Source organism: Leifsonia sp. PARNA 1/14 (genome assembly GCF_055720965.1).
Map to the genome: position 1 here is coordinate 215,280 of NZ_JBVQSP010000002.1, position 51,478 is coordinate 266,757.

The window sequence follows — 51,478 nt, forward strand, 5'->3', positions numbered from 1 at the left end:
ATACAACAAGATCGTCGATCCCCTCGAGAAGGGTGCGCAGGCGAAGGCGCATGCCGCGGGTGTGCAGCAGCTCGTCGCACAGGGCGTGCCGCAGGACGTCGCGGAGCAGAAGGTGCCGCCGGCACCGATCGACTTCTCGAACGCAGACCAGCGCAAGGCTGTTGTCGATGCGGCGGTGCCTCAAGTCCAGTCGCAGCTCGACAAGGCGAACGGCTCGAACAACAGCTCGGCCACCAACGACACGTCGTTCCTGAACAACGCCGACCCGCGGCTCTCCAAGCCGTTCCTGGTCGGTTTCAACTCCTCGGCGGTGCAGGTCTACTGGGTTGCCATGATCGTCGTCCTGGTCGCGTTCGTGCTCTCGCTGTTCTTCAAGACCCCGCCGCTGCGCGCCAAGTCGGCGCTGCAGGAGGCCGCGGACGCGAAGTCGGAGGCCGCGGCCGCCGAAGCCGCAGCGGCCGGCGAACGCCAGCCGGTGCCGGCGGGCGCGGTGGCATCCGACGCCGCTGAGCGCGAGGAGCTCGAGGAGACCGACCTGGGGCTCATCGCGAGCCGCGTCGCCGGCGAGACCGGCGCGCTGATCGAGCCGGTCGTCGACACGGCATCGGTCGCTGCGCAGCGACCGCGGCCCGCTGTCGACTAGGTCGACCGGACCTCAGTCCACCTCACCGACGGAACGGCCGTCGCCCATCGGGGCGGCGGCCGTTCCGGCATCCCGGACCGCCACGCGCCGCAGCACGAGCGGCGTCACCACACCGTGCAGAAGGATGCTGCCGACGACCGTGAGCACGGTCACGCTCAGCACGTCGGCGCTGTCGCTGTCCGGGAGGTGGTTGAAGGCCAGCAGGCCGAAGACGATCGTCGCCGTTCCCCGGGGGCCGACGAGCCCGATATAGGAGCGCTCGCGCCAGGTGACCGGCGATCCCAGCATCGACACGTAGACCGGCACGGCGCGAAAGACCGTGAGCGCCAGCACGGCGATCACGAGGATGCGCCAGTCGATGCCCTCGATGATGACGGCGGTGGTCATGCCGCCCAGGATGAACCAGACGAAGTTCGCGGCGACGGTGCTCGCCTCCTCCACGAGCAGCAATTCGTCGTGGGGCACCGCCTCCAGATCGCTGCGTCGCGTGCGGAGGACACGGAACATGACGCCGGCGACGAACGCAGCGACGAAGCCGTTCGCTGCGACGTCGTGGAGCGTCGCGATCCCGTAGGTCAGCAAGGGCGCGAGGAGCATCACGAAGCGGATCCCGGAGGCGTCCGCCCAGCCGCGAGCGGTGGCCCAGCGCGTCAGCAGGCCGAGCAGGGCCCCCACCACCACGCCGACGACGATCGCGAACAGGGTCGCCGGGATCGCGCCGAAGAACGCGTAGACGGCCTCCGACAGGTTCTTCTCGAGCTCCTTCTCGGTGGCGCCCGTGACCTGCTCCCCCGTGTTCGCGACCTTGATGAGCGTCGGCAGCGCGACCGCGATCGCGAGCGACATGCTGAAGAGCGGCGAGATGAGGCCGTCGTTGTACCCGCTCTCCACGTTGAGGATATGGCGGACGCGGGCGGGGACGCGTCCGGAGCGCAGCAGGGCCGTCGCCGGCGCGAAGTCGGTCGGCATCACGATGCAGGCGATCACGATGAGCACGAACACGTTCAGCTCGGGCAGCAGCCAACCGGTCGTGACGACGACGAGCACCAGCGAGAGCGGGAGGGCGATCAGAACCAGCCGGGAGAGGCTGCGTCCCTCTCCCCCGAAGATGCCGCCGCGCACCTCGCAGGCGTCGACGAACAGCAGCACGGCCAGGATGAGTTCGACGACGTGCTGCGCGATGTCGCTGTCGATGGCCTCCGTGAACCCGTGGACGTCCACGAGCACGACGATCGCGCCGAGCACGGCCAGCGCCGCCGGGCCGGCGATGCCGATGCGCTCGAACCGGCGGGACACCAGCGACCACAGCGCCACGGCGGCGAGGGCGACGAGGATGATGACCGGCATCCGTCCTCCTCCCTGCCTGCTCGCGCCCAGTCTGTCCCACCTCCCCGTCCGCGCCAAGGATCGAAGGGCACGTAAACGCCCCTAAGCCCTCGTTTTAGGGGCGTTTACGTGCCCCTCGGCGAATCACAGAACCGTGAGGAGGTCGAGGGCAAGGGTACGAGCGTCGCGGAGGCGGCGGCGGTCGGCCTCCAGGCCCGAGCGCGCGAGCGCGCCGTGCAGCACGTACGACAGGTGCTGGGCCGTGCGGTCGGCGCGCACGCGGTCGGTGAGTTCGCGGAGGCCCGCGGCGAGGATCCCGTCGACCTCAGCACTGTGCCGGCGGACGATCTCACGGCCGGGGTCGCCGAGCGGCAGCTCCGCGGCGGCGTTCAGGAGGGCGCTGCCGCGGTACCCCGACTCCGGCGCGAGCGCCGCCTGGTCGAGGTAGGCGTCGAAGACCGCGAGGACCCGCGTGACCGGATCGGGCGCCCGGCGCGCCCGGCGGGCGTAGAGCGCGAGCCACTCCGCGTGGCGGGCCTCGAGAGAGGCCGACACGAGTGCCGACTTGGAGGCGAAGTTGTTGTAGAGGCTCATCCGGGCGACGCCGGCGTCGGCCGTGATCGCGTCGATCCCGGTGGCCGCGATGCCGTCGGTGTAGAACCTCCGGACGGCCGCTTCGAGGATGCGGCGTCGGGCACCCCCGCTGCGCGCGCCCGAGTTGCGCGGTCGTTCGGCCACGTCGCCCTCCATTATCTAGGTAGGTCAGTCTATCTAAAAGCCGAGGCGCGAAGGTCACGGTTCGGTCACGGTCGGCTGCGATCGTCCGCGTGATTCTGCGGGACAACCGCATGATTTCGCATTTGCCGGATTTTCAACGATGAGAGCGCGACCACACCGTGTCTTGACAATGCCGACGCACCCGATCTACATTCACTCTCGATCTGTGAGAGCGCTCTCACGACATCCGAAGAGAGCGCTCTCACCGACTCACCAGACCCAACAACTCACACGCACAAGGGAGTGATCCGTGAAGCTTTCACGTCGCACCAAGGTCGCGGCGGCAATCGCCGGCGCGGCCTCGTTCGCCCTCCTCGCGGCCGGCTGCTCATCGAGCGGCGGCGATGCGGGGACCAGCTCGAATCCGATCACGCTGACCGTCACGACGTTCGGCACGATGGGCTTCGACAAGCTCTACTCGCAGTACGAGAAGGAGCACCCGGGCATCAAGATCAAGGCGACCAACATCGACACCGGTGACAACGCCCTGACCGACTGGCAGACCAAGGAGGCCGCCGGCAGCGGGCTCCCCGACGTCCAGGCCGTCGAAGAGGGCTGGCTGTCCAAGGTCATGCAGGTCTCCGACCAGTTCAACGACCTCAAGGACTACGGCGCCGACGACATCAAGAGCCGCTGGGTCGACTGGAAGCTCAAGCAGGCCACCGACAAGAACGGCCGCATCATCGGCTACGGCACCGACATCGGACCGGAGGGCCTCTGCTACAACGGCAAGCTCTTCGCCGCGGCGGGCCTGCCGAGCGACCGCGAGTCCGTCGCCAAGCTGTTCGGCGGCGACAACGCCACCTGGGACGACTTCTTCAAGGTCGGCGAGCAGTACAAGGCGGCCAGCGGCAAGGCGTTCTTTGACCAGTCCGGCTTCATCTGGAACGCGATGGTGAACCAGCAGCCCGAGGGTTACTACACCAAGGACGGCAAGCTCAACATCGAGAACAACAGCGACCTCAAGGCGCTGTGGGGCAAGCTGGCCGGCGGTGCGGCAGCGGGCCTGTCCTCCAACCAGACCCAGTGGGACTGGGGCAAGGGCAAGGCGTTCACCGACGGCTCGTTCGCCACGTTCGTCTGCCCGGGCTGGATGCTCGGCGTCGTGCAGGGCCAGGTCAAGGCCGGCGGCGGCGACGCCTCCACCGGGTGGGACTTCGCGAACGTCTTCCCGGGCGGCGCGGCCAACTGGGGCGGTTCGTTCCTGACCGTGCCGAAGCAGTCCAAGCACCCGAAAGAGGCCGCGGCCCTCGCTGCCTGGCTGACCACCGCCAAGTCGCAGGTCGCCACCTTCCAGGCGGCCGGCACGTTCCCGTCGGTCACCGAGGCGCAGTCCGACCCCGGTGTGACCGGTGAGAGCGACCTGACGAAGTTCTTCAACAACGCGCCGGTCGGCCAGATCCTGTCGGAGCGCGCGAAGGGCGTCGTCGCCCAGTACAAGGGCCCGGACGACTCGGTCATCCAGTCGCAGGTGTTCGGACCGTCGGTGCAGCAGCTCGACTCCGGCAAGGCGAACGGCGACCAGGCCTGGGCCAACGCGATGACCCTGCTGAACCAGCTCGTCGTCAACAAGTAGTACACCTCACCAGGTTCGGGCCCCGCTGCTGCAGGCGGCGGGGCCCGAACACCTCCCCCAGAGCCTCGGGCTCGGCGCAGAGCCCATCCGTCCCACCCCGACCCCCGGAGAACCGCATGACCACCGTCACCCGCACCCCGGACGCCGCGCCCACGGCCACCCGGCGCGATCGCGACGACCGCCGGGCGCTCACCTTCACGCAGAAGCTCAGCCGCTTCGACGTCAAAGCCTCCCCGTACTTCTACGTCGCGCCGTTCTTCGTGCTGTTCGCCCTCGTCGGCCTGTTCCCTCTCGTCTACACGTTCGTCGTGTCGCTCAACAACTGGAACCTCCTCACCGGCCCCGGTGAATGGGTCGGTCTCACCAACTACCTCACCGAGCTGAAGGACCCGTTCTTCTGGAACTCGCTCTTCAACACGGTCAGCATCTTCCTGCTCTCCGCCATCCCGCAGCTGATCGCCGCCGTCTTCATCGCGGCGATGCTCGATCAGAACATCCGCGCCAAGACCTTCTGGCGGATGAGCGTGCTCCTCCCCTACGTCGTGACCCCGGTCGCGGTGACGCTGATCTTCTCGAGCGCGTTCGACGAGAAGTACGGGCTCATCAACAACATCCTCCAGGCCGTCGGCCTCGACCCGGTGATGTGGAAGACCGAGGTCTTCCCGTCGCACCTCGCGATCGCGACGATGGTCAACTGGCGCTGGACCGGCTACAACGCGCTGATCCTTCTCGCCGCGATGCAGGCGGTGCCGCGTGACATCCACGAGTCGGCCGCACTCGACGGCGCCGGCCAGTTCCGCCGGTTCTTCTCGATCACGCTGCCGAGCATCCGCCCGACCATGATCTTCGTCATCATCACGGCGACCATCGGCGGCCTGCAGATCTTCACCGAGCCGAAGCTGTTCAACCCGTCCAGCGCGGTGCCGGGAGGCCCGCAGCGGCAGTACCAGACGACCGTGCTCTACCTGTGGGACATGGCGTTCAACCGCCAGAACTTCGGAAAGGCCTCCGCGATCGCGTGGATGCTCTTCCTCATCATCGTGCTGTTCGGGGTGCTCAACTTCCTCATCTCGCGGCGCATCGCCTCCACGGAGGCGCGCGTGCACCGGAAGAGGACGGCGCGCCGCCTGGCGAAGAGCCGGGCAGAGTCCGGCTCGGATGCCGAGGCGAGCATCGAAGGCGCCCTGGCGCTGACCGCAGCGAGCGAGGAGAAGAACGTATGACCACCGCGACCCGCGCTCCGTCCCCCGCCGCGAAGCAGCGCTCCCCGCGCCGCCGCGCCCTCGGCATCGACCGCCGGCCCGGCTTCCTGACCTACGGCATCCTGCTCGCCATCTTCATCGGCGGCGCCTATCCGCTCTGGTGGTCGTTCGTCGCCGGCTCGAGCAACAGCACGGTGCTCACCTCGACCTGGCCTCCTCTGCTCCCCGGCGGCCAGTTCTGGACGAACATCGGCCAGGTGCTCGACACCGTGCCGTTCTGGCAGGCGCTCGGCAACTCGATCATCGTCTCGACCGTAATCACGGTTTCTGTCGTCGCCTTCTCGACGCTCGCCGGCTACGCCTTCGCGAAGCTCCGCTTCCGCGGCCGCAGCGGCCTGATGGTGTTCGTCATCGCCACGCTGGCCGTGCCGACGCAGCTGGGCATCATCCCGCTGTTCATGGCGATGAAGCAGTTCGGCTGGACCGGCACCCTCGGCGCGGTCATCGTGCCGACCCTGGTCACCGCGTTCGGCGTCTTCTTCATGCGGCAGTACCTCGTCGACGTCATCCCGGAGGAACTCATCGAGGCCGCCCGGGTGGACGGCGCGAACATGATCCGCACGTTCTGGCACGTGGGCGTCCCCGCGGCGCGGCCGGCCATGGCGATCCTCGGCCTGTTCACCTTCATGACCGCGTGGACCGACTACCTGTGGCCGCTGCTCGTAGCCCCGCAGAACCCGACCCTGCAGGTCGCCCTGAGCCAGCTGCAGTCGGCCAAGTACGTCGACTACTCGATCGTGCTCGCCGGCGCGGTGCTCGCGACCATCCCCCTGCTCGTCCTCTTCGTGCTCGCCGGCCGGCAGCTGGTCTCGGGCATCATGGCCGGCGCGGTGAAAGGCTGAGAATGACCGACCACACCTCCCGGGGCCCCGCTGTGTCTTCCGAGACCCGCGTGCCGTCCGAGACCCGCTGGCCCACCGGCTTCCTCTGGGGTTCCGCGACCGCGGCCGCCCAGATCGAGGGCGCGGCCCACGAGGACGGCAAGGAGGACTCGATCTGGGACGCCTTCGCCCGCGTGCCCGGGGCGATCGCCGGCGGGGACACCCCGGAACGCGCCGTCGACCACTACCACCGGATGCCGCAGGACGTCGCCCTGATGGCCGAGCTCGGCCTCCAGTCGTACCGCTTCTCGACGTCGTGGGCGCGCATCAAGCCGGGCGACCGGGACGTCAACCGCGCCGGGCTGGACTTCTACAGCCGCCTGGTCGACGAGCTGCTCGGAGCGGGCATCCTGCCGTGGCTGACCCTGTACCACTGGGATCTGCCGCAGGCGCTGGAGGAGCGCGGCGGCTGGGCGAACCGCGACACGGCGTACCGGTTCCGCGACTACGCGGTCGCGGTCTACGACGCGCTCGGCGACCGGGTCTCGCACTGGACGACGTTCAACGAGCCGCTGTGCTCGTCCCTGATCGCGTACGCCGCCGGCGAGCACGCGCCCGGGCGCCGTGAGCCGCGCGCCGCCCTGGCGGCCCTGCACCACCAGCACCTCGCGCACGGCCTCGCCGCCGCGGCGATCCGCGACCTCGCCGCCGAGCACGACGGTCGCGCGGACCAGCTGCGCCTCGGCATCACGCTCAACCTGACGAACGCGGTTCCGAACGACCCGGAGGACATCGTCGACCTCGACGCGGCGCGCCGCATCGACGGTCTCTGGAACCGCATGTACCTCGACCCGCTGCTCGACGGCACCTATCCCGCCGACGTGCTGGAGGACCTCCGCGATTACCGGTTCGAGGAGCTCGTGCACGACGGCGACCTCGCCGCGATCCGGCAGCCGATCGACTTCCTCGGCGTCAACCATTACCACGACGACAACGTCAGCGGTCATCCGGCGCCTGCGGGCACCATCCCCGCTCCCGTCCCGACCGACCGGCCCAAGTCGTCGCCGTTCGTCGGCAGCGAGTTCGTCACGTTCCCGTCCCGGCACCTGCAGACCACCGCGATGGGCTGGGAGGTCAACCCCGACGGCCTCCGCGAGCTGCTGGTGCGGCTCACGGCCGAGTACCCGGCCCTCCCGCCGCTCTACATCACCGAGAACGGCGCCTCGTACGACGACACCGTGGACGACGACGGCCGCATCCGCGACCTCGAGCGGGAGGCGTACATCGTCGCGCACCTCGACGCTGTGCGGGAGGCCATCGCCGAGGGCGCCGACGTGCGCGGCTACTTCGTCTGGTCACTGCTCGACAACTTCGAGTGGGCGTGGGGCTACGCCAAGCGGTTCGGGATCGTCCACGTCGACTACGACACCCAGCAGCGCACGGTGAAGGACTCGGGCCGCGCATACGCCCGCGTCATCGCCCGGGCGGCCGAGGACGCGATCGAGGGAGCGCCCGACGCCGTGGGCGTGGCCACTGGATCTGCCGCGGCTCGCGCCTAACATGGGTCGGGCGCCGCAATCGGCGCCCGACCCCTCGACGCATCGAGAAGAGGAACCATGACGACGGAACAGGTGGAGGGCCGCTCGGCGCCGACCCTGGAGGCCGTGGCGGCGCGCGCAGGCGTATCCCGAGCGACCGTCTCCCGCGTCGTCAACGGCTCCACCAAGGTCACGCCGGAGGTGGCGGAGGCCGTGACCCGCGCCATCGCCGACCTCAACTATGTGCCGAACCGGGCAGCGCGTTCGCTGGCCTCCCGCCGCACCCAGGTGATCGCGCTGGTGGTTCCCGAGTCGACCGCGAAGGTCTTCGCCGACCCGTTCTTCGCCTCCATCGTCCAAGGCGTCGCGCTGAGCCTCGCCGACACCGAGTACACGCTCAACATGGTGATCTCGTCGGAGACCAACCCCGACAAGACCCGCCGCTACCTCATGGGCGGCAACGTCGACGGTGCACTGGTGGTCTCGCACCACTCGGGCGACCACTCCTACGCCCAGCTGGGCTCGACCCTCCCGATCGTGTTCGGCGGGCGGCCGGTGAGCGAGGCGCAGCACGAGTCGTACTTCGTGGACGTCGACAACGTGGCCGGCTCCGCCGGGGCGGCCGAGCACTTGATCGCCCAGGGCCGTCGCAACATCGCGCTCATCACGGGCCCGCAGGACATGCCGGCCGGTCTCGACCGTTTCACCGGCTGGCACGACGCGCTGCAGGCGCACGGCCTCGACACCTCGCTCGTCGAGTACGGCGACTTCTCCCCGTACTCCGGCATGGAGGCGATGCGGAGGCTGCTCGCGACCGGCCGGCCGATCGACGGGCTGTTCGCCGCGAACGACCAGATGGCCGCGGGCGCCTACTCTGCCATCCACGAGGCGGGGCTCGACATCCCGGGCGACATCGCGGTGGTCGGCTTCGACGACGACAACTTCGGGCTCACCGCCACCCCACCGCTGACCACGGTGCACCAGCCGTCCATCGGCCTCGGCGAGGCCATGGCCCGGGTGCTCGTGCGCCGCCTCGCCGGCGAGCACGTCGACCGGGTCACCCTGCTGCCGACCGAGCTGGTCGTCCGCCAGAGCTCCTGAGGGTAACCGGTCCCCTCCCGCGCTCACCGACCGCAACTCCGGAGATCCGGCCTTGAAACGGCTTGAGGTCGCGTTCATCCGGAGAATTCGGCCAGTCGACGCGGGATCTCCGGAGTTGCGCGCGGGAGGCTGCAACTCAGGCCAGGCGGCGGTAGAGACGGTTGCCGACCACGGCGAGAGCGAGACCGGTCGTCGCGATGGCGGAGACGCCTCCCGCGTACGCGATGAACAGGTGCTCGGTGCCGTTCTGCGTCGAGTTGTAGGTGACCACGAGCGCGACAGCCGCGACGACTCCGCACGCCGCCGCGATCCACACCAGCGCCCAGAGCTTCGAGCGCACCGGAGGGTCTGCGGGCCGCAGCCGGAGGGCGGCGAGCACGATCCCGGCGATGCACGCCCAGAACGCGACCACGAGCATGCCCGCGATGACGTCGCTCGGCCGGTGCCACTGCTCCACAAGCGTGGAGGCTCCCGCCGCGACCGTGAACAGCGCGCCGAGCACGGCGGCGAGCGGGCGGTAGCGCGGTGCCGTCACCAGAAAGACGAGTAGCGCGGCGGAGGCCGCAACGGCGGTGTGGCCGGACGGCAGCGAGTTCGCGAGCCCGGTGTCCACGCCCTTGGCCGGGCGGGACAGCACCGAGTACTTCAGCACCTGCGTGCTCACGTTCGCCGCGAGCGCACCTCCGACCCCGATGGCGAACACGAGCCAGTTGCGTCGCACGAGCACGATGATGAGGGCCACGACCGCGCCGATCACGACGGCGGCGACCGGGAGGGCGTCGAGGAACGACTGGGCGAAGTCGATGATGTCGCCCTTCCACGCGTTGGCGCCCGCGAACGACCGCTCGTCGATGACCTGGCCGATGTAGCTGCGCACGAAGAACAGGTACACACCCACGAAGAGTGCGGCCGTGCCGAGCGCACCCCAGACGAACGGGAGGGCTCGGAGTGCGGCGGGTCGCATAGTCATCAACCCTTCCACACCGTTCCCGGGAAGTCCCGGAAAGCCCGGCACGAGAATCCGCACACAAGCCGCGTCACGCATCCCGCATCCTGCTGGTGCGCACGCTGCGCGCACGGTGTAGGACGAACCACATGAAGAGCTTCACCAACACGATCGACATCGATGCGCCGGCGCACGATGTCTACCTCGCCCTGCGTTCGGTCGACGAATACGCCGAGTGGCTGCGGCACTCGATGGTCTACCGGGGCACGCGCGCGCCTGCGACGCCACCGGACGCCTCCCCGACGTACGAGGACTCCACCATGATCGGCCGGATGCGCGGCGAGCTGATCGCGGAGGTCCCCGACCGCGAGCTGCGCTTCCACCAGGCGAAGCGGTCCGGGCGCGTCGATGCCCTCATCGTCTACGACGTCACCACCGCCGGAGGCCACACGATCGTCACGCGCGTCGGCGAGCTGACCACGCACGGCGTCTACCGCGCGGTGGAGCCGATGTTCGTGCGAATGGCCGCAGCGGAGAGCGCGCGCACCATGAAAGCGCTCAAGGCCCACGTCGAGCGCGCGACCTGACGTCAGCCGACGAAGCGGACGCCCTCGACGGCCTCCGCGAACCGTCCCCGCATCACCGCGACCGCGTCCGCGCTGCTGTCGACCAGCAGGAACCGGCGGCCCAGGGCCGCCGCCACCGCCCCGGTCGTGCCGCTGCCGGCGAAGAAGTCGAGCACCCAGTCGCCTTCGCGGCTGGACGCCTGCACGATCCGGCGGAGGACACCCTCCGGCTTCTGCGTGGGGTAGCCGGTCTTCTCGCGCCCGGTCGGCGACACGATGGTGTGCCACCACACGTCGGTGGGCAGCTTGCCCAGCTCCGCCTTCTCGGGCGTGACGAGGCCAGGCGCCATGTACGGCTCGCGGTCGACCGCCGACGAGTCGAAGTAGTAGCCTCCCGGGTTCTTCACGTACACGAGGATGGTGTCGTGCTTGGCCGGCCAGCGGTTCTTGGACTTGGCGCCGTAGTCGTAGGCCCAGACGATCTCGTTGAGGAACGACTCCCGCCCGAAGAGCGCGTCGAGCAGCACCTTCGCGTAGTGCGACTCCCGGTAGTCGAGGTGCAGGTACAGCGTCCCGCTGTCGGCGAGCAGCCTCCACGCCTCGATCAGGCGGGGCTCGAGGAACCCCCAGTAGTCGTCGAACCGGTCGTCGTAGCTCAGGAGGTCGCCCTTGATGCGCTCGTAGCTGCGGCCCTTGAACCCGATCACGCTGCCGGCTCCGGCCGTCGCGCGCACCGCCTTCGTGCGCTGCCGCGCCTGCGGCCGCCCGGTGTTGAAGGGAGGGTCGAGGTAGATGAGCTGGAAGGCGCCGGACGGGAGGCCGGTGACGACCTCCAGGTTGTCGGCGTGGACGACGGTGCTCGGGTCGGTCGGCTGCCACAGGGACCCGTGAGGGGTGGCGGCAGCGGGATCGGACATGCGTCCATTCTCGCGCATGGGCGGTCACCGCGCTGGCGGAGGGTAGCCTGGCGGCATGACGCTGACCGTCGAGAAGCAGCCCGACCGCTCCCGCTACGCCCTGCTGAAGGACGGCGAGGTTATCGGCATCGCCGAGTACGAGCTCCGTGACGACGCGATCGTGTTCACGCACACGGAGGTCGACCCCGAGAAGCGCGAGCGCGGGATGGCCTCCGAACTGGTGCAGACGGCGCTCGACGACGTGCGCGACCGCACCTCGCTACGGGTCGTCGCGACCTGCCCGTACGTGCGGCGCTGGCTGCAGGACCACCCCGAGTACCAGGCGCTGCAGCGCCGCTGAGCCTGCGCGACCCGCGCGACCCGCGACAGCGTCAAGCGCGGTGCGAGCCGGACGTTCGTGCAGTGGCGCGGCCCTCCTCGGAGGGCGCCCGGCCTTCGGCGCGCTGGCCACGACCGGCCGTGCCGACGTCGATCGTGATCTTGCCGGCCTCCCACACGCCCTTGTCGCCGTCGCCGGGAAGCGGGGCGGGAGCGGGGAGGAACGACTGACGGTCGAGCTCCTGCTGGGCCTCGTGCCGGGTGGGCGCGAAGATCTCGTCGAACGATCCGCCGATCGCGCCGCTCATCGTCGAGGAGCCGCGGTTGGCTTTGTTGGAGAGGTCGATCCAGCCGAGCTTCACGCCGATCACGATCACCGTGACGAGCACGCCGACGACGACTACGACCCACCAATTCACCCGTCCAGGTTACCGGAGACCCGCTGCAGACTCGGCGGACGCACAGGAAGGACCAAGGGACGAACCTAGGGCACGCGGTAGAGCCACTCGTCGGTCGCGAACTTCTCGGCGACCAGCCGCTCGGCCTCCGCGTATTCCGTCTCGGTGATGTCTCCGTCGGTGGCGCCGTAGAGGTTGCGGAACGTCAGCTTGAGCTGTTCGATGATCTCCGCGCGGCTGAGACCGGTCTGGCTGCGCAGCGGGTCCACCCGTTTCGCGGCGCTCGTGATGCCCTTGTCGCTGATCTTCTCGCGGCCGATGCGGAGCACCTCCGTCATCTTCTGGCCGTCCATGTCGTAGCTCATCGTCACGTGGTGCAGCACCGCACCCGAGCCCAGACGCTTCTGCGCGGCGCCGCCGATCTTGCCCTTCGGGCTGGTGATGTCGTTGAGCGGCACGTAACTGGCGTCGATCCCGAGCGACTTGAGCGCGACGATGGCCCACTCGTCGAGGAAGGCGTAGCTATCGGCGAAGCTCATGCCCTGCACCAGGTCGGCCGGGGCGTAGATCGAATAGGTGACGACCGAGCCGGCCTCCATGAACATCGCGCCGCCTCCGGTGATGCGGCGGACGACCTGCACTCCGTACTTCTCGGCATTGACCGGGTCGACCTCGTTCTTGACGGACTGGAAGCTGCCGATCACGACGGCCGGCTCCTCCCACTCCCAGATGCGGAGGGTCGGGCCGCGGCGGCCCTCCCCGACCTCCGTCGTCAGCACCTCGTCGAGCGCCAGGTGCAGCTGCGGGGTCACGGCCTTGGCGTGCACGATCTGCCAGTCGTAGTCGCGCCAGCTGGTGGCGCGAGCGAGCGCGCGGCGCACGGCGACCGCGACGGCCTCCGGCGAGAACCCGAGCAGGAGGGCGCCCTCCGGCAGGGCCTCTTTGACCGCGGCGGCGATTGCCTTCGAGTCGCTCTCGGCCGGGAGGCCGTTGACGGCGGCGTCGATGGCCTCCAGCGCGGTGTCGGGCTCGAGGAAGAAGTCGCCTGCCAGCCGGAATCCGGCGATCAGGCCGTCGACGACCTCCAGGTCGACGACGACGAGCTTGCCACCCGGCACCTTGTACTCACCATGCATGCCCCCAGCCTAGATCCGAGGCGGCTAGGCGCGGGCGGGGAGGCGCGGGTCGAGCCACGCGGTGAGGTCGGCGTAGACCTCGAGGCGGTTCGTCTCGTTGAAGATCTCGTGACGCGCGCCAGGGTAGACGATGGTGGTCACGTCGCTGAGGCCCGAGCGCGAGCGGTACGAGTGCTCGAGCTTGCGCGCGGAGGCCTCCCCGCCCAGCGGATCGTCGTCGCCCACCTGGAGGAGCAGCGGGAGGTCGCGGGCCAGATGCCGGGCCGGCCGCCCGAGCAGTCGGGCCGCGTCGGCCATCCCGAACAGCTTCTGCAGCGGCACGAGGGTGCAGAGGGGGTCGTCGATGAAGGCCTGCGCTACGGCGGGGTCGCGGCTCAGCCACTCGGCGCCGGTGGTGCCGAGATGCGCGTGGCGCTTGTTGAGGTCGCCGCTGTTCATCGAGCCGACCATCCGGTAGGCGGTGCCGGAGAGGACGGCAGCGTCGTAGTCGTCGGCGTGGTGGTTGAGCGTCATCTGCCCCATCAGCGACCCCCAGCTGTGCCCGACGAACACGAGCGGCAGCCCGGGGTTCTCGTCGCGGATCAGGCGCGTGAACGCGCGCAGATCACGGAGCGCCGCCCGCAGGCCGCCCGGGCCGAGCCTCCCGAGCCGGCTCGCGTCGCCGTGCCACTGCTCGAGGCCCGTGCGGCCGTGACCGCGGTGGTCGTCGGCGTACACGCGGTAGCCCTCCCCCACCAGATGCTCGGCGAGGGCACGGTAACGGCCGGCGTGCTCGCCGACGCCGTGCGCGAGCTGCACGGCGGCCCGGGGGCGCTCGGCGTCGTAGACGTCGTAGAAGATGCGGAGGCCGTCATCGGCGCTGAACTCTCGCTGCACGCGCTCATTCTGGCGCATCGGCGCGAAAGGTCGCGCCATTTCGGCACGCTGCGGGCGAACGAACTTTATTTAGCCAGCCTAATTTGTTAGGCTAACTATCTATGGGACGACTCTCGACGCACGACCTCAGCAGCGCGCTGCGCATCGCCGTCGCCCGTCTCTCCCGCCGCCTGCGCGCCGAGAAAGCGGACGACGAGCTGAGCGACACGCAGACCTCCACACTGGCGTTCCTCGTGCGCGAGGGCTCCGGCACCATCGGGAGGCTGAGCGAGCACGAACGCGTCACCCCGCCCTCCATGAACCGCACCGTCAACCGCCTCGAGGAGGCCGGCTACGTGCGGCGAACCGCCGACGCCGTCGACGGACGCAAAGTGGTCGTCGTCCCCACCGAATCCGGCCTCCGGCTCGTCGCCGAGACCCGCCGCCGCCGCGACGCCTGGCTGCACCAGCGGCTGCGCACGCTGACTCCCGAGCAGCGCGAGACCCTCGCCGAGGCCGCCGCGATCATCCGAGAGCTCGCCGACTCGTGAGCGCGATGTTCCGGTCGCTCGCCGGCGTCAACTACCGCATCTGGGCGGCGGGGGCGCTGGTCTCCAACGTCGGCACCTGGATGCAGCGCACGGCGCAGGACTGGATCGTCCTCACCCAGCTCACCCACAACAACGCGTCGGCCGTCGGCATCGTGATGGCGCTGCAGTTCGCGCCGCAGCTCCTCCTCCTGCCGGTGACGGGATGGGCGGCCGACCACCTCGACCGGCGTCGGCTGCTGATGCTGACGCAAGGGTTGATGGGCCTCCTCGGGCTCGGACTCGGCATCCTCACCGTCAGCGGGGCCGTGCAGCTGTGGCACGTCTACCTGTTCGCGTTGGCGCTCGGCGTGGTGGCGGCGTTCGACGCCCCCGCGCGGCAGACCTTCGTGTCGGAGCTGGTCGCAGGCCCCAACCTCTCGAACGCGGTCGCCTTGAACTCGGCGTCGTTCAATGCCGCTCGCCTCCTGGGTCCGGCGGTCGCCGGCCTCCTCACCGCGGCCGTCGGCGCCGGCTGGGTGTTCCTCATCAACGCCGCGACCTTCGGCGCGGTGCTGCTGTCGCTCATGATGCTGCGCAAGGAGAAGCTCTACCGCACCGAGCGCGCCAAGCGGAGTCGCGGCGGCCTGGTCGACGGCTTCCGGTACGTGCGGCGCCGTCCCGACATCCTGGTCATCCTGGTCATGGTGTTCCTGATCGGCACCTTCGGCCTCAACTTCCCGATCTTCATCTCCACGATGTCGGTGAGCGTGTTCCACCAGGGCGCGGGCGAGTACGGCCTCCTGTCGTCGATCATGGCGATCGGTTCGGTGGCCGGTGCCCTGCTCGCGGCCCGCCGCGAACGGCCGCGGATCTCGATGCTGTTCGTCGGCGCAGCGCTCTTCGGCGCGGGCTGCGCTCTCGCGGCGGTCATGCCGACCTACTGGCTGTTCGCGTTCGCGCTCATCATCATCGGCGTCTCGTCGCAGACGCTGATGACCACGGCGAACGGCACCGTGCAGATGACGACGGACCCGCTGCTCCGCGGCCGCGTGATGGCGATCTACATGGCGATCTTCATGGGCGGCACACCCATCGGCGCCCCGATCGTTGGCTGGGTCGCCGACGCGTTCGGCCCCCGCTGGGCGATGGGCGTCGGGGCGGCGAGCGGTTTCGCGGCAGCGCTCGTCGGCGTCTTCTACCTCGTGAAGTACCGCGGGATGCGCGTGCGGTTCACCGGGTTGCGTCCGCGGGTGGTGATGACCCCGCGCGAGGAGGCCCGGGAGGAGCTCGAAGAGGCCGAGGCGACCGCGACGCGGGCCAGCTGAGGCGCCGGTCGGCTGTAGGCATTGGAGGAGATCGGCACCATCCCGGCCCGAAACTCCTCCGGTGACAGTCGCCACGCGGCGCGGCGCTGCCCTTCTCCTCCGTCAGCGCCGCACGACCGTCGTGCGCATGACGCAGTTGACCGTGCCCTTCGGACGGTCGTACTCGAACCCGGCCTCCTCGAAGACCTGGCGGGTCATGCTGTAGACGAACGACGGCGACATCCGCTTGCCCGTGTCGTGCGGGTAGCTCTCGACCGTCCCTCCCCCGGCCTCCGCGATCAGGTCGAGCGCGCCAGCGATGGCGACGCGCGCGACGCCCCTCCCGCGATAGGCGCGGTCGACGAAGATGCACGTGATCCGGTAGTCCGGGAGGGTCGTCGTGGTCGCCAGGTACTCCGTGCGGTGGCGAATGCCGGGCAACTCCTCCGGGCTGCCGAACTGGGCCCAGCCCACCGCCCGGTCGCCGTCGAAGACGAGAGCGGCGTGCGCCTCCCCGCGCTCGACCAGGTGGTGCTTGAGCTCCTTGGTGTAATCGGCCGGGCGCTCGGGCGCCGACGCCGGAACGTAGTGCGACTCGCCATGGAACCACGTGCAGTAGCAGCCGCCGAACCCGCCGCCGCCGTGGCGGTCGCACAGCGCGACGAAGGCCTCCCAGGTGGAGGTGTCGAGCGGGCGCACCTCGTAGGCGATGTCTTCACGTGCTGGGGCTTTCGGCATCGTCGCCCTCCTCTCCCGCGCCGCGAACGTACTCCGCCCCGTTGGTGTCGGCAATGGAGGATGTCCTGCAGCCGCGCCGGCGCGCCGGCAGGCAACGGAGGAGAACGGCGGTCGGTTCGCGCCGAACTCCTGCGTTGCCGATGCCGCCGACTACCCGAAGGTGCGGGGGAAGAGCCGGGTGTCCAGGCGCTCGGCGGGCACGCGGAAGTGGCTGCCGGGGAACCCGAGCAACGCCTTCTCGGCGGAGGCGAACGCGTCGAACAGTGCGAGCTGGTCGGCACGCGTGATCTCCGGATCGTCCAGCGGGAACAGGAATTCGAGCGGGATCGTCACGTGCCGGGCGGCCTCCAGCACGAACGGGTGCGCGCCGATGCCGCCGAAGCTGGCGGCCCGGATGCGCGGTTCGGCGGCGGCGAGCGGGATGCCGATGGCCGAGGCCAGCGTCATCCCGGTGTAGCCGACCGGGCCGGCGCCGAGCTCGTCGAGCTGCTGCAGCATGTCGAGCGTCGCCCGCCACTCCGGCACCGCACGCTCGGCGAGCGACCCGTTGTACTCGGCGATCACGGGGTCGAGGGGCTCGCCCCGTTCGCGCGCACCGAGCATCGCGTCGACCCACTGCTGATCGCGAGCGGGCCTCGGCCGGTCGCCGTGACCTGGTGCGTCGATGGCCGCGACGGCGTAGCCGAGGTCGAGCACCAGCCGGTGGGCGCGGGCGACGAGCCCGGCCGCCTCCTTGTGGAGGCCGCCGCCATGCCCGGAGAGGATGAGCGGCGCGCCGGGTGCAGGAGAGGGAGAGGTCCAGAGGACGCCGGGGACGCCCTCCACGTGGAACCTGCGGCGGCGAACGCCGTCAGCGGTGGAATCGTCGATGAAGAGGTTCATGATGGTCGCCTTTCGGAAGAAGCCTGTGCGGCGCTCCCGGCGACCGGTCGGTCAGTCGCGCGATAGTTCGGGGGACGGGGAGCACCCGTGCATGTGTGCGATCACAGTGCTCACCTCCTCGAGTGGTCTCGAACCGTGAGCGAGCCTAGCGTGAGGCGGACCATTCGTCACGAATGTGCACATTCGTGGCACGAATCTCGACATTCGTGACGAATCTCGGGGCGTGTCACGACAGGAGGGTGCCGCTAGGAGTACTCGGGAGGGGCGGTGCGGTAGCGCCAGGCGAGCTCGTTGTCGAGCACGAAGCGCGACAGCGTCTCGTCGTGCGGCAGCGCGTCGCCGACTGCGGCCTCCACCGCGGCGAGCAGCGCGGAAGCCGTGGAGGGTGACGGCGACGCGATCACCTCGTCGACCAAGGCCACGAAGTCAGGAGGCGCCGACGCCAGCGCCGCCACCCGTGCCCGCAGATACTTGGGCCCCGGGAAGAACGCCTGCTCCTGCGCGAGCAGGGCCCGCGCCGCCGAGGTCGCCAGGTGCACCGACGCGTGCGCGAGCAGCAGCGGGTCGCCGTGCTCGTACGCCTGCTGGAGGAAGTAGCCGCCGTGCAGCCGGCACTGCGCCACGAAGCCGGCGACGCGGTCCGACCAGTCCGACGCCGGCAACGACACCACCCGCGCGAGTCGCGCCTCCAGGTCGGGCACCCGGCTGAACACCACGCGCGTCGACGCGAACGAGTCGCGCACCGGGTCGTCGCCCCGCTCGGCGGCGTCGTCGAGGTAGGACAGCGTCGCCAGTTTGATGTCGAAGTAGCCCTCGTCGTAGCCGATGCCGTCGGTGCTCGTGTACATGAGGCGGCGCGTCGCCCACGCTTCGTCCCAGCGCTTCTCGCTGACCACGAGGTACAGGTCGACGTCCGAGTCGGCCCGTTCCGCTCCGCGCGCGACCGACCCGCTCACGACCACGGCCAGCACCTCCGGGTCGGCCGATGCCGAAGCGACGTAGCGCGCGATCGCCCGCTCGTGGTGCTCCATCAGCGCACGCTCACGCGCGCCGGTTCGTATCGCACCGGCGCGTAGTTGCGCGCGACCAGCGCCCTGAGCGTCTCCAGGTCGCCCGAGATCAGGCCCGCGGACCGCGCCTGCACGAGCGCGTTGCCGAGCGCGGTCGCCTCGACAGGACCCGCCAGCAGCGGCAGCCCGCTGCGGTCGGCCGTCGCCTGGCAGAGCAGAGCGTTGCGTGCTCCCCCGCCGACGATGTGCACCGTCTCCACCGGCACGCCGGACAGCTCGGACGCGGTGCGGACCGAACCGGCGAAGGCCTCCGCCAGGCTCTCGATGATCACGCGCACCATGCCGGCCGGGCTCGCCGGGGCGCGCAGACCGCGCTCGTCGAACCAGTCGGCGATGCGCGACGGGAGGTCGCCCGGCGCGAGGAAGCGCGGGTCGTCGGCGTCGAACAGCTCCGACGGGCGCGGAAGCTCGGCCGCCTCGGCGAGCAGGCTCTCCAGACTGACGTGGAGGCCGCGCCGCTGCCACTCGCGGATCGACTCGCTCAGCAGCCACAGCCCCATGACGTTGTGGAGGTAGCGGATGCGGCCGTCCACACCGCCCTCGTTCGTGAAGTTGGCCGCGCGGCCCTCGTCGCTGACGACGCGGTGCGTGAGCTCGACGCCCACCAGGCCCCAGGTGCCGCACGAGATGTAGGCCGCCCGCGAGGCGTCCATCGGCACGGCGACGACCGCCGACGCCGTATCGTGCGAACCGACTGCGGTGACCGCGGGGCCGGAACCGGCGAACGGAAGGTCGAGCGCCGGCAGCAGCGAACCGACGGCCGTGCCGGCATCCACCAGCGGCGCGAACAGCGAGCGCCGCAACCCCAACCGCCCGATGAGGGCATCGTTCCACGATCCGCCCGCGGTGAGCAGCCCGGTCGTGGAGGCGTTGGTGCGCTCGGCGATCGACTGCCCGCTCAGCCAGTAGGTGATCAGGTCGGGGACGAGGAGGAAGCCATCGGCGGCCTCCGATACCCCGGTCTGCTGATCGTGCGCCAGCTGGTACAGCGAGTTGAAAGGCAGGAACTGGAGGCCGCCTTCGCGGTACAGCTCCTCCGGCGACACGCGGTCGTGCACCAGCGCGACGCCCTCCTCGGTGCGCTCGTCGCGGTAGTGGTACGGCTCGCCCAGCAGCCGGCCCGCGCGCAGCAGGCCGTAGTCGACCGCCCACGCGTCCACGCCGACGCTCGCGAGCCCCGGCTCGGACCGGGCGACCGCGCCGAGGCCTTCCAGCACGCGAGAGAACAGTCCCGTCAGGTCCCAGTGCAGGGCCGCACGGCTTTCCTCCCACAGCCGCACGGGCGTGTTGAGGAAGCGTGCCGCCTCGGTGAGCTCGAGGGTGTTCGCACCCACCCGCGCGTGCATGACGCGCCCGCTGGTCGCACCGAGATCCACGGCGGCGACCGGTCCCGACGCGGAGGCCCCGGCACTCATCGCACGGCTCCGTTCATCGCACGGCCTCGTTCATCGCAGGAACGCCGCCGCGACGCCGGCGTCGACGGGGATGTGGAGGCCGGTGGTGTGGTCGAGGTCGCTGGAGGTGAGCACGGCGACCGCGTTGGCGACGTTCTCGGGCAGCACCTCCCGCTTCAGCAGGGTGCGCTGTGCGTAGTACTTGCCCAGTTCCTCCTCCGGCACGCCGTAGACGGCGGCGCGCTTGGCGCCCCAGCCGCCGGCGAAGATGCCGGAGCCGCGCACGACGCCGTCGGGGTTGATGCCGTTGACCTTGACGCCATAGTCCCCGAGCTCGGCGGCCAGCAGGCGCACCTGGTGGGCCTGGTCGGCCTTGGTGGCCGAGTAGGCGATGTTGTTCGGGCCCGCGAAGACGGAGTTCTTGGAGGAGATGTAGACGATGTCGCCGCCGAGGCCCTGCTCGATGAGGACCTTCGCGGCCGCCTTGGAGACCAGGAACGAACCCTTGGCCATGACGTCGTGCTGGAGGTCCCAGTCGGCTTCGGTGGTCTCCAGCAGCGGCTTGGAGATCGAGAGGCCCGCGTTGTTGACGATCAGGTCGAGGCCGCCGAACTGCAGCAGCGCCTCCTGGATGCCGGCCTGGATGTCGGCCTCGCTGGTGACGTTGGCCGCCACCCCGATCGCGACGTCGGTGCCGCCGAGCTCGGCCGCCGCCGCCTGCGCCTTCTCGAGGTCGAGGTCGGCGATGACGACGCACGCGCCCTCGGCCGCGAGCCGGGTCGCGATCGCCTTGCCGATGCCGGAGGCCGCCCCGGTGACGAGCGCGATGCGCCCCGCGTGCGACTTGGGCTTCGGCAGCCGCTGCAGCTTGGCCTCCTCCAGAGACCAGTATTCGATGTTGAACTTCTCGGCATCACTGATGGGCGCGTAGGTCGAGAGCGCCTCCGCGCCGCGCATCACGTTGATCGCGTTGATGTAGAACTCGCCCGCCACCCGGGCCGTCTGCTTGTTCGCCCCGTACGAGAACATGCCTACGCCCGGGATGAGCACGATCGCCGGGTCCGCACCGCGCATCGCGGGCGACTCGGGCGTCGCGTACTGCTCGTAGTAGGCGGTGTAGTCGGCCCGGTACTGCTCGTGCAGTTCCTTCAGCCGCTCGATCGAGTCCTCGACGGAGGCGTCGGCCGCCAGGTCGAGGATCAGCGGCTTGACCTTGGTGCGCAAGAAGTGGTCGGGGCAGGAGGTGCCGAGTGCACCCAGCCGCGGGTGCTCCTCCGACGCCAGGAAGTCGAGCACGACATCGTCATCGGTGAACGAACCGACCTGCGGCTTGTCCGTCGACGCCAGCCCACGGATCGTCGGCGCAAGAGCCGCCGCCTTCGCACGACGCTCCGCCGGCGCCAACGGCTCGTTCGCAGCGATCCGCGACCCGAACGGCTCGGCACGGCCGTGCGCCTCGATGTAGTCGGCGGCGGTCTGGATGATCCACAGCGAGTTGGCCTCGGCCTCCTCGGAGGTATCGCCCCACGCGGTGATGCCGTGCCCGCCGAGCACCGTGCCGACCGCGTCCGGGTTCGCCGCCTTGATCGCCGCGATATCCAGGCCCAGCTGGAAACCGGGCCGACGCCACGGCACCCACACCACCTTGCCGCCGAAGACCTTCTCGGTCAGAGCCTCCCCGTCGGCCGCGGTCGCGATCGCGATCCCCGAGTCCGGGTGCAGGTGATCGACATGCGCCGCGTCCACCAGCCCGTGCATCGCGGTGTCGATCGACGGTGCGGCCCCGCCCTTGCCGTGCAGCGTGTAGTCGAACGCGGCGACCATCTCGTCCTCGCGGTCCACGCCCGGGTACACGTTCTGCAGGGCACGCAGGCGGTCGAGCCGCAGCACCGCCAGCCCCGCCTCCGTCAGCGTGCCGAGGTCGCCTCCCGAGCCCTTCACCCACAGCAACTCGACCGGCTCACCCGTCACCGGGTCGGTCTCGGTGCCCTTGGCGGAGGTGTTGCCCCCGGCATAGTTCGTGTTCTTCGGGTCGGCGCCGAGGCGGTTCGACCGGGCCAGGAGGGCCGCGACGGTCTCGTTCGTCATTCTGCGTATGTCCTTCGATGGTGGGTCTGCGGTGCTGCAACCGGCATAGCAGGTTAGCGGCCGGGCGTGTGCGCGGTCAGGCGTGTGCGCGGTCAGGCGCCCCAGCCGGCCTGGGTGCCGCCGACGCGCTCCGACTCGATCTTCTGCTGGTAGCCCGAAGCCTTGTACGCGGCCATCGGGTCGGCCGGAAGGCCACGCGACTCGCGGAAGGCGGCCAGGTCGGCGCGTACGTCGGTGTTGAAGGCGTCCATGAAAACCGTGTTGGCGGCGAGCACGTCGCCTGCGGTCTGTGCGGCCGCCAGGGCCTCGGTGTCGACCAGCAGCGCCTTGGCGGTGGCCTCCTGCACGTTCAGCACCGAGCGGATCTGGCCCGGGATCTTCGCCTCCAGGTTGTGGCACTGGTCGAGCATGAACGCGACGTCCGGGTTGGCGTAGCCGCCGCCGCGGATGACCTCGAAGACGATCCGGAACAGCTGGAACGGGTCGGCGGCGCCCACGATCAGGTCGTCGTCGGCGTAGAACCGGCTGTTGAAGTCGAAGCTCCCGAGCTTGCCGAGGCGCAGCAGCTGCATGACGATGAACTCGATGTTCGTGCCCGGCGCGTGGTGGCCGGTGTCGAGGCACACCACCGCGCGCTCGCCCAGAGCGGCGGTCTGCACGTAGCTGGTCCCCCAGTCGGGAACGTCGGTGTGGTAGAACGCCGGCTCGAAGAACTTGTACTCCAGCACCAGCCGCTGACCCTCGCCGATCCGCTCGTAGATCTTCTGGAGGCTGTCGGCGAGCCGGTCCTGCCGGGCGCGCATCGAGTCCTGGCCCGGGTAGTTCGTGCCGTCGGCCAGCCAGATCTTCAGATCGCGCGAGCCGGTCTCGTTCATGATGTCGATGCACTCGAAGTGGTGGTCGATCGCCTTCTGGCGGATCCGGTCGTCCCAATGCGTGACCGAGCCGAACTTGTAGTCGTCGTCCTGGAACGTGTTCGAGTTGACCGTGCCCAGCTCGACGCCGTTGTCCTGGGCGTGCTTACGCAGATCCGAGTACGACGAGACTTTGTCCCACGGGATGTGCAGAGCGACCGTCGGCGCCAGCCCGGTGTGCTTGTGCACCTGCGCGGCGTCCGAGATCTTCTCGAACGGGTCGCGCGCCGTGCCTGGAGTGCCGAACACCCGGAAGCGCGTCCCCGAGTTGCCGAACGCCCAGCTCGGGAGCTCGATGGCCTGCAGCGCGAGCTGGGACCGGATGTCGTCGGTGAGGGTCATGATCTCCCTTTCGTCGTAGTTCTTGATGCGTGTGAGGCGGCGTGCGAAGCCGCTCAGTGAAGATGGAAGTACTCGGTCAGCCGCTTCATGGTGGTGTCGGGAGCAGCCCCCTCGGCGAAGAAGCCGGCCATGGTCGCCTGCCAGCGCGCGTTGACCTCGCGCTGGTTCATCGCGGCGACCGCGGCGTCGAAGTCGTCGGTCTCCACGACGCCGACGACCAGCGCAGCCTCCTGATCGACGAAGAGCGAGTAGTTCGCCCAGCCGGTCTCGCTCAGCGCGTCGAGCATCTCCGGCCAGACGGTCTCGTGCGCGGCCAGGTACTCGGCCACCCGCTCCGGCTTCAGCCGCATCGTGAAGCACACCCGTTCCACGTCAACTCCTCCGTCGTAATGAATCGATTCAAACTGAATCGATTCAAAAGATAACACATCGTCCGAGAGGCCATGCGGCGCGGAGTCGAGCAGAGACATCCGCGCCGCACGCCGGCATGTGGGGTCCGCGGTCGCGGGCTCGCGCGGCGCTGGGGTCGCACCATCGCTTCGCGCTGCCCATAGCTCCACCGCGCCCATCGTTCTCAGGTCAGCGCACCGCGCCGACGGACCCCGGGATCTCCGCCGTCACCGAGACCGGTCCGCCGCTCAGCCGCTGGTCTTCGCGGCCGGGCAGCCGCAGGATGCCGTCCACACCCTCCGGCAGCTCTGCGTCGACCGTCAGGAGGTCGCCGTCGAGACTCCAGCGCACCGACGCCCGGCCGTGCGGGGTCTCGAGCGACGTGGCCGCCTCGGTCAGGCCTCCACCGGGCTGCGGGGCGACGAGCACGGACGCGTAGCCCGGCTTCAGCGGCGCGAGGCCGCCGACGACGCGGTGCATCCAGTCCGCGACCGCACCGAGCGCGTAGTGGTTGAACGAGGTCATCTCACCCGGGTTGATGGTGCCGTCGGGCAGCATCGAGTCCCAGCGCTCCCACACGGTGGTCGCGCCCATGGTGACCGGGTAGAGCCACGACGGGCACTCCTTCTCGAGGAGGAGCCGGTAGGCGACGTCGGTGTGGCCGGTCTGGGTGAGCGCGTCCGCGATGAACGGCGTGCCCGCGAAGCCGGTCGAGATGCGGTAGCCGGCCTCGGCCGCGAGTTCGGCGAGCCGGTCGCCCGCGAACTCCTCGGCCGCTTCGTCCAGCAGCCCGAAAACGATCGCGAGCGAGTAGACCGTGGTGCAGTCGCTCAGCACGACGCCACCCGAGACGTACTCCCGGTTGAAGGCGGCGCGGAGGTCGGCGGCATGCGCCTCGAACTCCGCCTGCTCCGCCGTGCGGCCGAGCAGCGCAGCGGTGTCGGCGAGGATCCGCGCGGACCGGTAGGCGCACGCGGTCGCGACGACGCCCTTGTCTGCCTTGGCCTTCGCCGGGTCCTCCGGCGGCGCATCCGGGTCGAGCCAGTCGCCGAACTGGAAGTTGCCGTCCCAGACGCCGGCCGGCGACAGGAGCGACTTCACACGACGCACATGCGACGCCATCGAGTCGAACTGGCGCTCCAGCACCGCCGTGTCACCGTAGGCCTCGTAGAGGTCCCAGGGCACCCAGACCGCGGCGTCGCTCCAGAGGGCCGTGGTGTTCGGCTTGCCGAAGTCCTCCGGGTGCGGCATGTACTTGAGCACGTCCGGGATGACGAAGCCGACGATGCCGTCGTTGTGCCGCTGCTCCAGATCGAGGTCCACCAGCCAGTCGGAGAGGAACGCCTCCACGTCGTAGAGGTAGGCCGCGGTCGGCGCGAACGCCGCGATGTCGCCGGTCCAGCCGAGGCGCTCGTCGCGCTGCGGGCAGTCGGTTGGCACGTCCACGAAGTTGCCGCGCATGCCCCACACCACGTTCTCGTGGAACTGGTTGAGCAGCGGGTCGGAACTGCTGAACTCGCCGATCCGGGTCAACTCGGAGCCGACCGCGATCGCCGCCAGGTCCTCCGCCTTCAACTCGCCCGGCCAGCCGGTGACCTCGGCGTAGCGGAAGCCGTGGAACGTGAAGGTCGGCTCGAACTCGTCCACGCCTCCCGAGAGGATGTAGCGATCGGTGGCCTGCGCCGTGCGCAGCGGCCGTACCCCCAGCTCACCGTGCTCGAGTACTTCCGCGTGCCGGATGGTCACCTCGGTACCCGCCGGCCCCTGCACCCGCACCTTGATCCAGCCGACCAGGTTCTGCCCGAAGTCGACGAGCGTCTTGCCCGACGGCGAGGTGCTGATCTCTTGCACCGGGAGGCTCGCCCAGCGCTTCACGGGCGGGCCGATGTACGGTTCCAGCTTGGCGGTGTCGAACTCGAGCGCGTGGACGCCGGTCCAGCCCTCGCCGGAGAAGCCCGGCTTCTTCCAGGCGTCGTCGCGCAGGCGGGCGTCGATGGTCTCGCCGTCGTAGATGTCGTTCGCGAGGACTGCGCTCGGGCCGCTGGCCCAGCTGTCGTCGGTGACGACCAGCTGCGTGCTGCCGTCGGCGAACTCGACCTCCAGCTGGGCGAAGGCGCCGATCGCGTCGCCGTACCAGGAGCCACCGCCCGACCAGCCGAGGCGGCCGCCGAACCAGCCCTTGCCGAGCGCGATACCGAGCACCGTTGCGCCCTCGCCGGCGCTCGCCTCCACCAGGGCGGTGACGTCGTAGGTCGCGTAGCGCAGGCGCCACTCGTAGCTGCTCCAGCCCGGCGTGAGCACGTCGTCGGAGACGGCGCGGCCGTTCAGCCAGGCCTCCACCACCCCCTGGGCGCTGAGGGTGAGGGTGGCGCGGGTGACGGCGCCGTGGCCGTCCTCGAGCGAGAACTCCCTGCGCAGCAGCGGAGCCCCGGCGAAGTCCTCGTCCGCGGCGATCATCTGGGCGTGCCAAGTCATGGTTGTCGTCTCTCCGGTTTCGTTTCGTTCGTGTTCGTTTGTTCGGTGTTCGGTGTTCGGTTCGGTGTCGTGCGGCCGGTGGCCGTCAGCCCTTGACCGCGCCCGAGGTGATCCCGGCGATGATCTGGCGGTTGAAGAAGATGTAGGCGACCAGCGGCGGGATGGTGATGAGCAGGATGTCCATGAAGAGCAGGTTGTAGAAGCTCAGGTTCTGCCCGGAGAACGTGTAGAGGGTGGTCTGCACCGTGGCGTTGTCGCTGCCCGGGAGGAAGTAGAGCGGTCCGGCGAAGTCGTTGAAGACGAACACCGACTGAACGACGATCACGGTCACGATCACCGGACGCAGCAGCGGCAGGACGACCTGGAAGAACAGGCGCACCCGGCCGGCGCCGTCGAGCACGGCGGCCTCGTCGAGCTCCTTGGGCACCGTGTTGAAGAACGCCCGGAAGAGCAGGATGGAGAAGGAGAGCCCGAACGTCGTCTCGATCAGGATCATGCCGGGCATGGTCTTGTAGAGCCCGACGCCCTGCAGCACCCAGATGGTCGGCACCACGGCGGGCGGCACAATCAGACCGGCGAGGACGAAGAAGTTGACCACCGGGCCCCACTTGCTCCGCTTGCGGGCCAGCACATAACCGGCCATCGCCGAGAAGATCACGATGAGCGCCACCGATCCGACCGTGAGGACGAACGAGTTCAGGAACGCCCGCCAGATCAGGCCGTCGCCGCTCTGCAGCACCGCGACCAGGTTCGGGAAGAACTGCCACTCCTTGGGCCAGCTGAAGGCGAGGCTCGAGGCATCGTCCGGGGTCTTGGAGGCCTGCAGCACGATGAACGCGAGCGGCACCAGGAAGACGACGACGGAGACGAGGATCGCGACGACGCCGATGATCCAGGCGCGGGTCTTGGCGGCGGTCACAGTTCCACCTGCTTTCTGTTGAGCCAGTACGAGAGCGGCACCATGATGATCGTCACCACGAGGAAGAGGACGACGTTGCCTGCTGTGGACAGGCCGAAGAAGCCGGCCTGGTATTGCTTGTAGATCACCGACGCGAGCACGTCGCTGGTGAAGCCGGGCCCGCCTCCGGTGGTCGCCCAGATGATGTCGAAGGAGCGCAGACCGCCGATCAGCGACAAGATGATGACCGTCGCCACAGCGCCCCGGCTCAGCGGGATCGTGATGCGGCGCAGGATCTGCAGGTATCCGGCGCCGTCGATCTTCGCCGCCTCGAAATACTCGCCCGGGATGGCGACGATGCCGGCCATGAAGATCAGCGTGGCGATGCCGACGCCCTTCCAGATGTCCACTCCGGCGATCGTGTAGAGCGCGAGGTTGGGGTCGGTGAACCAACCGGGCTGCGGGAGGCCGAAGAAGCCGAGCACCCCGTTGACCATTCCGTGGAACGGGTCAAGCAGCGATTTCCAGAGGATGCCGACGCCGATGGTCGACAGCAGCACGGGGAAGAACACCACAGCGCGCAGGTAGCCGCGCCCGACGATCGGGGCGGTCAGCAGCAGCGCGAGCAGGAAGCCGATGATCACCTTGGCTCCCGAGGTGAGCACGGCGTAGATCAGGGTGTGGATGAAGCTGGTGTAGAGCTGCGGGTCCTGGAAGAACTGCACATAGTTCGCGAAGCCGATGAAGGTCGAGTCGAACAGCGACCAGCGCGTCAGCGAGAAATAGAACGACGAGATCGTCGGGGCCGCGAAGAAGATCACATACAGGGCGATCGCGGGGATGAAGAACCAGGTCGGGTAGTTCGACCGCATCCGCGATTTGGTGGGTTTGCTGGTGCGCGAGGCCCCCACCTCGCTGATGATGTCGGCCGCCTGAGTGGCGGTCGCGGGGCTTGCCGTCGACATTGTCTGCTCCTCGTCGAGTCTTCTGGGGTGTTTGGGTCCGGGCCGGCGCCTCAGCGCCGGCCCGGACGAGGGCTCACCAGCCCTTGATGCCGAGCTGCTGGGCCTGCGCCTTCACATCCTGGTCGTACAGAGCCGCGCCCTGCTGACCGGTGGAGATGCCCGAGCCGACCTGGATCAGGATCTTCTCCAGGTTCGGGCCCTTGATCGGCGACAGGAACTCGAGCGCGAGGCCCGTCTTCTTGTCGTCCTGGTACTTCAGCTCGTCCTTGACCAGCGCGGGAGCGCTGTCCGGTACCTTGCAGGTGCTGATCGCGAACGGGCCGGCGGGGGTGCCTGCACTGTTCTGGATGTCGCAGCCCGTGGGCGAGTTGATGAAGGCGACGAGCTTCTTGGCCGCGGCCAGCTTGTCCCCGGTCGTGGTCTTCGGGACGTAGGCGCCGCCCGGCTCCCACACCGTCGCGTGCGGCTCACCCGAGTCGCTCGGGATCGCGAAGTAGCCGATGTCGTTGATCTGATCGGGGTTGGACTGCAGCACGTTGCTGATCACGGTGGTGATCATCGGGTACTGCGCGCCTGCGCCGGTCGCCAGCATCTTGAGGGCGTTGACGTTGGTCAGCGACGCGTAGTCCTTGTTCATCAGACCCTTGTCGAAGATCTCCTGCGTGTGCGTGAAGCCCGCGAGCGCCGGCTCCTTGGAGTACTTCGCGTTGGACTTGTTCGCCGTGTAGTCGTCGGCCCACTTGGGGTCGGACGCGTTGACGTTGGCGAAGTCGGCGAGCACGAACAGCTGGCTGGTCCAGGTGTCACCGTACGACTGGATCACCGGCGCGATGCCGGCGGCCTTGATCTTCTCGCTGTTGCTGATGAACTCGCTCCAGGTCGTGGGGACCTGCAGGCCGAGCTTCTCGTAGACCTTCTTGTTGTACATGATGCCGCCGTCGAACGTCGTGCCGGTCGGGGCGCCGTAGGTGCCCTTGTCGGTGCTGACGGTCTTCTTGAAGTCGTCGGTGATGTCCTTCACCCACGGCTCGTCGGTGAGCGGCTGGAGCTGCGTGTCCGGGTGCAGCGCCTGGAAGAGCGATCCCGAGTTGTAGAGGAACACGTCGTTCATCTCACCCGTGGACAGGCGGGTCTTGATGAGGTTGTCGCCGTCGGTTCCCGCCGGGCGGGTCTCGACCTTGACCGTGATCTTCGGGTTGGCCTTGTGGAAGGCCGACGACAGGTCGTTCGCGAACTTGGTGCTGGCCGGGTCGTTTCCGCCGGCGAGGAGCGAGATGGTGACCGGGCCGTTGGAGTTTCCGCCCGACGAGCTGCAACCGGCGAGCGCGAGCGCCGCGATGGCGATGCCGCCGAGTGTGGCGACGACCTTCGTCGTCGTCCTGCGAGAGAACATCAAATACCTCCTTGTATTCGGGACGTTTCCGCCCCTGGGTGCGTGGGGTGTTTTGAAACGCTTCACATGAAGATAAGTCCTCTGGCGGAGTACGTCAAGAAGAAATTGTGTCGATTCAGTAACGAGGCCCGACAAGCGCACTGAATCGCGCGTTCAATCCGAAGGGAACGATCGGCTTGGTTTGCAAATACCGGTCTACCTGGGATTTTTCGGCCGAATATTCTGCCGCCAAAAAGCCGCCTGCCGATCCGGATTGAAAATTGTTTCGTTTCAAAGCGACCTTTCCGTTACCATGGCCGCGGGAGGGAGCGACTTCATGGCTTCTGCAAGCGTCAAAGACGTCGCGGCACTGGCTCAGGTGTCGGTCGGGACGGTGTCGAACGTGCTCAACCGGCCAGACATCGTCTCCCCCGAGACGGTCGAGCGGGTGCACCTGGCGATGGAGAAACTCTCGTACGTGCGCAACGAGGCGGCCCGCCAGCTGCGCATCGGCCACAGCCAGGCGATCGGCCTCATCTCGCTGAGCGGCGCCAACCCGTTCTTCACCGACGTGGCGACCGCAGCCGAGAACGCCGCCGCCGCCGCAGGGTACGAAGTCATCGTCGGCAACAGCGACGAGCGCAGCGAACGCGAGGCCGGCTACCTCAACCTGTTCGAGGAGCTCCGCGTGCGCGGGGTACTGCTCTCGCCCGTCGGCGATGTCGCTCCGCGCTTGCGTCGGATGCGCGACCGCGACATCCCCGTCGTGCTCGTGGACCGCGAGAGCAGCGACAGCACCTTCAGCTCGGTCTCGGTCGACGACGTCGCGGGAGGCGCCCTCGCCGCGCAGCACCTCATCGACACCGGTCGCACCCGCCTGCTGTTCGTCGGAGGGCCGGCCGCGATCCAGCAGGTGAGCGACCGGCTCGCGGGCGCGCGCTCGGTCGTCGACCGGCATCCCGACGTCACGCTGGAGGTGGTGTTCGGCGACGCGCTGTCCGTGCTGGAGGGCCGCCGCATCGGCCAGACGGTCGCCGAGCGGGAGGCCGCCGACCGCCCCGACGCCGTCTTCGCCGCCAACGACCTCCTGGCCATCGGCCTCCTGCAGTCGCTGGTCATCGGCGGCACGCTGGCCGTCCCCGACCAGATCGCGCTCGTCGGCTACGACGACATCCTGTTCGCCGGTGCGTCCGTCGTGCCGCTCACCTCGGTACGGCAGCCCAGCCACCTGATCGGCGAGACCGCCGTGCAGATCCTGCTCGAAGAGGCCGAGGACCGCTCGCTGGAGCCACGGCACATCCGCTATCAGCCGGAGCTGGTCGTGCGCGCGAGCACGACGCGGCGCTGACGCCTGGCCGTGCTGGGCGTCTGGCGTGCCGACCTTGGATTCCTATAGGAAATAGTAATAGGCTGGCGGGGTGCGGTGGGAAGCCCCGCCGGCGAAAGGACCCCCATGCGTTTCATGCGACTCGGCGCCGCGGGCGCTGAGATCCCGGTCATCGACGACGGCGAGAGCACCTGGGATCTTCGCCCGCTGACAGCCGACATCGACGGCGCGTTCCTCGCCTCCGACGGGCTGGCACGCGCCGAAACCGCCGCACTCGCGGGCGAGCTGCCGCGCTTCGACGCGGCCGGACTGCGCATCGGCGCCCCGATCGCGCGCCCGCAGGCCGTCATCTGCATCGGCATGAACTACGCCGCTCACGCTCGCGAGTCGGGCTCCGAGCCGCCGAGCGACATCGTCGTCTTCTACAAGCACCCCAACACGGTCGTCGGGCCGAACGACGACATCCTGCTCCCTCCCGGCTCCACCACCACCGACTGGGAGGTCGAGCTCGCCGTCGTCATCGGCACCCGCGCCCGCTATCTGTCGTCGCCCGCGGAGGCGCTCGCGCACATCGCAGGCTTCGCCGTGGCGAACGACGTCTCCGAGCGCGAGTACCAGCTGCAGCGCTCGCTCGGGCAGTGGAGCAAGGGCAAGAGCTTCGAGACCTTCAACCCGCTGGGCCCCTGGCTCGTGCCTGCCGCGGAGGTGGGCGACGGATCGGGCCTGCGGATCTGGTCGACGGTGAACGGCGAGCCCCGCCAGAACTCCTCGACCTCCGACCTGATCTTCGGTGTCGCCGAGATCATCCACCGGCTCAGCCAGTTCACCGTGCTCGAGCCCGGCGACCTCATCAACACCGGCACCCCGGAGGGCGTCGGCCTCTCGGGCCGGTTCCCCTATCTCGCCGCCGGCGACCAGGTGCGGATCGGGATCGACGGGCTCGGCGAGCAGGCCGCCACCGTGCGCGCCGCATCCTGACCACCGCAGAACACCACGAGGAGACGACGTTGTCCGAATTCGAAGGGCTCGTGGCCGCGGTCACGGGCGGAGCATCCGGCCTGGGCAAGGCCATCGCCGACGAGCTCGCGAGCCGCGGCGCCCGCGTGTACGCGCTCGACCTCGACGCTGCGGCGGTCGCGGAGCCGCACACCGGCGTGCGCTGCGACATCGGCGACGACGAGAGCGTGCGCGCCGCGATCGCGCAGGTGGTCGCCGACGCCGGCCGCCTCGACGTCGTGATCGCCAACGCCGGCATCGGTGCGCAGGGCGACGTGGAGGCCAACGACGACGACGAGTGGCTGCGCGTGCTCAACGTCAACGTCGTCGGCTCCGCCCGCACCATCCGGCACGCCCTCCCCCACCTGAAGGCGTCGCCCTCGCCCGCCGTCGTGCTCACGAGCTCCATCGCGGCGTGGGCCGGCCTCCCGCAGCGCGTCCTCTATTCGGCCTCCAAGGGCGCGATCTCGGCCATGACGCTGGCGATCGCCGCCGACTCGCTCCCGCTCGGCATCCGCGTCAATGCGGTCGCTCCGGGCACGGCCGACACCCCGTGGGTGGGTCGCCTGCTCGACAGCGCGGTCGACCCCGAGGCCGAACGTGCGGCGTTGGAGGCCCGCCAGCCGAGCGGCCGTCTGGTGCGGCCGCAGGAGGTCGCGGACGCCGTCGCCTACCTCGCGTCGCCGCGGTCGGCCTCCACGAACGGCGTCATCCTCGCCGTCGACGGCGGTATGTACTCCCTCCGCCCCCGCCGCTGACGCACTGCACGCCCGCACACTCCACGAAGGGCACGTTGTTGTCACTTTTCGCGGCGAAAAGTGACAACAACGTGCCCTTCGGCGTTCCTGTCACGGAGTGGGGACGGTGACGGGGGCGTATCGGTGCGCGTGGAGGGATTCGGGCAGCATCTCCATGCCGATGCCGGGCGCGAGCGGGGCGCGGTAGCGGCCGCCGGCCAGCTCGACGGGAGCGACGAAGTGCTCGTGGAGGTGCTTGGTGTACTCGATCATCCGGCCCTCCTGGGTGGCGGAGACCGCGACGAAGTCGAACATCGAGAAGTGCTGCACCGCCTCGCAGAGCCCGACTCCACCTGCATGCGGGCACACCGGCACGCCGAACTTCGCGGCCAGCAGCAGGATGGCGATGTTCTCGTTCACGCCGGCGACGCGCGTCGAGTCGATCTGCACGATCGCGGCCGCGTCGGCCTGCAGGAGCTGCTTGAACAGCACACGGCTCATACCGTGCTCGCCCGTCGCGATAGGCACGGGCGCAACGGCACGAGCGATCGCCGCGTGGGCGAGCACGTCGTCGGGGCTCGTCGGCTCCTCGACCCACGCGAGGTCGAAGGGCTCGAGGGCGCGGATCCACTCGATCGCCTGATCGCGGTCCCAGCGCTGGTTCGCGTCGATGGCGATCCGGATGTCGGGGCCGACCTCGTCGCGGGCGATCCGGAGGCGACGGAGGTCGTCCTCCAGCCGGTCGCCGACCTTGAGCTTGATCTGCTGGAAGCCTTCGTCGACGGCCTCGCGCGCCAGGCGCCGCAGCTTCTCATCGGAGTAGCCGAGCCAGCCGGGCGTGGTGGTGTAACCGGGATAGCCGGTCGCCAGGAGCTCGGCCTCGCGCGCGGCCCGGCCGGGCTCCGCGGCGCGCAGGATCGCGAGCGCGTCCTCCCGCGTCAGCGCGTCGCTGAGGTAGCGGAAGTCGACCACGTCGACGAGCTCCTCGGGGGTCATGCGCGCGAGCAACTGCCACAGTGGGAGGCCGGCGCGCTTGGCCTTCAGATCCCAGAAGGCGTTGACGACAGCGCCGATCGCCATGTGCATGACGCCCTTCTCGGGGCCGAGCCAGCGCAGCTGGGAGTCGTGCACGAACTCGCGCCAGAACGCGCCCAGGTCGTCGAGGATGGCCTCCACTTGGCGCCCGATCACGCGGTGCACGACCGCCTCGATCGCCGCGACCTGCACGTCGTTGCCGCGGCCGATCGTGAACACGAACGAGTGACCCTCCAGCCCGTCCGGAGCGTCGGTGCTCACGCGCAGGTAGGCGGCGGAGTAGTCGGGGTCGGGATTCATCGCATCCGAGCCGTCGAGGAGCGCCGATGTCTCGAAGCGCACGTCCAGGGTCTCGAAGCCGATCACGGAGCTCATAGGCAACATCCTATTGGATATAGCAAGCAGAGCACCAGCCGGGTCGCCCCCAACGCGAAGACGCCCACGTGGTCAGGCACGTGGGCGTCTGCTGGATCCGAACCGCGAACGAAGCGGGACTATTTCGCCCCCGCCTCCTCCAGGCTCGACGAGATGCGCTCGTACGACTTGGTCACGTGGTCGAGCATCGCCTGCTCCGCGCGAGCGGCATCGCCCGTCCGCAGCGCCTCCAGTACGGCCTCGTGCTCGCCGGAGGTCTCGTCGACCACGCCGTGCTTGAAGTAGATGCGGTACTGGTGCATGTGCGGGCGGAGCCGCACGATCGCGTCGGCCAGCAGCCCGTTGCCGGAGTGCGCGGCGATCAGGCGGTGGAACTCGGCGTCCTGATTGGCGAAGTCCTTGTAGTCATCGAACCGGTCGGCGCCGGTCTGCGACGCGTCGCCACTGCGGCGCATGTCCTCGCAGAGCTGCTCCAGCCGGTCCAGTGTCTCGGCATCGATCTCTCCGGCGGCGTGACGGGAGGCGTACGGCTCCAGCAGCCGCCGCATCTCGAACAGCTCCCGGAGCCCGTCGCTGTCGAGCAACGGGGCCGCAGTGTAGCCCTTGAGGGCCTTCTTGACGACGAGCCCCTCGGACTCCAGGCGTGCAAGAGCCTCGCGCACGGGGGTCGGCGAGACGCCGAGCTGGCGGGCGATGCCGTCGATGCTGGCGCGGCTTCCCGGCTCGATCACCTGGTCCATGAGCAGGCCGAGCACGGCGTCGTAGACGTCGTCGGCCAGCGCCCGCCGCGCGGGAAGGAAGTGTTCACCGGGGGAAGGTTCGATGCTCATGTGCACATCCTAGGCGTGCGGGCCGGTGGGATAGAGGAAAGAGGATGCAGGATCACCGAGCAGGATCACTGAGCGGGATCAGACCCTCGGCGCTCAGCTCGGCCCACAGCTCCTCGGGCACCTCAGGGGCGGCCAGCCCGGCGTTGCGGACGATCTGCTCCGGGCTGTCGGCGCCGAGCACGACCGTGGAGACCACAGGATGCCGCAGCGGGAACTGCACAGCCAGCTGCGGCAGTGTGACGCCGTACGGACCCGCGACGTCGGCGATCCTGGCCGCGCGCTCGAGCAGGGCGCCCGGCGCGGCACCGTAGTCGAAGGTCGCACCGGAGGCCGGGCGGTCGGTGGAGAGGATGCCCGAATTGAAGACCGCGGCGACCACGACCTCCACCCCGCGCTCCTGGGCGGCCGGCAGCAGGTCAGAGGCAGCAGTTCCGTCCAGCAGCGTGTACCTGCCCGCGCACATCACGATGTCGAGCTCGGTCTCGCGTACGAACCGGGTCAGCATGGCCGACTGGTTCATGCCGGCGCCGTACGACCGGATGACGCCCTGCGAGCGCAGCTCCTCCAGCGCGGGGAACGCGCCCTCCAGCGCCTCCCGCTCGTGCTCGTCGGGATCGTGGACGAAGAGGATGTCGATCCGGTCCAGGCCGAGACGGGCCAGTGAATCCTCGACCGACCGGAGCACGCCGTCGCGCGTGAAGTCGAACCGGCGTCGCCGTGTCGACGGAACGTCGAACAGGTTCGCGACGTCGGTGTCGCCCGGCCGGTAGTCCGGGTTCGGCTCCAGGAGGCGGCCGACCTTGGTCGACACGACGTACTCGTCGCGCGGGAGGCCGCGCAGACCTTCGCCGAGCCGCTCCTCTGCCAGACCCAGCCCGTAGTGCGGTGCGACGTCGAAGTACCGGATGCCGGCCTCCCACGCCGCGGGGACGATTCCGGGCCAGACGTCGTCCGGCCGCGCGGTGTACAGGTTGCCGAGCGCGGCAACGCCGTAGCCGATCGGTCCGCGCTGCGGACCACCAGGAGGATTCGCCATCACGCCACCCGCCGGTCGTCGATCGCGTCGAGGTCCCAGTCGATCCCGAGGCCCGGCGAGTCGGGCGCGACCCCGTGGCCGTCCCGGATGACCAGCTCGCGCTTCGTCACCGCGCGGAGCTGCGGGATGTGCTCGAGGTAGAGCGCGTTCGGCACCGCACAGCTCAGCGAGACGTGCAGCTCCATCAGGAAGTGCGGCGCGACCGCCACGTTGAACGACTCTGCTAGGTGCGCGACCTTCAGCCACGGGGTGATGCCGCCGACCCGGGCGACGTCCACCTGCACGATGGAGGCCGCGCCCGCCTGCAAATACTCGCGGAAGTGCCCGACCGAGTACATCGACTCGCCCACCGCGATCGGGAGCGTCGTCGACTCGGCGAGCCTCCGGTGGCCGGTGACGTCCTCCGCCGGCAGCGGCTCCTCGAACCAGAAGATGTCCAGCGGCTCCAGCAGCGCCGCCCGGCGGATCGCCTCCGCCGCGGTCATCGACTGGTTCGCGTCGACCATGATGTCCATGCCTGGGCCGACGGCGGCGCGCACGGCGGCGAGCCGCTCGGCGTCTTCGTGGCCGCGCGGCTTGCCGACCTTGATCTTCACGCCGTTCAGCCCGCGTCGCTGCGACTCGACCGCCTGGGCGACGAGCTCGTCGGTGTCGAAGTGCAGCCAGCCTCCCTCGGTGTCGTAGAGCGGGATGCTCGGCCGGGAGCCGCCGGCGGCGACCCAGAGCGGGAGCCCGGAGGCCGTGCAGCGCGCATCCCACACGGCGGTGTCCACGGCAGCGAGCGCCAGCGACGTGATCGCGCCGACTGTGGTCGCCCGCGTCGCCGAGAAGAGAGCACGCCACACGGCCTCCGGCCGATTGGCGTCCATGCCGACGAGGACGTCGAGCAGGCACGTGCGCAGCAGGCTGAGCACAGCCTCCCCGCCCGTGCCGATCGTGTAGCTGTAGCCGATGCCCTCCACGCCGCCCGCGGTGCGGATCCGGACGAAGATCGTCTCCTGCTTGAGGAATGACTGCACGGCGTCGGTGCGGACGGTCTCGACCTCGAGGTCGCTCAGCCACGCCTCGGCGCTGACGATGGTGCCGTCGACGGCGGTGCGGGAGGTGGGCGGGGCGAGGCGGCGCTGCGCAGGTGTCACGACGTACTCTCTTCGCGTGGACGAGGGCCTTTCGAACAGAACCCTATTGTCTATAGGATATGTGACGATCGCTGCATCCACAATCGTGCCATCACCGCAACCTGCGACGAAGGAGGATCTCCGTGCCCATCGACGCCCACCTCCACCTCTGGGACCCGGAGCGGGTCGCGTACCCGTGGCTGACCGACGCGGTCGCGCCGATCAACCGCACCTTCGCGTTCGCCGAGGCGCAGCCCCAGCTGGAGCGGGCAGGCGTCGACCGGGTCGTCCTCGTGCAGGCCGCGAACTCGGTGGAGGACTCGGCGGCCATGTTCGCGGTGTCCTCCTCGATCATCGCGGGCGTCGTCGCCTGGGTCGACCTGCTCAACCCGGCCACGGCCTCCCGCCAGCTGGACGAGTGGACTTCGCACCGGTCGTTCGTCGGCGTGCGGCATCTCATCCACGACGAGCCGGATCCCGACTGGCTCGGCCGACCCGAGGTGCGGTCGTCGCTCGGGCTGCTGGAGGCTCGCGGTCTGAGCTTCGACGTGATCGGGGTGCTGCCGCGGCACCTGGAGCACGCGCTCGCGCTGGCCGGCGAGCTGCCGTCGCTGCGGTTGGTCATCGACCACCTCGGCACGCCCCCGGTGGGCGCTTCGGACGCCCAGCCGTGGGCATCACTCATCACCGAGCTCGCGCACCATCCGAACGTGTTCGTCAAGCTCTCGGGCCTGACGACGCTCGGCGGCGGTTCGGACGCGGCGCGACTCCGGCCGTACGTCGAGCACGCGCTCGACGCGTTCGGCGCCTCGCGCGTGCTGTACGGCGGCGACTGGCCGGTGTCGACGCTGGCAGGGTCGTATGCGGAGACGTGGGCGACGGTGACGGAGCTGCTCGGGGGGCTGTCACCGGTCGAACGGGAGGATGTGCTCACGCGCTCGGCCGAGCGGGCGTATCGCCTGCGCGCGTCCTGAACCCCTACCGCTCCCGCAACCCCGGCGTCATCGCCAGCCCCGCGAACGCATGGCGCGCGAACCGCGCGACGTAGCGGCGCAGGTTCTCGACCTCCTGGGGGTCCCAGCCGAGCGTGACCTCGTCGACCTGAGCCTGGGCGACCTCCATGATGCGCTCGCCGAGCAGGCGGCCGTCGGCGGTGAGGGCGACCAGCACGCTGCGCTCGTCGCGCGGTGCCGGCACCCGCTCGACCAGGCCGATCTCCTCCAGCCGCCGGACGATCTTCGAGATGTTGGCCTTGCCGGTGCCGAGGGTCGCCGCCAGGTCGGTCGGGCGCAGCGCGCCCCGGTAGGCGAGCTGGTTGACGACCACGAACATCGGGATGTCGTCGATCGGGAACCCGATCTTCTCCATCACCCGCACCCGCACCTCGCGGCTGTCGGCCCAGTGCACGATCGACGCGATCGACAGCCGCAGGTCGAGCGGGTCCTGCTCGATGACCGGCGAGAGGTCGGGGTCGTCCGACACGCTGCCACCTCCTCAGTTCGGCGTGCTGCTCAGTATCTCAGGAGCGCCGCATCCACCGGCTCCCGGCTCAGCGCTCGCTGACGATCGTCACCGGGCCCAGGAGGCCGTGCGGTCGCACCACCGTCACGTGCGCCTCCTGGCGGCCGAGCAGCAGCGTGCCCATGTCGGGGATGTCGTCGTAGTAGCCGCGAGCAATGAGCCGATTGTTCAGCGAGCTGGCGACCCGGACCACGATCGTGTTGCGCCCGGCGCGGGCGACGTCGGTGATGTCCACGACCGGGCGGGACGTGTCGAAGCCGCGCGCCTCCCCGTCGTTCACGACCACGGAACCGAGTCCGCCCGCCGTCGAGCCGAGGTCGAGCAGGAGGCGCTCACCGGGCTCGGCGGCCCGATCGAGGTCCACCGTCGCCTGGTACTCCGCCACTCCCGACACCTCCGGCCCGACGCCCGCCAGTTCGCTCCACGGTCGCAGCTCGGCACCGTCGACGGCGATCGTGGTCACCGCCGTCGTCGGCCGCACCTCCCGGCTCTCGTATCCGAGGCCGCGGTCCTCCACGATCAGCTCGTTCTCTCCGGCGTCCCAGCTCTCGACGGAGACGTTCCAGCCGGCGACCTCGCGAACCGTCTCGCGGGAGGCCGGGGCCGACTCGGCGGGACGCTGCGCGCGATCGACAATCAGGAGCGCGATCTCGCCCGGCGCGAGCGCGACCGACACCAGCGTGCGGTCGCCCTCGATGCGCACGCCGCGGTGCTCCGCCAGGCGACCGTTCCACGGGTCGATGCGATAGGGCGCGCCGACGCCGGGGAGAGCGACCTCCACGACGGTGTCCTCGCCGGTCTCGTAGAGGAAGTTGTAGAGGTACACGTGCAGCAGCTCGCCCTCCTCTCGGAGGTAGCCGAGCACGTTCCGGTTGTCGGTCGCGAACTCGGCGCGGCCGGTGACGCCCAAGCCTCGCAGCGCGGCGACGGTCTCGGCGGGGTCGTCGACCTCCGCCACCGTCGGCTGCGCGCGCAGCTCGACCATCGTCGCGGCGAGCTCGTCGTCACGGCCGTCGAGGCCGGGGGTGCGGGAGGCCGCATGCGCGTTCAGGACGTGCTCGCCGGTCATCAGCAGCTTCAGCTCGCGGGCGCCGTTGACGATCAGCACGCGGAGGCCGGCCCGCGCCCGATCGAGCAGCAGGCGCGCGACGTCGGCGTTCAGAGCCTCCTGGTAGACGATGAGCGCCTGGTAGCCGGGCCCATCGGGCTGCACCACGCCGTCGGCGAACGACACGTCGTCATGCTGCAGCAGCGAGCCGTCGAAGAATTCGTAGCTCCAACCGGCGTCCTGCATGCCGAGGTCCTGCCACCAGTGGTTCTCGCGGTTCCGCATCCACATCGTGCCGTAGGCGACCTCGTCGGGGATGCGGCCGCCGTCCTGGTCGAGGAAGAACATCCCGGACATGTTGTCGACGAAGTGGTCTGTGCGCAGGATGCCGACGTCGATGCGCGGGCGGCCCTGACGCAGCAGGTACTGGATGCGGCCGATCGCGGCATTCCATTGCGGGTAGAACTCGCTGGCCGGCTGGCGGAGGTCGAACCGCTCGGAGAATCCCGGCCACATGCCCTCGTGTCCCGGCCATTCGGTCGCGCCCTCCGCGCCTGCGGTGCTCGCCCAGCCGTGCAGCACGGTCTTGGTGATGCCGGCTGCCAGCTGCGTCGCGATGATCTGGTCGTAGAACCGGTGATCGAGCATGTGGTTGCGCGTCGTCGCGCCGGTCTCGGAGGAGTACTGCTTGCCGAACAGGTGGGCCGGCCCCGCGAGCAGGCGGTAGGCGTCGATCTGCGAGCCGAACTCGAGCGACTCGGTCTCGATGCCGTCGACCTCCGGGCCCGGGCGGGTCAGCTCGAACGGGAGCCCGTAGCTGATCTCCGAGCGCAGCAGGATGCCGTTCTCGTGCAGGAACGCGGCGAACGGCCGCAGCATGTTCTCGATGTACAGGTCGGTCAGCGTCTCGACGTAGTCGTGGCGCACCTTCTCGACGGTGACCCGCTGCCCGTCGGTCGGCTGGTAGCGGTACGTGGTGGCGGAGGCCATCAGGAGCACGCTGCGGGTGAGGAACGGCAGCCACGGCGTGACGTCGTAGCCGCGGCGCTCCCGGAACTCGTGCGCGACGGACTCACCCCAGAACAGGCCGCCCTCGCCCCAGGTGTTGAGCTCCAGCGAGTCCATGTACATCTGCGCGCGCGGGTTGCGGGCGATGAGCGCGCGCAGTTCGGGCGTGAGCACGGTAGAGCCCCAGTAGTCGATGACCGCATCGACGCCCGCGCGGTCGAGGTAGTTGACGGTGTAGTTGACGCTCGCCGACGGGGAGGCCGTCTGCCCGGTGCCGTGCGACCAGAACACGAAGAGCTTCCAGGCGCGGTCGTCGTCGGGCGTCCATTCGAGCGTGCCGTCGACGACCTGGGAGGTCAGGTCGACGACGGCGTCCGCGTCGAGCACCGGCGCTGCCCCGTCGGCCCCCTCCTCGACGACGGGCGCGGCCACCACAGCCACGAACTCCTGCGTCTTCGGCGCGATCCGGTGGCCGGGCAGCAGGCTCTCCTCGCGGTGGGCGTCGAGCTCGATGCGCGGGAGGACGCCGCGACGTCCCGCGCCCGCCCGCACGTCCTCCACGACGAAGTTCAGCTCACGCGCCGCCGCGGGATGGTCGGGGTCGATCGTCGGCAGATTCGCGTTGGACCAGTTCGTCCCGGAGGTGAAGCTCACCGACATCCCGCGCGCGGTGGTCTCCTCCACGACGAGCTGCGAGTCGTGCACCCACTCTTCGGAGCCCCAGCCGTAGCGGGTGTGGTCGATCGCCTGCTCGTCCATCGCGAGGAACTCCATGCCGCCGAAGCCGAGCCGGTGCGCGGCGTCGATCTCGAACCGCAGCGTGCGGTCGGTGTGGAGGCCCTCCGCCAGCCACCAGCGCAGCTCGGGACGGAACTCGATGGGCGGGTCCTGCAGCGGTCCGCGGTGTCGGTCGAGCTCGGACATGGGTCGGTTCTCCTTCGAACGCCGGTCTATTGTCGGGAGCATAACATTTATTGTCGTCAGGACACTAGAGCCGCAATGGGTCTCCGGCGGCGAAGAAGACCGAAAATGGACGGCATGGACTCCGACCGATCGCCGGCAGACGCGGCGGCCCTCGCTCATCGCGCGCTCGCGCTCACCTCGCCCGTCGCGCCCGCCACAGGGCGGCCGATCGTCGGCATCGCCGGAAGCCCCGGCTCCGGCAAGACCACACTGGCCCGCGCGGTCGTGGCGGCCGCGAACGACGGGGCCGGCGCGGAGGTCGCGGCGTACCTCCCGATGGACGGGTTCCACCTCGCCGACGCGACACTGGAGGCCCTCGGTCGGAGCAACCGCAAAGGCGCGATCGACACGTTCGACGGCTGGGGTTTCGTCGCCCTGCTCGAGCGCGTGCGCGCCGAACGCGATAACACCATCTACGCGCCGGCGTTCGACCGGGCGGTCGGCGAGCCGATCGCGGGTAGCATCGCCATCAGCCCCGAGACCCGTCTCGTCGTGGTCGAGGGCAACTACCTGCTCGCGCCGGCCGACCCGTGGTCGCGCATCCCGCACCTCCTCGCCGAGAGCTGGTTCGTGGCGACCCCCGAGGAGGAGCGCCTGCGCCGGCTCGTCGAGCGCCACACGCTGCACGGCAGGACCCCGGAGGCTGCACGAGCCTGGGCGAGGGACGTGGACGGCACCAACGCACTCCTCATCGAACCCACCGCGGCGAGCGCCACCCTGATCGTGGACGGCGGACTCCCAGTCGCGGCTGCTTAGGCTGGAGCAATGACTTCCTCCTTCGACACCGTCACCATGTTCGGCGCGGACTGGTGCCGCGACTGCATCCGCTCCAAGGCCCTCCTGGAGCGCCTCGGCACCGAGTACGAGTACGTCGACCTCGTCGCGCGCCCCGAAGAGGCCGACCGCGCCCAGGCGATCAGCGGCCGCACCAACATCCCGGTGATCGTGTTCCCCGACGGCCGTCACCTGGTCGAGCCGACCGACGCAGAGCTCGAGGCCGCGCTGGCGCTCTAACCGTCTGCCGGGGACGACTCCGTAGCGCCCGCGGCCGCCACGCGGTCACGGGCCTCGGCGAGCTTCGTCGCCCTGCCCGCCCGGAACCAGGCGTTCGACGCGGGCATCCAGAGCAGGACGATTCCCGCGATACCGGCCGCCCCGATCGCGAGGCCTGTTGCACTCAGAAAGGCGAACGCGGCCGTGACGATCGAGACGGCTCCCAGCACCGTGAGGACGATGCGCGCCCACCCGGCGCCCCTCCGGAGGCGCACGGCCGCGAGCACGCAGAGTGCGTACAGGGCGACGACGACGATGTCGGCGACGATCCCCGTCTGGCCTATGGACCATTGGTGCACGATCACGAACGGCAGGATCACGAGGCGCACCGCGATGATCGCGAGGAATACCCAGAACGCGGCCTGGACCTGGGCGGGCCACTGACCCAGCAGCTCGACACGTTCTGTGGTCGGAGGCCCCATAGCGTCACTCATCGTTCTCCCTCGGATCGCCGATCGCGAGCCTAGTGCGGGAGGCGGTGCCGCAACATCACCTCTTCGGGGCCAGCACCACCAGCTCCCGAGTCGACCGCGTCATCGCCACGTAGTGGTCGACCGCGCCCCCGATCCCGTCGCCGAAACCGTCGGGATCGACCAGCACGACCAGGTCGAACTCGAGGCCTTTCGACTGCGCAGGCGTGAGGACCCGCACGCGATCGGACCGCGGGACGACCGCCGCGACGGCCTGCGTCTGGTCTTCCGCGGCGATGACGCAGCCGATCCCGGCCGGGTCGTCGGCGAGCCACGCCCCTACGATCGCGGCGAGGTCGTCGCGGGTGCCCCGCACGACGGGAAGCCCGCTCGTGCGCACCGACGTCGGCACGTTCGCGTCCGGGATGACCGCGCGGATCACCGGCTCGGCCTCCGCCATGATCTCCTCGGGCGTGCGGTAATTGATCGTCAGCGTCGAGACGCGTACGTCCGGGATGCCCGCCGCACCGAGCCGGGACGCCCACGCCGCGGTGAAGCCGTGCCGCGCCTGCGCCCGGTCGCCCACGATCGTGAAGCTGCGCGACGGGCATCGCCGCAGCAGCATGCGCCACTCGGCGTCGGTGAGCTCCTGCGCCTCGTCGACGACGATGTGCGCGAACGGCCCGGCGAGCAGGTCGGGGTCGAGGCGCGGGAGCGCGGCCTCGTCGATCAGGGAGGTCTGAGCGTCCGCCCCCCTCAGCATCGTGACGAGGCCCTCGCCGTCGTCCGCCGCGATCAGGTCGTCGACCACGCGGTTGCGTCCCTCGCGCTCGAACGCGAGCACGGCCTCCCGCTCGCGCCGCACCCGGGCGGAGGTCGGGTCGCCGATGCGCTGCCGGGCGGCGTCGAGCAACGGGAGGTCGGAGAGCGTCCACGCCCGAGGGTCGTCGCGTTGCAGCAGGGCGACCTCCTCGTCGGTCAGGGCCGGCGCGCACGCCCGCAGGTAGGCCGGCACCGAGAAGAGGTCACCGAGCACTCCTGCCGGGTCGAGCAGCGGCCAGGCGCGGGTGAAGACCGTCCGCAGTGCGGCGTTCTGCTCGAGCTGACGGCGCAGCGCCGCGGCGGGCGCGACCTCCGCGGCTTTGGCCTCCAGGATCGTCAGCAGCTCCTCCCACACGTCGTCACGTGCGTCGTCGTGCGGGGTGCTCGCGCCGGCCGCGTCGAACGCGTCGGCCCAGTCGTCGGGCGTCAGTGGGAGGTCGGCCCATTCGGTCTCGACGACCATGCCGCGCGACGGCGGCACCTCGTAGTGGCGCACGGCCCGCTCGACGGCGGCGACCAGAGTCGACGACGCCTTGAGACGGGCGACCTCCGCGGCGCCTCCACCTCCCCCTTGCCGCAAGCCCCACCCCGTCGCATATCCTGGAACTGCAGGCACACACCGCCGAGGGTCAGGCGCTCAGGCGGTCAAACGGTCAGGCGGTCAGCCGCGCGGGAGAGCCGTGGCCGGGGCAGACGAGGCGCGGTGCCGAGGCCGTGATCGCGGCGAGCGTCGCGTCGGCGGCGTCGCGGTCGCTGATCAAGAAGCCCGGAAAGTGCACGAGCCGGCCCTTCGAGACGCGGGCGGCATCGCCGATGAAGGCGACCGCGCGCCAGCGCACCACGTGGTGGCCCGGCGTGTGACCGGGCGCGGGCAGGGCGACGACCGCCGGAGCGATCTCCTCCTCGGCGTGGTCGGGCAGTGCGGTCAGCTCGGGAAGGTCGGCGCGGCCCAGCCATCCGGACCGGAACATCACGCGGCGCATCCGGGTGGGCGGTTCCACCTCGCCACGCAGGATACGGATGTCGGCGGAGCCGAGCCACACCCGGGCGCCCGTCGCGCGCTGCACGGCGGCCGCACCTCCGACGTGGTCCGGGTCGTAGTGCGTGAGCACGACGTCGGTGACCTTGGGGAGGTGCGCGGCGGCCAGCTCCCCGACCACGGCGTCCGCGCTCGAACGCAACCCGGTGTCGACCAGGACTGCACGGTCGCCCTCCTCGATCAGATAGGCGTTTCCGCCACGGGTCGAGGTCAACCGGTGGACGCCCGGGATCACTTCGCGCATGAGTGGGATGCTAGTCCGAGTGGTCGCCGCCCCGCCCCGACCCATCACCGAAACCGCACAATCCCATCACGACCTCCTGTTGGACTTCTGGCCGGTTCGGGCGGAGGCTGGCGCCATGACAGACATGCAGTACACGCACCTGGGTCGGTCCGGCTTGTCGGTGTCGCGGCTGGTGCTCGGCACGATGAACTTTGGGCCGGAGACCACTGCCGACGACTCTTTCGAGATCATGGACGCCGCCCATGCCGCCGGCATCAACTACTTCGACACCGCCAACGTCTACGGACGCAGCAAGGGCCACGGCGCCACCGAGACGATCATCGGCGACTGGTTCGCGCAGGGCGACGGACGTCGCGAGCGCACGGTCCTCGCCACCAAGCTCTACGGCGCCATGGGCGACTGGCCCAACGAGGGCAAGCTCTCGTCGCTCAACATCCGACGCGCGCTCGACGCCAGCCTCAAGCGGCTGCAGACCGACTACATCGACATCTACCAGTTCCACCACGTCGACAGGGACACCCCCTGGGACGAGATCTGGCAGGCGATGGAGGTCGCCGTCGCACAGGGCAAGATCCTGTACGCCGGCTCGAGCAACTTCGCCGGCTGGCACATCGCGACAGCGCAGGCGGAGGCCCGCAGGCGGGACTTCCTGGGCCTCGTGAGCGAGCAGTCCATCTACAACCTCCTCACCCGGCAGGTCGAGCTGGAGGTGCTGCCCGCGGCGCAGGCGAACGGCGTCGGCGTGATCGCCTGGTCGCCTCTGCACGGCGGCCTCCTGGGCGGCGTGCTCCGCAAGCAGAACGAAGGCCGGCGCCGGCTGGAGGGCCGCGCCGCCGAGACGCTCGCCACCCACCGCGACGCGATCGAGGCCTACGAGTCGTTCGCCGCCGAGCTCGGCCACGAGCCCGGCGACGTCGCGCTCGCCTGGCTCCTCAGCCGTCCGGGCGTGACCGGCCCCATCATCGGCCCGCGCACCCGCGAGCAGCTGGAGGCCGGCATCCGCGCGCTCGACGTGCAGCTGGACGACGCCGCGCTCGCCCGCCTCGACGAGATCTTCCCGGGCCACAAGACCGCGCCCGAGCACTACGCCTGGTAACGAAAGGATCCTGAGTGAAGAACCGCAGAATCGGCGATGTCGAGGTCTCCGCGATCGGCCTGGGCGGCATGCCCATGTCGATCGAGGGGCGGCCCGACCGCAAGCGCTCCATCGACACCCTGCACGCGGCGCTCGACGCCGGCGTGACGCTGCTCGACACGGCCGATGCCTACCACCTCCACGCCGACGAAGTCGGGCACAACGAGGAACTGTTCGCCGAGGCGCTGCGCACCTGGAGCGGTGACGCCTCCACCGTGCTCGTCGCCACCAAGGGCGGACACCTGCGCCCGGGCGACGGCAGCTGGTACGTGGACGGGAGCCCCGAATACCTGAAGGAGGCCGCGAAGGCCTCCCTCGCCCGTCTCGGCGGGGATGCGCTGGGCCTGTACCAGTTCCACCGCCCCGACCCCTCCGTGCCGTACGAGGACTCGGTCGGCGCGATCCGCGACCTGCTCGACGAGGGCGTCATCCGGCTGGCCGGCATCTCCAACGCGAACCCGGAGCAGATCCGGCAGGCGCAGGAGATCCTCGGCGGCCGCCTGGCGTCCGTGCAGAACCAGTTCTCGCCGGCGTTCCGCTCGAGCGACCCCGAGCTGCGGCTCGCGGACGAGCTGGGCATCGCCTTCCTGCCGTGGAGCCCGCTCGGCGGCATCAGCCACGCGAGCGAGCTGGGCGACCGCTTCGCGCCGTTCGCCGAGATCGCGTCGGCGCGCGGGATCAGCCCGCAGGTCGTCGCCCTGGCCTGGCATCTGGCGCAGAGCCCGCACGTCATCCCGATCCCGGGCTCGTCGCGACCGGAGACCATCCTGGACTCGATCACGGCCGTGGACGTCGAGCTCACCCCCGAGGAGCTCGACCGCCTCGACGCCGCCTGACCCGTGCAGGCGCGCCGCGCTTCATCCTCGCCGAGGGGCACGTCGTTGTCACTTTTCCGCCCGAGAAGTGACAACGACGTGCCCTTCGTCGTTCGCGGGAGGCGCGTCAGGCGGGTTGCGGGGCCGGCGCCTCCAAGCGCGCCAGCTGCCGCAGGAAGGCCGCGGCCGCCGGGCTCGGCTCGTCGGAGACGGCCACGGCGACCGTCCACTCCGGCACGTCGCCGCTGAGCGCGACGGCGCGCAACCGGTCCGGGCGCTTGCGGGCGAAGCTCTGCGGCACGACCGCCACGCCGAGGTTGTAGCCGACGAGGTCGAGCAGCGGATGGACGTCGTTGACCTCCATCGCCGCGCGGTAGTCGAACCCGGCCGCCGCAAAGGCCCGTCGGGCGAGCGCCTGTGCTCCCCAGCCCTCCTGGAAGCCGACGAGCGGCTCGCCACGCAGTGCTTCGATCGGGATGCTGTCCTCGGCCGCGAAGCGGTGGTCGGGGTGGCAGAGCACCAGCAGCTGCTGCGTGCTCAGCGCCCGCAGGCGCACGCCGTTCGGCGCGTGGCCGGTGTCGACGACCACGGCGACGTCTGCTCGCCCGCCGGCGACCGCCTCCACCAGCTCCTCCGAGCCCGAGTACCGCAGCCGCACCTCCACCCCGGGGTTCGCCGTGCGGAACGCGGCCAGCTCGGCGGGAAGGTCGACCGAGCCCAAGCACGGCTCGGCGCCGATGGTGAGCCGGCCGCGCAGCAAGCCCCGCACGGCGGCGACGGCGTTACGTGCGGCGGCCGCGCTCGCGAGCGTGCGCACCGAGTCGGCGAGCAGAGCTTGGCCGGCAGTGGTCAGCTCGACCCGGCGCGTGCTGCGGATGAAGAGGGAGGTGCCGAGCTCCTGCTCGAGCGAGCGGATCGAGGCCGACAGCCCCGACTGCGAGATCTGCAGCAGCTCGGCGGCGCGCGTGAAGTGCCGTTCTTCGGCGACGGTGACGAAGTGCTCGAGCTGACGGAGTTCCATTCAGCAAGGATACTGGTCAATCCGACCCGCATCATCGACGGAGGCGGATAGGCGCGCGACACCGCGCCCGCACCTCTGCCGCTGCGACGCCCGACCGAGCACAATGAGCACCATGCGCATCCTGCTGATCGGCGCCGGTGGCGTCGGAAACGCCATCGCGAAGATCGCCGCCCGCCGCTCCTTCTACGAGGCGTTCGTCGTCAGCGACTACGACGAGGCCAGGGCGGAGGCCGCCGTCGAGTGGATCCGCGCACGCCACGGCGAGCATGTCGCCTCGCGCTTCACGGCGACCCGCATCGACGCCTCCGACCCGAGCTCGGTCGCGGCGGTCGCGCGGGAGCACCGGGCGACTCACGTCATGAACGCGGTCGAGCCGAAGTTCGTCGAGTCGATCTTCGCCGGCGCGCTGTCCGCCGGCGCCGACTACCTCGACATGGCGATGAGCCTGTCGCATCCGCACCAGACCGAGCCGTACAGCCGGCCCGGCATCAAGCTCGGCGACGCCCAGTTCGCCGAGAATCAGCGGTGGGAGGCCGCCGGCCGGCTCGCCCTGGTCGGCATGGGCGTCGAGCCGGGTCTCTCCGACGTGTTCGCCCGCTACGCCGCCGACGAGCTGTTCTCCGAGATCGACGAGCTCGGCACCCGCGACGGCGCGAACCTCGTGGTGCGCGACGACGACGGCAACGAGATCTTCGCGCCCTCCTTCAGCATCTGGACCACCATCGAGGAGTGCCTCAACCCGCCGGTGATCTTCGACAAGTCGCGGGTGGGCGAGGAGGACGGCGGCTGGTACACGACGCCGCCGTTCAGCGAGCCGGAGGTCTTCGACTTCCCCGAGGGCATCGGCCCGGTCGAGTGCGTCAACGTCGAGCACGAGGAGGTCCTCCTCATGCCCCGCTGGCTCGACGCCAAGCGGGTCACGTTCAAGTACGGCCTCGGCGAGGAGTTCATCGGCGTGCTGCGCACTCTCCACCTTCTCGGCCTCGACTCGACCGTGCCACTGCGGGTGCGGTCGGCCTCCGGCCCCGTGGAGGTCGCCCCTCGCGACGTCGTCGCCGCCGCCCTCCCCGACCCGGCGACCATCGGCCCGCGGATGACCGGCAAGACGTGCGCCGGCGTCTGGGTGACCGGCACCGGCAAGGACGGCCTCCCCCGCAGCGTGTACCTGTATCACGTCAGCGACAACGAGTGGACGATGCGCGAGTACGACGCCCAGTGCGTCGTCTGGCAGACCGCGCTCAACCCGGTCATCGCCCTCGAACTCCTCGCGAACGGCACCTGGTCGGGCTCCGGGGTCCGCGGCCCCGAGGCCTTCCCCGCGCGCCCGTTCCTCGAGCTGATGGAGCGCCCGGAGGCCGACGGCGGCTATGGCCAGCCTTGGGGCCTCCGCGAGCCGTAACCCGCGCCCTCGCCGCCGACGGCGAAACTCACGTCAGGCGCCGGACCGCTCCGGCTTCCAGACCAACCATTTACGGGCGACCTCCGCTTCGAGGTCCACGTCGAACCGACGCCCGATCAGCAGCACCTGCGCGAGCACGTCGGACAGCTCGGCACGGAAATCCTCCTCCACCTGCTGCTCGGTGCGCCCTTTGTCGCGCGTCTGACGCGACCGGGCGAGGTACGCCTGCATCAGTTCGCCGACCTCCTCGCCGAGTTTGAGCAGGAACCAGTCGTCCGTCCGCTGGATGTCGTGGCGCTCCGCATAGAACGCCGACACCGCCTCCACTTCGTCTTGCAGCGCCGCGATCTCCATGTCTCGATCTTGCCAGGATCGCGGGCCGGGCTACCGCCGCAGCACGCTCGGCCGCGGCAGTCCCAGGTCTTCGAGGAGGTCGCCCAGCATGCGGTCGAGCTCGTAGCCGGCCTGCGTGATCTTGTTGTTGCCGAAGCCCCGCAGCGGGGCGCTGGGCTGGTCGGCGCTCAGCACGGTCCACCCCTCCCGCGATGCGTGCAGCTCGACGCGGAACGGGGTGTAGAGCGTGGTGCCGGCGTCGTGCCGGTACATCCGCGCTGCCGTCGCGTAGTCGCCGACGAGGTAGCCGACGCCCGGGAGGTCGACGCCGCCGACGCGCATCACCGCGGTCACCTCGCCGCTCCAGAAGCACACCAGCCCGTGCGATCCCGGCCCCGCGAGCGAGCGGGTGAGCGTCGTCCAGTCGGCCCCCGCGTCGAGGAGGCGGCGCAGGAGGTCGTGGTCGAGCTCGGGGACCTCCGTCTCGAAAGCGGCGCGCAGCGTCGTGAACGGCACTTCGGCCTCCAGCTCGATGCGCTGTCCTTCGATGGGGTGGAGGCTCTCGGTGGCGCGGTAGGTCACGCGGGTCCGGCGGTCGCCGGCGCTGCCCCGTCGACCGCCGACAGCACCGCGAACGGCGGTGCGCTCACGCCCTCGGCGAGCGCCTCCGCCGGGTCGGCGCCGATCGTGACGATGCGGTTGCCGGCGTCGACGTGCACCACCGTGGGAGTGAACGTCCGCGCCTCCGTGTCGTCGAGCTGGGCGTACGAGATGACGATGACGGTGTCGCCGACGTCGGCCAGATGGGCCGCCGCGCCGTTCACCCCGATGACGCCGCTGCCGCGTTCGCCCGCGATCAGGTAGGTCTCGAACCGGGAGCCGTTGGTGACGTCGACCACCGCGACCTGCTCGCCGGGCAGCAGGTCGGCGGCCTCCATCAAGTCGAGGTCGACGGTCAGCGAGCCGACGTAGTGGAGGTCGGCGTGGGTGACCGTCGCACGATGGATCTTGGACTTGAACATGGTGCGGAGCACGGCCGGTCCTTTCGTGGTCTTGCTCCATTCTCCCGCGGGTTCGGAGGGTCTCGGTCCGTCACGGGAGAATGGAGCGTGCACAACCTCGGACTCCTCTTCGACGTCGACGGCCCGATCGCCAGCCCGGTCACGCGGACCATCGCCATCCGCAGCATCGTCACCGACCTGGTCGCGATGACCGCGGCGGGCGTTCCGATCGCCTTCATCACCGGTCGCTCCGGCGACTTCATCCGCAACCAGGTGGTCGCCCCGCTGTGCGACGCCGGCCTCGGCGACGCTCTCGCGTCGCACGGCGCCCGGATGTTCGGCGTCTTCGAGAAGGGCGGCGCCTGGGCGCCGATCACGGGCGACGGGATGCGCGAGGTCGCAGTCGACGCGTCTGTCGCACTCCCCCAGCGCGCCGTGGGCGGCATCCGGGAGCTCGTGAGGGACCGGTTCGCCGACACGATGTTCTTCGACGAGACGAAGCGCGCGATGATCTCGGTCGAGCAGCGCACCGACGTCGACTCCGAGACGTACACGGAGGCCCAGGGCCGGTTCGAGGACGCCGCCTTCGACCTCCTGACCGGTCTCGGCCTCGGGCTGCGCTACGGCGAGCGCGTCGCACCCGACGCCGACGGCGTGGTGCCGTTCCGCA

General features: G+C 69.9%; 49 protein-coding genes and 2 pseudogenes. 20 read left to right on the forward strand and 31 right to left on the reverse strand.

The features are described from left to right. Nucleotides 1-643: pseudogene (locus AC0HS0_RS06015) on the forward strand (MFS transporter); the annotation flags it as partial. A 12-nt stretch (nucleotides 644-655) separates the two neighbouring features. Here AC0HS0_RS06015 and AC0HS0_RS06020 read toward each other — a convergent pair. Continuing rightward, complete coding sequence (locus AC0HS0_RS06020) at nucleotides 656-1,990, reverse strand: cation:proton antiporter domain-containing protein (protein WP_472962454.1); 1,335 nt, start codon at nucleotides 1,988-1,990, stop codon at nucleotides 656-658. 123 nt (nucleotides 1,991-2,113) lie between these two features. After that, nucleotides 2,114-2,707, reverse strand: a complete 594-nt coding sequence (locus tag AC0HS0_RS06025; RefSeq protein ID WP_472962455.1) for a TetR/AcrR family transcriptional regulator — start codon at nucleotides 2,705-2,707, stop codon at nucleotides 2,114-2,116. Nucleotides 2,708-2,996: 289 nt separating this feature from the next. Between AC0HS0_RS06025 and AC0HS0_RS06030 the strand changes: the two genes are divergently transcribed. From AC0HS0_RS06030 to AC0HS0_RS06050, 5 genes are all read left to right on the forward strand, one after another. After that, complete coding sequence (locus AC0HS0_RS06030; RefSeq protein ID WP_472962456.1) at nucleotides 2,997-4,322, forward strand: ABC transporter substrate-binding protein; 1,326 nt, start codon at nucleotides 2,997-2,999, stop codon at nucleotides 4,320-4,322. A 116-nt stretch (nucleotides 4,323-4,438) separates the two neighbouring features. Then, on the forward strand, nucleotides 4,439-5,545 hold the full coding sequence (locus AC0HS0_RS06035) for a carbohydrate ABC transporter permease (protein ID WP_472962458.1): 1,107 nt from the start codon (nucleotides 4,439-4,441) through the stop codon (nucleotides 5,543-5,545). Further along, a complete protein-coding gene (locus AC0HS0_RS06040; RefSeq protein WP_472962459.1) occupies nucleotides 5,542-6,426 on the forward strand; it encodes a carbohydrate ABC transporter permease in 885 nt (294 codons plus the stop codon). The genes AC0HS0_RS06035 and AC0HS0_RS06040 overlap by 4 nt, the downstream gene beginning before the upstream one ends. Before the next feature lie 2 nt (nucleotides 6,427-6,428). Continuing rightward, nucleotides 6,429-7,964, forward strand: coding sequence for a GH1 family beta-glucosidase (locus AC0HS0_RS06045; RefSeq protein ID WP_472962461.1), 1,536 nt, complete (start codon nucleotides 6,429-6,431; stop codon nucleotides 7,962-7,964). A 57-nt stretch (nucleotides 7,965-8,021) separates the two neighbouring features. Continuing rightward, the gene (locus tag AC0HS0_RS06050; RefSeq protein WP_472962463.1) at nucleotides 8,022-9,044 is read left to right on the forward strand and encodes a LacI family DNA-binding transcriptional regulator; all 1,023 of its coding nucleotides are present in this window, start codon (nucleotides 8,022-8,024) and stop codon (nucleotides 9,042-9,044) included. A gap of 136 nt (nucleotides 9,045-9,180) precedes the next feature. Here AC0HS0_RS06050 and AC0HS0_RS06055 read toward each other — a convergent pair whose 3' ends face one another. Then, nucleotides 9,181-10,008 (reverse strand): phosphatase PAP2 family protein, encoded by an 828-nt coding sequence (locus AC0HS0_RS06055; protein WP_472962465.1) that lies wholly within the window; start codon nucleotides 10,006-10,008, stop codon nucleotides 9,181-9,183. A gap of 131 nt (nucleotides 10,009-10,139) precedes the next feature. Between AC0HS0_RS06055 and AC0HS0_RS06060 the strand changes: the two genes are divergently transcribed. Then, the gene (locus AC0HS0_RS06060; protein ID WP_472962467.1) at nucleotides 10,140-10,577 is read left to right on the forward strand and encodes an SRPBCC family protein; all 438 of its coding nucleotides are present in this window, start codon (nucleotides 10,140-10,142) and stop codon (nucleotides 10,575-10,577) included. A 2-nt stretch (nucleotides 10,578-10,579) separates the two neighbouring features. On the opposite strand, the gene AC0HS0_RS06065 is transcribed toward AC0HS0_RS06060, so the two are convergent. Then, entirely contained in the window at nucleotides 10,580-11,473 is an 894-nt protein-coding gene (locus AC0HS0_RS06065; RefSeq protein ID WP_472962468.1) for a DNA-methyltransferase, read from the reverse strand. A 55-nt stretch (nucleotides 11,474-11,528) separates the two neighbouring features. On the opposite strand from AC0HS0_RS06065, the gene AC0HS0_RS06070 reads away from it, so the two are divergent. Beyond that, the gene (locus tag AC0HS0_RS06070; protein ID WP_055921489.1) at nucleotides 11,529-11,813 is read left to right on the forward strand and encodes a GNAT family N-acetyltransferase; all 285 of its coding nucleotides are present in this window, start codon (nucleotides 11,529-11,531) and stop codon (nucleotides 11,811-11,813) included. Between the two features lie 31 nt (nucleotides 11,814-11,844). Here the strand turns inward: AC0HS0_RS06070 and AC0HS0_RS06075 are convergent, their stop codons facing one another. The 3 genes from AC0HS0_RS06075 to AC0HS0_RS06085 all read right to left on the reverse strand — a co-directional run bounded on the left by AC0HS0_RS06075 (nucleotide 11,845) and on the right by AC0HS0_RS06085 (nucleotide 14,219). Continuing rightward, nucleotides 11,845-12,210, reverse strand: a complete 366-nt coding sequence (locus AC0HS0_RS06075) for a hypothetical protein (RefSeq protein WP_472962470.1) — start codon at nucleotides 12,208-12,210, stop codon at nucleotides 11,845-11,847. A gap of 65 nt (nucleotides 12,211-12,275) precedes the next feature. Beyond that, nucleotides 12,276-13,325, reverse strand: a complete 1,050-nt coding sequence (locus tag AC0HS0_RS06080) for a lipoate--protein ligase family protein (protein WP_472962472.1) — start codon at nucleotides 13,323-13,325, stop codon at nucleotides 12,276-12,278. Between the two features lie 24 nt (nucleotides 13,326-13,349). Next, nucleotides 13,350-14,219 (reverse strand): alpha/beta fold hydrolase, encoded by an 870-nt coding sequence (locus AC0HS0_RS06085; RefSeq protein ID WP_472963521.1) that lies wholly within the window; start codon nucleotides 14,217-14,219, stop codon nucleotides 13,350-13,352. A gap of 83 nt (nucleotides 14,220-14,302) precedes the next feature. Here AC0HS0_RS06085 and AC0HS0_RS06090 point away from each other — a divergent pair, with 83 nt between their 5' ends. Both AC0HS0_RS06090 and AC0HS0_RS06095 read left to right on the forward strand, forming a co-directional pair. Next, on the forward strand, nucleotides 14,303-14,731 hold the full coding sequence (locus AC0HS0_RS06090; RefSeq protein WP_472962473.1) for a MarR family winged helix-turn-helix transcriptional regulator: 429 nt from the start codon (nucleotides 14,303-14,305) through the stop codon (nucleotides 14,729-14,731). A 5-nt stretch (nucleotides 14,732-14,736) separates the two neighbouring features. Beyond that, nucleotides 14,737-16,035, forward strand: coding sequence for an MFS transporter (locus AC0HS0_RS06095; protein WP_472963523.1), 1,299 nt, complete (start codon nucleotides 14,737-14,739; stop codon nucleotides 16,033-16,035). Between the two features lie 102 nt (nucleotides 16,036-16,137). Here the strand turns inward: AC0HS0_RS06095 and AC0HS0_RS06100 are convergent, their stop codons facing one another. The 11 genes from AC0HS0_RS06100 to AC0HS0_RS06150 all read right to left on the reverse strand — a co-directional run bounded on the left by AC0HS0_RS06100 (nucleotide 16,138) and on the right by AC0HS0_RS06150 (nucleotide 29,563). Next, nucleotides 16,138-16,752: a GNAT family N-acetyltransferase gene (locus tag AC0HS0_RS06100; protein ID WP_472962474.1), complete on the reverse strand. Its 615-nt coding sequence runs from the start codon at nucleotides 16,750-16,752 to the stop codon at nucleotides 16,138-16,140. A gap of 150 nt (nucleotides 16,753-16,902) precedes the next feature. Beyond that, entirely contained in the window at nucleotides 16,903-17,634 is a 732-nt protein-coding gene (locus AC0HS0_RS06105) for a dienelactone hydrolase family protein (protein WP_472962475.1), read from the reverse strand. 245 nt (nucleotides 17,635-17,879) lie between these two features. Continuing rightward, on the reverse strand, nucleotides 17,880-18,665 hold the full coding sequence (locus tag AC0HS0_RS06110) for a nucleotidyltransferase domain-containing protein (RefSeq protein ID WP_472962477.1): 786 nt from the start codon (nucleotides 18,663-18,665) through the stop codon (nucleotides 17,880-17,882). Further along, nucleotides 18,665-20,119: a rhamnulokinase gene (locus AC0HS0_RS06115; RefSeq protein ID WP_472962478.1), complete on the reverse strand. Its 1,455-nt coding sequence runs from the start codon at nucleotides 20,117-20,119 to the stop codon at nucleotides 18,665-18,667. Before AC0HS0_RS06115 ends, AC0HS0_RS06110 begins: the two co-directional genes overlap by 1 nt. 30 nt (nucleotides 20,120-20,149) lie before the next feature. Then, entirely contained in the window at nucleotides 20,150-22,186 is a 2,037-nt protein-coding gene (locus tag AC0HS0_RS06120) for a bifunctional aldolase/short-chain dehydrogenase (RefSeq protein ID WP_472962479.1), read from the reverse strand. A 92-nt stretch (nucleotides 22,187-22,278) separates the two neighbouring features. Beyond that, complete coding sequence (gene rhaI / locus AC0HS0_RS06125; protein WP_472962481.1) at nucleotides 22,279-23,442, reverse strand: L-rhamnose isomerase; 1,164 nt, start codon at nucleotides 23,440-23,442, stop codon at nucleotides 22,279-22,281. 53 nt (nucleotides 23,443-23,495) lie between these two features. Then, entirely contained in the window at nucleotides 23,496-23,813 is a 318-nt protein-coding gene (locus AC0HS0_RS06130; protein WP_472962482.1) for an L-rhamnose mutarotase, read from the reverse strand. Between the two features lie 208 nt (nucleotides 23,814-24,021). Then, nucleotides 24,022-26,307 carry an alpha-L-rhamnosidase gene (locus AC0HS0_RS06135; RefSeq protein WP_472962483.1) on the reverse strand — a complete coding sequence of 762 codons (2,286 nt, stop codon included), beginning with the start codon at nucleotides 26,305-26,307 and terminating at the stop codon, nucleotides 24,022-24,024. 85 nt (nucleotides 26,308-26,392) lie between these two features. Beyond that, nucleotides 26,393-27,226, reverse strand: a complete 834-nt coding sequence (locus AC0HS0_RS06140; RefSeq protein WP_472962485.1) for a carbohydrate ABC transporter permease — start codon at nucleotides 27,224-27,226, stop codon at nucleotides 26,393-26,395. Then, nucleotides 27,223-28,170 (reverse strand): carbohydrate ABC transporter permease, encoded by a 948-nt coding sequence (locus tag AC0HS0_RS06145; RefSeq protein WP_472962486.1) that lies wholly within the window; start codon nucleotides 28,168-28,170, stop codon nucleotides 27,223-27,225. Before AC0HS0_RS06145 ends, AC0HS0_RS06140 begins: the two co-directional genes overlap by 4 nt. 73 nt (nucleotides 28,171-28,243) lie before the next feature. Then, nucleotides 28,244-29,563, reverse strand: coding sequence for an ABC transporter substrate-binding protein (locus tag AC0HS0_RS06150; protein WP_472962488.1), 1,320 nt, complete (start codon nucleotides 29,561-29,563; stop codon nucleotides 28,244-28,246). A gap of 316 nt (nucleotides 29,564-29,879) precedes the next feature. Between AC0HS0_RS06150 and AC0HS0_RS06155 the strand changes: the two genes are divergently transcribed. From AC0HS0_RS06155 to AC0HS0_RS06165, 3 genes are all read left to right on the forward strand, one after another. After that, nucleotides 29,880-30,890, forward strand: coding sequence for a LacI family DNA-binding transcriptional regulator (locus AC0HS0_RS06155; RefSeq protein WP_472962490.1), 1,011 nt, complete (start codon nucleotides 29,880-29,882; stop codon nucleotides 30,888-30,890). 105 nt (nucleotides 30,891-30,995) lie between these two features. Beyond that, complete coding sequence (locus tag AC0HS0_RS06160) at nucleotides 30,996-31,847, forward strand: fumarylacetoacetate hydrolase family protein (RefSeq protein WP_472962492.1); 852 nt, start codon at nucleotides 30,996-30,998, stop codon at nucleotides 31,845-31,847. Between the two features lie 29 nt (nucleotides 31,848-31,876). Beyond that, the gene (locus AC0HS0_RS06165) at nucleotides 31,877-32,623 is read left to right on the forward strand and encodes an SDR family NAD(P)-dependent oxidoreductase (RefSeq protein WP_472962494.1); all 747 of its coding nucleotides are present in this window, start codon (nucleotides 31,877-31,879) and stop codon (nucleotides 32,621-32,623) included. A 90-nt stretch (nucleotides 32,624-32,713) separates the two neighbouring features. Here AC0HS0_RS06165 and AC0HS0_RS06170 read toward each other — a convergent pair whose 3' ends face one another. The 4 genes from AC0HS0_RS06170 to AC0HS0_RS06185 form a co-directional block, all read right to left on the reverse strand. Further along, the gene (locus AC0HS0_RS06170) at nucleotides 32,714-34,012 is read right to left on the reverse strand and encodes an enolase C-terminal domain-like protein (protein WP_472962497.1); all 1,299 of its coding nucleotides are present in this window, start codon (nucleotides 34,010-34,012) and stop codon (nucleotides 32,714-32,716) included. A 119-nt stretch (nucleotides 34,013-34,131) separates the two neighbouring features. Then, entirely contained in the window at nucleotides 34,132-34,842 is a 711-nt protein-coding gene (locus AC0HS0_RS06175; RefSeq protein WP_472962498.1) for a GntR family transcriptional regulator, read from the reverse strand. A gap of 52 nt (nucleotides 34,843-34,894) precedes the next feature. Then, nucleotides 34,895-35,878: an aldo/keto reductase gene (locus tag AC0HS0_RS06180; protein ID WP_472962499.1), complete on the reverse strand. Its 984-nt coding sequence runs from the start codon at nucleotides 35,876-35,878 to the stop codon at nucleotides 34,895-34,897. Further along, nucleotides 35,878-37,017: a mandelate racemase/muconate lactonizing enzyme family protein gene (locus tag AC0HS0_RS06185; RefSeq protein ID WP_472962501.1), complete on the reverse strand. Its 1,140-nt coding sequence runs from the start codon at nucleotides 37,015-37,017 to the stop codon at nucleotides 35,878-35,880. The genes AC0HS0_RS06180 and AC0HS0_RS06185 overlap by 1 nt, the downstream gene beginning before the upstream one ends. A gap of 122 nt (nucleotides 37,018-37,139) precedes the next feature. Here AC0HS0_RS06185 and AC0HS0_RS06190 point away from each other — a divergent pair, with 122 nt between their 5' ends. After that, a complete protein-coding gene (locus tag AC0HS0_RS06190; RefSeq protein ID WP_472962502.1) occupies nucleotides 37,140-37,970 on the forward strand; it encodes an amidohydrolase family protein in 831 nt (276 codons plus the stop codon). 4 nt (nucleotides 37,971-37,974) lie between these two features. Here AC0HS0_RS06190 and AC0HS0_RS06195 read toward each other — a convergent pair whose 3' ends face one another. Further along, on the reverse strand, nucleotides 37,975-38,478 hold the full coding sequence (locus AC0HS0_RS06195; RefSeq protein ID WP_472962503.1) for a MarR family winged helix-turn-helix transcriptional regulator: 504 nt from the start codon (nucleotides 38,476-38,478) through the stop codon (nucleotides 37,975-37,977). A gap of 67 nt (nucleotides 38,479-38,545) precedes the next feature. Next, nucleotides 38,546-41,497 (reverse strand): glycosyl hydrolase, encoded by a 2,952-nt coding sequence (locus tag AC0HS0_RS06200; protein WP_472962504.1) that lies wholly within the window; start codon nucleotides 41,495-41,497, stop codon nucleotides 38,546-38,548. 114 nt (nucleotides 41,498-41,611) lie between these two features. On the opposite strand from AC0HS0_RS06200, the gene AC0HS0_RS06205 reads away from it, so the two are divergent. Further along, nucleotides 41,612-42,292 carry a nucleoside/nucleotide kinase family protein gene (locus AC0HS0_RS06205; protein WP_472962505.1) on the forward strand — a complete coding sequence of 227 codons (681 nt, stop codon included), beginning with the start codon at nucleotides 41,612-41,614 and terminating at the stop codon, nucleotides 42,290-42,292. A gap of 9 nt (nucleotides 42,293-42,301) precedes the next feature. Continuing rightward, nucleotides 42,302-42,550: a glutaredoxin family protein gene (locus AC0HS0_RS06210; RefSeq protein WP_472962506.1), complete on the forward strand. Its 249-nt coding sequence runs from the start codon at nucleotides 42,302-42,304 to the stop codon at nucleotides 42,548-42,550. On the opposite strand, the gene AC0HS0_RS06215 is transcribed toward AC0HS0_RS06210, so the two are convergent. From AC0HS0_RS06215 to AC0HS0_RS06225, 3 genes are all read right to left on the reverse strand, one after another. Next, a complete protein-coding gene (locus tag AC0HS0_RS06215; protein WP_472962508.1) occupies nucleotides 42,547-43,023 on the reverse strand; it encodes a hypothetical protein in 477 nt (158 codons plus the stop codon). The genes AC0HS0_RS06210 and AC0HS0_RS06215 overlap by 4 nt on opposite strands. A gap of 55 nt (nucleotides 43,024-43,078) precedes the next feature. Beyond that, a complete protein-coding gene (locus tag AC0HS0_RS06220) occupies nucleotides 43,079-44,401 on the reverse strand; it encodes a helicase domain-containing protein (protein ID WP_472962509.1) in 1,323 nt (440 codons plus the stop codon). A 73-nt stretch (nucleotides 44,402-44,474) separates the two neighbouring features. After that, nucleotides 44,475-45,104: an MBL fold metallo-hydrolase gene (locus AC0HS0_RS06225; protein WP_472962510.1), complete on the reverse strand. Its 630-nt coding sequence runs from the start codon at nucleotides 45,102-45,104 to the stop codon at nucleotides 44,475-44,477. Nucleotides 45,105-45,228: 124 nt separating this feature from the next. Between AC0HS0_RS06225 and AC0HS0_RS06230 the strand changes: the two genes are divergently transcribed. Both AC0HS0_RS06230 and AC0HS0_RS06235 read left to right on the forward strand, forming a co-directional pair. Then, a complete protein-coding gene (locus tag AC0HS0_RS06230) occupies nucleotides 45,229-46,200 on the forward strand; it encodes an aldo/keto reductase (RefSeq protein WP_472963525.1) in 972 nt (323 codons plus the stop codon). A 14-nt stretch (nucleotides 46,201-46,214) separates the two neighbouring features. Beyond that, the gene (locus tag AC0HS0_RS06235) at nucleotides 46,215-47,075 is read left to right on the forward strand and encodes an aldo/keto reductase (protein WP_472962511.1); all 861 of its coding nucleotides are present in this window, start codon (nucleotides 46,215-46,217) and stop codon (nucleotides 47,073-47,075) included. A 106-nt stretch (nucleotides 47,076-47,181) separates the two neighbouring features. On the opposite strand, the gene AC0HS0_RS06240 is transcribed toward AC0HS0_RS06235, so the two are convergent. Then, nucleotides 47,182-48,075: a LysR family transcriptional regulator gene (locus AC0HS0_RS06240; RefSeq protein WP_472962512.1), complete on the reverse strand. Its 894-nt coding sequence runs from the start codon at nucleotides 48,073-48,075 to the stop codon at nucleotides 47,182-47,184. 112 nt (nucleotides 48,076-48,187) lie between these two features. Between AC0HS0_RS06240 and AC0HS0_RS06245 the strand changes: the two genes are divergently transcribed. Then, nucleotides 48,188-49,474, forward strand: coding sequence for a saccharopine dehydrogenase family protein (locus tag AC0HS0_RS06245; protein ID WP_472962513.1), 1,287 nt, complete (start codon nucleotides 48,188-48,190; stop codon nucleotides 49,472-49,474). Between the two features lie 33 nt (nucleotides 49,475-49,507). Here the strand turns inward: AC0HS0_RS06245 and AC0HS0_RS06250 are convergent, their stop codons facing one another. Genes AC0HS0_RS06250 through panD form a run of 3 tightly spaced genes read right to left on the reverse strand, consistent with a single transcriptional unit; the run spans nucleotide 49,508 to nucleotide 50,841 of the window. After that, a complete protein-coding gene (locus AC0HS0_RS06250) occupies nucleotides 49,508-49,828 on the reverse strand; it encodes a pyrophosphatase (RefSeq protein ID WP_472962514.1) in 321 nt (106 codons plus the stop codon). 30 nt (nucleotides 49,829-49,858) lie between these two features. Continuing rightward, a complete protein-coding gene (locus tag AC0HS0_RS06255; protein ID WP_472962515.1) occupies nucleotides 49,859-50,389 on the reverse strand; it encodes a hypothetical protein in 531 nt (176 codons plus the stop codon). Next, on the reverse strand, nucleotides 50,386-50,841 hold the full coding sequence (gene panD / locus AC0HS0_RS06260) for an aspartate 1-decarboxylase (protein WP_472962516.1): 456 nt from the start codon (nucleotides 50,839-50,841) through the stop codon (nucleotides 50,386-50,388). The genes AC0HS0_RS06255 and panD overlap by 4 nt, the downstream gene beginning before the upstream one ends. 75 nt (nucleotides 50,842-50,916) lie before the next feature. Here panD and AC0HS0_RS06265 point away from each other — a divergent pair. Beyond that, nucleotides 50,917-51,478, forward strand: a pseudogene (locus AC0HS0_RS06265) (hypothetical protein); the annotation flags it as partial.

What these genes read in the sequence shown, in the direction of transcription:
- AC0HS0_RS06020 (WP_472962454.1), bottom strand. Translation starts at nt 1,990, where the DNA reads ATGCCGGTCATCATCCTCGTCGCCCTCGCCGCCGTGGCGCTGTGGTCG.
- AC0HS0_RS06035 (WP_472962458.1), top strand. Translation starts at nt 4,439, where the DNA reads ATGACCACCGTCACCCGCACCCCGGACGCCGCGCCCACGGCCACCCGG.
- AC0HS0_RS06040 (WP_472962459.1), top strand. Translation starts at nt 5,542, where the DNA reads ATGACCACCGCGACCCGCGCTCCGTCCCCCGCCGCGAAGCAGCGCTCC.
- AC0HS0_RS06045 (WP_472962461.1), top strand. Translation starts at nt 6,429, where the DNA reads ATGACCGACCACACCTCCCGGGGCCCCGCTGTGTCTTCCGAGACCCGC.
- AC0HS0_RS06050 (WP_472962463.1), top strand. Translation starts at nt 8,022, where the DNA reads ATGACGACGGAACAGGTGGAGGGCCGCTCGGCGCCGACCCTGGAGGCC.
- AC0HS0_RS06055 (WP_472962465.1), bottom strand. Translation starts at nt 10,008, where the DNA reads ATGCGACCCGCCGCACTCCGAGCCCTCCCGTTCGTCTGGGGTGCGCTC.
- AC0HS0_RS06060 (WP_472962467.1), top strand. Translation starts at nt 10,140, where the DNA reads ATGAAGAGCTTCACCAACACGATCGACATCGATGCGCCGGCGCACGAT.
- AC0HS0_RS06065 (WP_472962468.1), bottom strand. Translation starts at nt 11,473, where the DNA reads ATGTCCGATCCCGCTGCCGCCACCCCTCACGGGTCCCTGTGGCAGCCG.
- AC0HS0_RS06070 (WP_055921489.1), top strand. Translation starts at nt 11,529, where the DNA reads ATGACGCTGACCGTCGAGAAGCAGCCCGACCGCTCCCGCTACGCCCTG.
- AC0HS0_RS06080 (WP_472962472.1), bottom strand. Translation starts at nt 13,325, where the DNA reads ATGCATGGTGAGTACAAGGTGCCGGGTGGCAAGCTCGTCGTCGTCGAC.
- AC0HS0_RS06085 (WP_472963521.1), bottom strand. Translation starts at nt 14,219, where the DNA reads ATGCGCCAGAATGAGCGCGTGCAGCGAGAGTTCAGCGCCGATGACGGC.
- AC0HS0_RS06090 (WP_472962473.1), top strand. Translation starts at nt 14,303, where the DNA reads ATGGGACGACTCTCGACGCACGACCTCAGCAGCGCGCTGCGCATCGCC.
- AC0HS0_RS06095 (WP_472963523.1), top strand. Translation starts at nt 14,737, where the DNA reads ATGTTCCGGTCGCTCGCCGGCGTCAACTACCGCATCTGGGCGGCGGGG.
- AC0HS0_RS06100 (WP_472962474.1), bottom strand. Translation starts at nt 16,752, where the DNA reads ATGCCGAAAGCCCCAGCACGTGAAGACATCGCCTACGAGGTGCGCCCG.
- AC0HS0_RS06105 (WP_472962475.1), bottom strand. Translation starts at nt 17,634, where the DNA reads ATGAACCTCTTCATCGACGATTCCACCGCTGACGGCGTTCGCCGCCGC.
- AC0HS0_RS06110 (WP_472962477.1), bottom strand. Translation starts at nt 18,665, where the DNA reads ATGGAGCACCACGAGCGGGCGATCGCGCGCTACGTCGCTTCGGCATCG.
- AC0HS0_RS06115 (WP_472962478.1), bottom strand. Translation starts at nt 20,119, where the DNA reads ATGAGTGCCGGGGCCTCCGCGTCGGGACCGGTCGCCGCCGTGGATCTC.
- AC0HS0_RS06120 (WP_472962479.1), bottom strand. Translation starts at nt 22,186, where the DNA reads ATGACGAACGAGACCGTCGCGGCCCTCCTGGCCCGGTCGAACCGCCTC.
- rhaI (WP_472962481.1), bottom strand. Translation starts at nt 23,442, where the DNA reads ATGACCCTCACCGACGACATCCGGTCCCAGCTCGCGCTGCAGGCCATC.
- AC0HS0_RS06135 (WP_472962483.1), bottom strand. Translation starts at nt 26,307, where the DNA reads ATGACTTGGCACGCCCAGATGATCGCCGCGGACGAGGACTTCGCCGGG.
- AC0HS0_RS06145 (WP_472962486.1), bottom strand. Translation starts at nt 28,170, where the DNA reads ATGTCGACGGCAAGCCCCGCGACCGCCACTCAGGCGGCCGACATCATC.
- AC0HS0_RS06150 (WP_472962488.1), bottom strand. Translation starts at nt 29,563, where the DNA reads ATGTTCTCTCGCAGGACGACGACGAAGGTCGTCGCCACACTCGGCGGC.
- AC0HS0_RS06155 (WP_472962490.1), top strand. Translation starts at nt 29,880, where the DNA reads ATGGCTTCTGCAAGCGTCAAAGACGTCGCGGCACTGGCTCAGGTGTCG.
- AC0HS0_RS06160 (WP_472962492.1), top strand. Translation starts at nt 30,996, where the DNA reads ATGCGTTTCATGCGACTCGGCGCCGCGGGCGCTGAGATCCCGGTCATC.
- AC0HS0_RS06170 (WP_472962497.1), bottom strand. Translation starts at nt 34,012, where the DNA reads ATGAGCTCCGTGATCGGCTTCGAGACCCTGGACGTGCGCTTCGAGACA.
- AC0HS0_RS06175 (WP_472962498.1), bottom strand. Translation starts at nt 34,842, where the DNA reads ATGAGCATCGAACCTTCCCCCGGTGAACACTTCCTTCCCGCGCGGCGG.
- AC0HS0_RS06180 (WP_472962499.1), bottom strand. Translation starts at nt 35,878, where the DNA reads ATGGCGAATCCTCCTGGTGGTCCGCAGCGCGGACCGATCGGCTACGGC.
- AC0HS0_RS06200 (WP_472962504.1), bottom strand. Translation starts at nt 41,497, where the DNA reads ATGTCCGAGCTCGACCGACACCGCGGACCGCTGCAGGACCCGCCCATC.
- AC0HS0_RS06205 (WP_472962505.1), top strand. Translation starts at nt 41,612, where the DNA reads ATGGACTCCGACCGATCGCCGGCAGACGCGGCGGCCCTCGCTCATCGC.
- AC0HS0_RS06210 (WP_472962506.1), top strand. Translation starts at nt 42,302, where the DNA reads ATGACTTCCTCCTTCGACACCGTCACCATGTTCGGCGCGGACTGGTGC.
- AC0HS0_RS06215 (WP_472962508.1), bottom strand. Translation starts at nt 43,023, where the DNA reads ATGAGTGACGCTATGGGGCCTCCGACCACAGAACGTGTCGAGCTGCTG.
- AC0HS0_RS06225 (WP_472962510.1), bottom strand. Translation starts at nt 45,104, where the DNA reads ATGCGCGAAGTGATCCCGGGCGTCCACCGGTTGACCTCGACCCGTGGC.
- AC0HS0_RS06230 (WP_472963525.1), top strand. Translation starts at nt 45,229, where the DNA reads ATGCAGTACACGCACCTGGGTCGGTCCGGCTTGTCGGTGTCGCGGCTG.
- AC0HS0_RS06240 (WP_472962512.1), bottom strand. Translation starts at nt 48,075, where the DNA reads ATGGAACTCCGTCAGCTCGAGCACTTCGTCACCGTCGCCGAAGAACGG.
- AC0HS0_RS06245 (WP_472962513.1), top strand. Translation starts at nt 48,188, where the DNA reads ATGCGCATCCTGCTGATCGGCGCCGGTGGCGTCGGAAACGCCATCGCG.
- AC0HS0_RS06250 (WP_472962514.1), bottom strand. Translation starts at nt 49,828, where the DNA reads ATGGAGATCGCGGCGCTGCAAGACGAAGTGGAGGCGGTGTCGGCGTTC.